Source organism: Halorubrum sp. ASP1, assembly GCF_005435135.1.
Lineage (GTDB): Archaea > Halobacteriota > Halobacteria > Halobacteriales > Haloferacaceae > Halorubrum > Halorubrum tropicale.
This window is the reverse complement of record NZ_SGUA01000008.1, coordinates 1-57,671: the sequence shown is the minus strand read 5'-3', so window position 1 is coordinate 57,671 and position 57,671 is coordinate 1. Positions and strand designations below refer to the sequence as shown.

Here is a 57,671-nt window from a genome sequence, read left to right as displayed (position 1 = left end):
CCTCGGCGTGAAGCTCCTACTCGCGCTAGGCGTGCCGCTGGGCCTGGTCAGCGTTGCGCTGGCAGTCGTTGTCGGAGATATGGGGATGAGCCTCGGCGTCACCGGGAACGCGATGCGGTTGTCCCGGATTGAGCCCGATCGAATCATCGACGCCTGATTCTGCGGCGGGAAGTGCGGGCAGGACGCTCTTTTTTCGGGACTTACCTCCGCTACATCGAGACAATTTGCAGTTTGTCTGGGGCAGTAGAGACTGAGCCCCACCGTAGGCTCGTGATTGGATGCCCGAAAAACCAGACAACGATCCATTCCACGATTGCGAGTTAGGTCCCGACGCAGTCCTCGGAACACACACCTTCGAAGACGTCCTGTTCACCGACGAGACGGAAAACCCGGTGAACGTGCTCACCGGCGAGACACCGGCACATTCGCAAGCAACCGTCGAGGAAGCGAAAGAGTTCGCTGCGAGTATCGACACGGAGACGCCCCAGATCGCGCTCCCCGCATCCGTCGAGTCGCAGGTCGAAACACAGAGCAAGCCCTACACGGCGGCCGCATTCTTCCACTTCAAGGCAACTGGCTCGCTCGAACGCCACCGCGCCTACCACGCCGCCTACGAGGCGGATGCGTTCGCGGTCGACTTCGAGGCAGACTACGAATCGGGCGACCTGACTATCACTGTCGAACGAGCGGACGAGGCCTGAGAATCCGCGGTCACGAGCAGGTTTTTCGAGCGCCGGCGATGGGTGCCGGCGCAGCTGGAGCGAGCAACGACTCCCGGTGCGTCGGCGTTTCGAGGTGTTCGAGATGCATATGGTGATATACGCACTCGTAGAGGCATCGACGCACGACGACGCGCTGGCCACCGGAAAGTCGGTGTTCGACCGACTGGTCGGCGCGGACCCACACGCCGGCGCCGTCTTCGATTACTATGTGACCTTCGACGAGGAGGACACGTCCGTTGCGGGGAAGGCACGATGGGGGGAGTTGCCGACGGCAGCCCCCGTCGACTCCGATGACGGCGAAGACCTGCTCGAGCGTGGCTGGGAGGCGACGAAGGAGGAATTCGAGCGTAATCTCGACCGGGTGAAAGAGGCCATCGAGGAGCTCTCCGACGAGGAGATCATGCGCGACGAGGACCTCGCCCGGCACGCCTTCCACCAGGTCGGTGCGTACGACGGCCCGACGATCTTCCTGTACACCGAACACGGAACCGGCATTCGTCACCGTGGACAGCTGGATCGACTCCTCGAGGAGAGTGAAGAGCTCTGGATCGTACCCGCTGACGTCCACTTCTGAATAATGCCTCGCATCACCAACTGGCGACGCGAGAGCCGCTCGCCGACGCTTGCGTATCGGAACACCGAGACCGGGGCGCGAGCCGTCCTGCATCGAGCCCCGGACTCCTACCGGTACAAGTGGCGCGGGGCAATCCTCGTGGACGGCTACCCGGTGTGGTCACGTGGGTACGAGACGAAGGACGCGACGTCGTTCCGTGACGAACTCCGGGAGCGGCCGGTCCCGGACCTCAGCTGCCCGGAGTGTCCGAACAACGACGTTCGCGTCGGCGAGAGGGCAGCAGACGGGGCGAAAATCCAGCGATGGTACGACTGCCCCGACTGTGGGTACGAAGCCCCCTCACGCATCGTCTATGGTGCCGAACGGTGAGTGAGTGAGCGGTGGGCGCTGTTTTTCGGCCGGGCACGAGGTGGTGGCCCGGTACGACCGGGTGAGTCAACCAATGAGTCTCGAAGTACTTGACCGACACAGCGAGGCACTGTTCGAGTTCCTCTGGTGCCCCGTCTGCGGGCAGGAAGTGTTCACCCACATCCCCTTCGAGGGGGTGTTCTACAAGAACTACAACACCCAGGTCGAACTCCAAGAATCCCGAGAAGACCGTGGCTACGAGGAGGCCGTGCTCGCCTGCTTTGATTCTACCACGACCTGGAACCTCCACGTCGACGAGAAACTGCGTCGCGACCTGCCTGACGGCTCGGCACGGGCAAAAATCCTCGGTGCACCGGGTGCCTATGAGATCGACTGGTGGAGTCCAGCACCTGGGGAGGATTGGGAGCCGGTCGAGCGTGGTGAATTCGACGACGTGGAGGAACCAGACGAGGTGTCACATCTCGCGTAGCGGATTGCAATCCCGCTACGACTGTGTGGTGTTGTTTCAGCGCCGGCGATAGGTGCCGGCGCACACACGCCGGCGAGTACCGATGTCGACACGGAGCCAACTCCGATTCATCCAACGAGTCGGACAGACCGATGAGACAGATGGCTGCGCCGACCGCGTCGCGCAGGTGTACCGGCATTCGGACGGTTACCCGGGGAGCGTCCTCCGGGATCTCACACAGCTGAAAGAGCTGCTCGATGCGACCCGCGCAGAGCGTGGCCCGGGCTACACGGCGGCGACATTCGTGTTCCTCGACAAGCTCTCGACGGTCGACCTCTATCTGGATGGCGACCCAGAGCGAACGATCGACGCGGCTCAGCCAGCGGATCTCCTCGAGCCGGCCAATATGGAGCATCTGGACCAGCCGTTGTTCCTGCTGGGTCACGGCGTCGAAAACCCGGATAACGGTATCCACGGCGACGAGGAGTACCTCTACGTCGTCGAACTCCCGACACGGAGCCCGTTCGACGAGCCGACAGAGTGGACGGTCAAAGTGAGCGGGCATTCCGCGTTCCCGCGCTGGGACGGCCCGACCGACGAGGCCTTCGAGCAGGCGAGCTGGCAGTTCCACGGGTCGCTCGAAGACGCGCTCGCAGAACTGGTCCGGGACGAAGCAGTCGTCAAGTAAAATCCCAAATCGTATTTATATAGTTAGGGTTTAGAAAGACCCAGATGATTTCGAAGGCCGGACTCGCCGTGCTTGACGCGCTGAGTACCGGCCGTGAAGCAACACCGGTGGAACTCGCGGCCGAAACCGGATATTCACGAGACCATCTGTACGACGTACTCGACGAATTGCTCGCAGCGGGATTGCTCACAGAAACCCGTGGGTCCAGCAATCAGCGTCGTGTCCGTATCGCGGAACATCCAGTTACCGAAGCGTATCGAACGCTGCAGTCGGAGTTCAGCCACGTGGACTGGACGGAACTGCTCTCCCCAGCCACACTCCGCGTGTGTTGGTATCTCGATAGACCACGACACATCGCTGATATCGCAGACCGACTCGGAATTACCCGACAAGGTGTCCATAGCGCGTTATCGCCGCTCAAGCACCGAGCACTACTCTCCAGAGCCGATTCGAAGTACGCCCTTCACAACGAAGTCTCGCCGCTGTTGGCGTTCGCCCGGGCTACTCTAGAGCACGAACATCGAGCACGAGTCCGGGAAATCGCCCCCAGCGCCACGATCGCGTGGTGCGATCCGAAGCGAGCACTCGTTCGCGTACAGACCGACTAGGATACGGACGCACTCCAAGCAGCTCCGGACTGGGAGATGACCGGACTGGGTCGTTTTGCAGCGTATGGTCTACAGTGCTCTGTTGAATCCGCAGAAGGCGGCGGGATAGCGTCGCTCTGAAGGTGGAAGCGAAGCGGAAGAGCCGAATGTGTCCAAACTACTCTTCCGCTTCGTTAAGCAAGCCGCGTCGCTGGCTCAAAAGCGCTGTGCCGCCAGTCCAACGGCAGTGAGTGATCCGACTGGCCACGGATTTCCCGGTTGGAAGCATGTCACGCTCCACTTTTTGCGGGTTCACATGGACGCGACGTACCGCGAGATCGTGGATTGGGCGAGTGAGATGGATCGCGTTCGTGGGCTGTTACAGCTCGCTCGGACGGCATTTCCCGCACCCTCAACGCTGTACCGGTCGTTTGAGAGGGTGCCCATGTCTGTGTGGCGCGGCTTCCTTCGTGAGTCAGCGACCATCTGCGATCCGGGCTCGCACGGAGCCATCGATGCCACATTTTTCGACCGCGAAACGGCATCGAGACACTACCAACACCGCTCGGATCGCCACATACGCACGCTCAAAACGACGGCACTCGTCGATACAGATTCGTGTGCCATCCTCGATCTCCACTGCTCGGCACACTGGCCCCACGACACCCAGACTGGCCGTCGAGTCGCCCTTCGTAACACCGAGAAAATCGAGAGTCTCGCCGGCGACAAAGGCTATGACGACCAATCTCTCCGGGACGCCCTCCGGTCAGAGGGCGTCCGGCCCTTGCTGCGCCACCGGCTGTTCGCTGCCTACGATCACGCACACAACGCACGGTTGGACAGCGAGTTATACGGCCAGCGCTGGATGGCCGAAACCGCCTTTTCGGCCATCAAGCGTCGGTTCGGCCCCGCTGTCCACCCTCGCGCGTGGTACCGCGAGTTCCGCGAACTCGTGGTGACCGCCGCAGTCTACAACCTCGAACAGGCTCTCAAACAGTGATCCCCACGCCGTCATCGGATTCAACAAAGCACACTCGTCAGGGACACGTCTCTCTTGGGCGGCAATCTGGTCTCACACTACGAAGTCGATGCTTCCAATCGTCATGGTCGGTAAGAAGAGTGCGGATCGTAGTGGGTATGCTGGGAGTGACCCGTACGCTACGGATCTTCCGACTGCTGAGACGTAGTTAATCGCCAACCTGTGCCGTGATAGAAGTGAGAGTAGATCAACGACTGGCAGGACAGGGGGTCGATCGTCTCCGCCCTCACACACTCCGGCGTTTCGAGTGTTTCAAGCTATACGCCGATATCGATCGACGCTGAGATCCAGCCGATCTCACACACCATCCGTTCAATAGAGTTAGTCGAGTTAGCGTTGAACCAGTCAAAAGAGATCTGTATCAAAACTTGTCGAGAGTCATGTCTCCATCAATCCCGTCAAACAACTCTTGTAGGCGACTATCTCCTTGGAGTACATCACGCACGATGTCTGCACGAATTGAGAACTCGTACTCATAGTAACTCCCACCTTTCGGGCCTTTGTTTTGCTCGCGAACGTCAAGAAATCCTTTCAGCGTCAACTGGGACAAGCGGTTATGAATAGTGCGGTCGGTACGGACATCCGCGTCGATACGCTTTGCAGCCAACACATACCGTTCGTAGATCCGATTTCGCTTAGCTGGGAGCGCACTCTCCTGCTCGAGCAACAATAGTCCGTACAGTGTTAATTTTGACTGTGTGGGGAGTCGTCCTAGTTCCTCTCTCACTTTATCCCGCTCAACTGCTTCATCCGCACGACGAACATGCTCTTCAGTGATACAGTCACTTTCCTCGTCACGCGCCATATCACCGGCCTTGTACAACAGCTTCAGCGCTTGCCGGGCGCTCCCAGAATCTTGCGCCGCGAACGCTGCACATAACGGGATCACATCATCTTCAAGAATATCTGATGATAACTCGAACGCTCCATTATCAAGTTGCGATGCAGTCGTATCGTGGAATGCTTCGGATGCTCGTTGCTTCAAGATGTTCCCGAGTTCATTCGCATCATACGGTGGGAAATGAATCTCCTCGTCGCACAGGGAGTCTTTCACCCGTGCAGAAAGGTTATCTCGGAAAGTGAAATCGTTCGAGATCCCGATAACCCCGACAGACGTATCTCTGACATTCCCATTATCGTTAGCGCGAGGAAGTTTGTATAGGATGTCGTCATCATTTCCGATAGCATCGATCTCGTCTAAAACTACTAGGCAATGCGTAGCGTCGAGTTTTTCGAGTTCCTCGAATAGCATCGTGTATATCATCCCAGATGGATATCCTGTCGGCTTGATCTGCTCCTCCGGCTCTCGAAACTCGTTTATCAGATTCGCAGCTACCTGGTAGCTCGAGTTCAGCGATTTACAATTCAATTCGGCAAAGTGTACATCAACGTCATCTAGATTCTGTTGATCCTCGTCTAGCCGCTCAATAATCATTCGAGATGAGAGCGTCTTTCCCACGCCTGTCTGCCCATATAGAAACAGGTTTTTCGGTGGTGCTCCGTTGATCACGGGTTTCAGAGCCGACTGGTACTGCTTGAGTTCGTTATCTCGCTCGATTAACTGATCAGGCCGATACCCGTCTCGAAGCACTGCTTCATCAGCAAAAATTGTAGAATCGGGTTTGAACCGTTCCAGCCCCATTATTACTCGACTTGTAACCACGGCGTTACTTAAAACCACACCTTCACGAGTCTCATCAGTTTCATCTGTGTACACCATGCTTTCATGAGACATAGATACACCAAACAGATACGGTAGTATTCGCGAACAAAACTAGACAGAGCTGACGAACCCCCTCCCCCCACTTTTCACGAGAGTTCCGCAGTAAAGACGGTGGGGGAGGGCCGAGATCACTTTACTAACACGCAAACCTTTATACCACATCGCTCGGAACCATACCCGCACGGCTATTGTAGCGGTTAATTGTGCTGTAGAAGAGTGCTAAGAGAGTTACAGACATCGTTTCACTACCTCGTCTCTAGCAGCAACTCTCGTGAAAAATGGGGGGAGGGGGATTGTAGACAGTACGACCACGTTGGTATGTTCATACAGAGCAACGAGAGCTGGAGCAACTCTCGTGAAAAGTGGGGTGGGTGGTAGCAGACAATCGTGTGCTTGGTGAACTGTAGGTCTCGATTTTAGTTGTGTGCTGGATATATTCGAGAACTCTCGTGAAAAGTGGGGGGTGGGGTAGTAATCAGGACAGACGGAACTCGCGAAACGACCTCTGTCACCCCACACCCAGACAATACTGGGGACCTTGGAAAGATTCTCTGAGGACAAGTTCGAGCCATTAACCAACAAACTGGCGCTTCTGCTGCTATCTGTTGGTTAATCACGGTGAGCTCAATCACGTACGCCCGTATGCTTTTGACTCGCAGTACTGAATCGCCCGTATGTCGTTTCGAGTGACGTGGGACGATCTCCTCGACAACGTGGGAGAACTTCCAGCAGACGCTACACTTCTCACCCCGCTCTCTCAGAAGCCCTTCCACATTACCGATGTTCAGCAACACCGAGTGCTGATCGAGTATCAGGCCAACAGTGAGACCGTCCCGCTCCAGCGAGAGCAGTTTGAGACGCTGTTTGAACGTGTCGGCGATGCGACTGGGTCGTTCGATCTCGATCGCCTCCCACCCGGAGCTGAACCGTATGCCACCGTGATGAGTCTCCATCCGCGATTCACAATCGACGATCGGGAGGGGACCCTCTCTGAAAGCGAGACGCCAACACCGTCGCCGCTTGTCGAGGCGCACACGGTTGAACACGACGATGGTCCACGAGAAGAGCCCGATATCCCGGTCTATGCAGATGCCCTCCTGTTGATCGACGCACTCGAGCAGCACGATGTGACGTCACTCACCGAACTAGACGTGCCGACGCTGGTGAACCTCTATACATTGCTGTCGGATGTCCAGCGCAATGCCAACGATCTTCGACAAGACGTCCGTGGCGTCTTGCTTGACCGTCTCCATCACGACCAGCCGGTCAGTGGGCAATACGGGTCCGTCCAACGAGCTGTCCGTCGGAATCGAACACTCAAAGATGACGAAGAAGTCCTTGAGCTACTGGAGGCGGAAGGGATCGACCCCAAACGCGTGCTGACCGTCGACACGAGCAAACTCGACGATGCACTGGAAGTGACGTCACTCTCTGAATCCGACGTATACGATCTCGAGGAGAGCGAGTATGTACGGAAGGCAGACGTCGACGAAGAGATGAAAGAAACCCGTCTCCAAGGGCTCAAAGACCAGTTGGCTGGAGCCGACGAAGACACAACCGAGCTCCAAGCTGAAATCGAAGAACTGGAAGAGCGTATTACCGAACTCACGAGCTTTGATTCCGGGACATCCTTCCATACCCGTTCAACTGGTGGGTAGCCGGTACCCACATCTGTACCCGTTGAGAGACGACAGACCGGCCACGGGAATTGACTTGATGCTGTGTCCGGACCTTCTTTGAGGCTGGTTTTATCGGTGTGATGGACGAAGCTATCGTATGAGCGACTCGGCGTCTCCAAGCATCTCGGTCTCGTTATCTGAGCCTACTAATGTTTCGACAGTCCTAGACCGGGCCGGAATCGATTACGTCACCGTTCATGAGCAGCGACTGCTGGCGATCTATCATACCGGGATTTTCAATGTGACAACCGAACCGGAGTCGGTGTCGAATGCCCGCACGCTCGAGATCGAATGCTGGGAAGCCCCACTCCCGTCTCGTAGTGATGAGCGATCGCCACAGGAGCTTCTCGAAGACTTTGCGGCCGTGTTTGATGCTGGCGATGAGTCCTGAAGTGGTCTCTCGGGTACTTTGGTCAGACCGGCGCTAATCAGTTGAAAACGCTAGAAACGCTAGAAACAAGTCCGCCGGCACGAGTCAACATAATACACGATTTATGAACATTTCTGAGACGCTCCAGACACTGTATACTGCGACTGTTGAGCAAGACGATGGCACCTATCAGATACCTGTGCCAGACCGTGAGATAGCCACCGGGACACTCTCTGAGGGTGAAACATACCGTGTTGCGCTCATATCGACATCGACGTCGGATACCGAAGCCACCGACACGACTGAGCTCACTCAGTCAGCTGACCACGCTGCTCAGCAACACGAATACGACGGCCCGCCTGTCGAGGAAGGTGAACAACGAGACGTTGAAATCGAGAACCTCGGTGACCAAGGTGACGGGATCGCGAAAGTTGAGCACGGTTACGTCGTGATCGTTCCCGAGACGAATATTGGAGACCGAATCACCGTTGAGATGCAACAGGTGCGTGAGAACGTTGCGTTCGCTGATGTTGTTGATGACACCCCTCGCGGGGAAGTCTAGGACCCGCAGGTTGGCACGAACGGGTGGTTATCGCAAACTTCTCACGCCACTACTCACTTTCTGGCTTACCGACGTACTCCGATTTCATCGTCCCGTTCTCACGATAGTAGCGATAGAGATACGGGCCGTACACATCCGAGGGACTCCCACTTGCGCATTTACAGCTGTCGTCGCCACAGGTGACTTTTTTTTGACGACGGTCCCGCTTCCTGCGCTCTCGGACTCGTTGACGGGCTCGGCAGCCTCGGGAAGCTCGTCGGTGTCGACCGACTGGTCGCGATACTCAATGAGCGCCTCAATATAGTTCTGTACCTCCTGAAGTGTCTCCGTATCCTGTTTGGGGAGCCCCTCCGCGAGATACTTCGGAAGCGAGGTAGGTGGTGACGGCTGCTCCATACCTTATGTAATAATTAGAGGGGTTTTAGTACTCAGATGTAACATAAGGTTTCGTACCCTCTTCGCCAACTGTGAGCTTCAGCAATTACTCAATATTGTAGGTCGCAATCTCGTGAGATCCACACTTTGGGCATTCATCAGTATCGACCGGGCCTGACGAGGAACCGGATACGCATGTCCCCCCCACAAGTAATGTAGATCGAATGACTTGGGGTTTGTAACGAATGTCAGACTCGACGGATCCAGCCTCTCGTATCACGGATCTTTCGTCGATCGAGCCGGAGAACTTCAAATTCCGAAATACGCAATTTCTGAGAGCAGATGGCCATCACTACGACAATCCACACGACGAGTCGTTCCTTGAACAGCGTAAGGAGATCTGGCGAGTGAGAAATGGCGATCTCGAACGGGTTCTCGAGGAGTTCCCAACTGATCGGCCGCTTCCCGAACAGTGCGCGCTCTGGATACACGCGCTCGTAGGGAAACACTTCTTCCCGGATGCGAACCACCGTACTGCGATCGTTACATTGCGAAAGCTGCTGCGTGACAACGGGTTCGAACCGGGAGAATGGTCGACGGAGCGGGTCAAACGGGTGCGAGCTGAGTCACACGACGTTCGAAGAGAGATACCTCCGATCCATCTCGACAGATTGTATGAAACGGACGAGCTGTATCGCGTCTGGCTTCAGTTCTTCGGCGAGGTCCTTCCTGAAGAGTATCTCTGATTACTCTTCGTCGTCGTCGGTGTCGTCGTCTGCGAGCGCCTCGTACAGTTCTTCGTTCTCCTCGACGTCCTTCGCCATCTCTCGCTCACTGTCCCAGTTCATTATATATCCTTATCTAGGTAGCCGTACAGTGAAAAGCGTACCTCTCCCCGGGATGCTCGTTAGTCGATGTCGACCGTGGCGTGTTCTCCTCGTTACGTCGGCCGACTCACCGCTACTCACTTCTTGGCTTCCCGATATACTCCGATTTCATCGTCCCGTTTTCACGATAGTAGCGATAGAGATACGGGCCGTGCATATCCGCGGGGTCTCCGCTGGCGCACTTACAGCCATCGTCGCCACAGGTGACTTTCTCTTTGACGACGGTCCCGCTTCCTGCGCTATCGGACTCGTCGACGGCCTCGGCAGCCTCGGGAAGGTCGTCGGTGTCAACCGACTGGTCGCGATACTCGATGAGCGCCTCGACGTAGTTCTGTACCTCCTGAAGTGTCTCCGTATCCTGTTTGGGGAGCCCCTCCGCGAGATACTTCGGGAGCGAAGTAGGTGGTGACGGCTGCTCCATACCTTATGTAACAACTGGAGCCACGTTAGCGTTTGGGTGATACATAAGGAATTGAACCTTCTCTTCCAACCGTGAGGACCTCAGCAATTACTCGAGATCGTAGGCCGCAATCTCGTGAGAGCCACACTGTGGAAATTCATCGACATCCTTCTCCACGCTGTACCCACAGTGACGGCACTCGTGGTGCGTTGTCGATGGCAGCTCGAGCCTGGCGATCTGCCGGATGAACTGTTTACCTAGCATCGGTGGGGTCAACGATCTCGCCACAGCTTGGACATTCGGCCCACACGCCAGGGTCACCGCCAGCGGTCTCATAGTGGATGATTGCGTGCCGACCCGTGACTGTCTCGCCGCAAAACGAGCAGTCGCCACGGACTGTCTCTGGGTCATCAGGAGTCATTCTCACGAGTTCACGGGCTACTTCGAGGGGGAGAGGGAGCGTGTGACACTGCTTTGGAGCTGCTCCGGTTGTTGAAACCGGGCCAGCGGTGCTCCCTCCCCTCAAGATTTGAGACTCTGTGATTTATACTTCGGGCGAGCGGGGCGAAGGTACTGTTCCGGGACAGCAACGTGACTGTAGGTCGTGAGTAGCCATCGCACGAGGACACTCCGAGAGAGATGCGTGGTGACTACGCGCTCGCGGGAGTCCCATCGGCGTCGCCGCTATCGATGAGCGGGTAGTCGATGTGGACCTCAATGCGGTCGAACGGAACAACGGGTTGAATCGCACCGCTGGGTCCGCCCGCTTCGAGCGTGAGGATGCCTAGTACTTCCAGCTGCTTCAGGTCCGAGTGGACGTCGGACACGTCACGCTCGACGAGACGCGCTGCCTCGCGCATGCTCTCGGGCGCCCCCTCTGCGATCGCCCGGATGAGCTCAAGCCGCAGCGGCGTGAGACTGTCGACGAAGTCGTCGTAGGTGCCGAACTGGAGCGTTGCCTTTCCCTCCTGTTCGTCGAGATCGTCGGCCTCGACGTCTTGGACAAACTGGAGCGCGTCCTCACGGAGCTGTTCTCGGTCGCCGACGGTGATGTGGAGTGTGGTCATGGTCGGGATGTTGTATGTCGGGTGTTGTTCGATCAGTGCGGCCGGGGCGGGTCGCCGCCGACAGCGTCTCAGTACTCGTCCGCACTCGCCCAGAACTCGACAAGCCGGTCCTCCATCCCGGGGAACTCGACGTCGCCGAGGTCGCCGGCATCGATTGCTTCGAGCCGCTCTTCGAGGCCGCTGCGATCCGCGGACTTGATCTGGACGTGGAGTGTTCGGGTCACGATTGTTGTAGTGTCTGGGGTTTCGATTATGCGTCGATCAGCGTGCTCGGGTTACCAGGCCGGCCGCCGTCGTGGTCAGATAGTGGTGAACCACCACCTCGGTTTAACCCTTCACAACGCGCAGAGTAAGACATGAGCCGCGAAGCTCCTGCCGACGCCGACATCATTTCGGACGAGGAACTCACCGCGCTGCTCGCCGAGGCCGAGGGGAGAACGCCCGAGGAGATTGAGCGCGGTGCCGCCGAGATCGAGATCGCTCCCCCCCGAGGAAGCGACTGTCGTCGACGTCGACGAGTAGTGCTACTGTTTTGACGCGGTTTCGGTCCACTGAGAAGCAGCTACAGGTGATCCACTGACTGACGGTCTTGTTCTCGAAAACAACTCAACTCGACTCCATGGCGGCCACTATCGATGGCCTGCGTTTTGGAGATTCAGCGGCCGAATGCTTATCACACTACTCAGGTAATACGCTGATAATGAGCACTGAAACGAGTACGAACGACGATCCTCAGGGTGGGCGAACCATCACGCTCACGCAGGCCGACGACGGCTGGTGGGTTGCCCGTGACGAGGAGACAGGTGTTGCGAGCCAAGGTGAGACGAGGCAGGACGCCCTCGACAACCTCGACGAGGCAGTCGCACTTCACAAGGGGGAGATCGGCGAGTCCATCGATACCCGCGAGGAGGAAGAGAAAGTACTCGAGGATCTCGGTATTGATCCGGATGAGGTAGCGCAGGCTCGTGATGAGCACGATGGCCTCCCCGATTTTATGAAGTAAATCGGATGGCGTCACGCGATTTCTCCGGGCGCGATGTCGTCAAAGCACTCACGAAAAACCACTTCGTCATTGTTGACCGAACTGGTAGCCACGTCAAGCTGCGGTACGAGCACCCGACAAACGACGATGATGTCCGCGTGGTCTCCGTACCGCAACACGACCGGATCCGAATTGGCACATTGCGCAACATCGCAGAGCAGTCCGGGGCAGAGGACTTCGAGAAGTGGTGTCAGTGGATCGAACAGCAGTGCTGATACGCTACTCAGCTAATCCCCCGAAGATATTGGACTGGACTCTCAGGCGGATCTACTGATTCAGACGTTACTATCGTATAGTAACATGAGAGTCGGGTCTTACCGCTCGTTCACGCGGTTGTCTGTCTGTGAGAACGCTTCGGTCGCCATGTCGGCGCGTTCGGCCGCCTCGATGTGCTGGTACGCCTCCCGAACCTGCTCCTCACTGTTGTCGAGGTACCGCGCCGCTGCGGCATAGCCGAACTGCCGGACGAGTACCTCCCCGACGCCCCGGCGTCCGCCGTGAAGTTCGAGATAGTCACCGTCGAGTGTGAGGTCCAGCTCGTCGCGACGTTCGGCAAGCGTATCGTGAGTCCAGAGCCGTTCCATGATCGACCGGGCGCCGTCGGTCGTGAGCGGCTTCGGCGCGTCAAGCTCGTTCTCGGCGGCGACGATCAGGTCAGGAACCCCGTCTCGAATGCGCTCGATTGCGTCATCGTCGAGACCGGCGTCATCCAGGCCCTTAGAGACATGTGAGGCAAGCGACGGCCGGTGGAGCGTCGTGAACACCGGCCACGACTCCGGGACATCAAGCACCTCGGCGTACCGCTTCAACGGCCCGATGACGGGCTCGGGAAGCGAGGCCTCCTTCCACTCGCGACTCTTCCGGAACACCGTCACGCTGCTGTCCGCGAACGACACGTCACGCCACCGGATCCCGTTGCGGCCCTCGCGGTCCTCCTTTGGCGCGGAGAGGAACTCTGATCCGCGCAGGCCGGTGTAGGCGACGACGTACACGAGCGACTGTTCGCGACACCGCTGGTACGCCTCGAACCGCGCTTTCTGTTTGGCCTGCCACGTCTCGCTCTCCGGGTCACCCCGGTCGGCGTGCGAGACCTCGATCGCGCCGAGCGCGTCGAACGCCTCGGAGACACGCTTGTCGACGAACTGCGTGATCAGGTCGCGGTGGAGCGGTTCCCACGCCTGTTGGTCGCCTGGACGTCGGCCATCGTTCTCGGGGAGCGGGTCTTCGGCGTCCGACTCTCGGGCGTAGTGCCGCGGGATGTACCCCTGCGCGTGCGCCCACCCACACCACGACGCGACGTGCGCGTAGTACGTGAGGACGGTTCCGGCGGCGTACCCAGCGGTCGAGAGGTACCGTGCGTAATCCGAGAACACCGTCGTGTCGAGGTCTTCGAACCGGACGGTGTCGCCGTCGACGATGCCTGCCCACGACTCCGGCGGCGATGCGTTCGCCGAGTCGGCGGTTTCGCCCAGACACCAGCTTCGGAATCGATGGAGCTCGCGTTCGGCGTCCGTCCGGTACGCGCCTTGCTCGCCGGCGTCGCCTTTGCCCTTGTCGGTGAGGTACTTCGTGAACGTGTCGTCGATCGCGGTCTCGACGGAGCGGCGGCCCGTCATTGCGCCTCCCAAGGGTGGGGGTTGTGCCGTCGGAACACCGCTGTGAACGCGGTGTTCCTGCTGGAGCGACTGTTTGGGGAAGCGTCGGGCATAGTTCTGGATCTGCCTCATTTGGGGCCACGGGTGGGGGTCACTAAGAGTTTACTCTGTCTTACTCAACTAAGACAAAGTAATTTATTCTGCCGGATATTCGTGGTCCTGTGAGATTATCGGCTGATTTCAGCCGTGAGAGCGGGTTTGCTCCGGTCGAGGCAGGTTTTAAATTGTATGCCGCTATATACAATTAGCTTCAGTGGAGTTCTACAGTTTCGGAGGATAGGCTAGTTTTGGATCGAATCGCCATCAAATCGTGGTGATTCTCAGCGATCGGAAATCGATTTTGAATCCTTATTGTCGAACTACCGGACGAGCGTACGAAATTGCGTGGATTTTGGCGCTGCTGAATACGGTTGTCACTCTTGAGCGGCGGACCCAGCGGGAGCTCAGCTGATTAGTCGTGCGGGATCAACGCCGAGGCAACGAGTTCAACACACTCACCCGCTGTCAACACGGGTGCGTAGTCCATCTCTCCGTCGACACCTGCTTTCAGCAGGAAATCGGTGAGCCGCCAGATATTGTACAAGAGGACCGCGAACACGAAGTAGAACAGACGAACACGGTAGTCTTTCGAGGAGGTCTTCGCGAGAAAGTCGCCCTTGATCGATTTGTACTCGCTCTCGATTTGCCACCGACGACTATACCGTCTACAGAACGCCTCGGCCTCGTCGGGTCCCACTCGGAGATTCGTCGCGAAGACGGCCGTTCCCTCTCCACTCGTCGACGGCACGTACAGGAGCCGCATTGGATGCGATCCAGATTCCACATGGATAGAAGCCGACTCAACGGCCACCTCTTGGTCGTCTTCCTCCATTTGTTCGAGTACATCCTGTTCGGAGCTGGAGACCCGCTTGGGTATGAGGTAGTTCACATCAAGGTTTGAGAGCGTCTGAAACACTTGTATCGAGTCAAACTCTCGATCACACAGCACCGTCTCGATTGGAACGTGTTCTTTCGCTCGTCGAACGAGCCGTCGCACAGTACGATGGATCTGATTCGACGGGTTCTCATCCCACTCAGAGCTCTCTCGGACCGGCTCGACAGCCAAGATCAGCGGAATGTTCTGTCCGATTATCGAAAGCGTCGCAAATTTGAACGCTCGACCGTCTCTGTCCTTCGTCCCGCTAACCATCGGCATCTCTTCGACATCCCCGTAATAGGGGATGGTCGTGATGTCGATCGCCGCAGTGACTGGACGGCGGAATGAGGATTCAGAAGCGATCACGGAAAGCAAGCGATCCGTTGTCTCATTGAAGCCGTTCACGAGCTCTTCAGGATCGAACTGCTTGATGGTGCGAAGGTGGGTGTCGCCATGTGGGCTGTACTCTTCACCGCGCCGGTACTAGAAGCGAGTCGCTCCCTGCGCGGTACCACAGCGGACCATCCCCATGAATGTCTGTAACTCGAAAAATTGCGTGTCCTCGTAGGAGGCATTCGACGCCCGACCAGAGTCGAAGTGTCCGTAGGCGTGATCACGCGCTAGGCGCGTCGTCTGGACAATCTCCTCCTGTGAGAAGGATTCGACTTCTACTGGGTCTGTATCTTCTTGCGTGTCGTCGACGATCTCTGCCTTTGGCCGCACCTCCGGCGCTGAGATGTCGCGATCGTGGACTTCTTTGACAACGAAGTGGGCGGCAACGCGGGCGTATTCGTGGGCTGCGTCGTCAAATCGGTTTCTCCACGCTCGCGAGAACGCTGATTCGTCGGGCACTCGACTGAAGCCGAGGATAGTCGCTACTTCCGGTTGTCGGGTGAGTCGTCGAGTGAAGTTAGCGTATGAGTCACCCGTTATCTCCATGAACACGAACGAGAGCACCATCGCGCGAAACGAGAGTGGCGCAGGATGCCACGCTGGATAACCGTCTTCGATCGCGTCTATCGTGTGATCGAAATCCTCGAACACGGTGACAAGATCGGTTTCTTTGAGATTGTCTCGGATGGTGATCCCGAGCTGGTACGCTTCACACAGAGACTGCATACGGGGTTCATCTTTGGAAGGAGGACTGCCGGAACCACTCATTTAGAAAATGGTGAGGTCGATAGCAAAGTTACCACACCGACATGACTATGAACATATCCTCTTCGTCGTCAAATAGGTTGTAAGCGTGTGGCGAATGGGTGGTTAAGTATCAATCATCAGCCGTGGAGCTTGAGGATCCATCTTCGGTCGTAGTCGTCTCGTCTAGCTGCCCGGTCGTGTATTCCCGCCAGTCGTACCGGTCTTGGAGATACAACGCGACCTTCACCAAGGCGAGCAGCACCGGTACCTCGATAAGCGGGCCGATAACGGTGGCAAACGCGACACCGGAGCCGACACCGAACACCGCGACGGCGACGGCGATCGCGAGCTCGAAGTTGTTTGAGGCGGCGGTGAAGCCGATAGCCGTCGTCGTTGAGTAGTCGGCACCGATTCCACGGCCCATGCCGAAGCTGACGAAGAACATCACAACGAAATAGATCGTCAGCGGCACCGCGATGAGTAGGACGTCACTTGGCTGCGCGACGATTCGCTCACCCTGCATCGCGAACATCACGATCACTGTAAAGAGCAGCGCGATCAGCGTGAGCGGACTGATCGTGGGTTCAAACGTCTCCTCGTACCATTCAACACCTTTCGCCCGCGTACCGACGAATCGGGAGAAGATGCCGGCCGCGAAGGGTATCCCGAGGAAGATCGCGATCGCCTCGAAAACCTGTATCGGTGTAATATTGAATGCGGAAATGCCGGCAACGAGCGATTCCATGCCCAGAATCGGGGGGAGAAATAGAGCGAAGAACCAGATGTACACGCCGTACGTAACGATCTGGAAAACGCTATTGAACGCGACGAGCCCCGCGGCGTACTCGTTCGAACCCTCGGCGAGCTCGTTCCAGACCAGCACCATCGCGATACAGCGGGCCATCCCAATGAACACCAGCCCGAGGAAGAACTCAGGTCGGGCAGGCAGTCCAGGAACGAGACCGCTGAAGAAGATGACCGCCAACCCGAACATTAGCGTGGGACCGATGAGCCAGTTCTGGACGAGGCTCAGCCCGAGTACCTTCACGTTCTTGAAGACAGCGGGGAGTTGCCCGTAGTTGACCTTCGCGAGTGGTGGGTACATCATTAACACGAGGCCGATCTCCACGAGGTGGAGGTCCTGAATCGGACCGGTCACCGACGGCGCAACGTAGCCGAGGCTGATCCCGATCCCCATCGCGCCGAAGATCCAGACGGTGAGGTACTTATCGAGGAAGTCCATCGACCGCGGATCCCCGCAGGCCTCACAGTCGCAGTTCGGGCCGTGCTCGTGAGCGGCGCCGCTCACGCCGGCATCACCCCCGTCGTGTTGGGTGAGTCGGCCGTAGAGCGATACCGGTGTGTGTTCAGGTGAGTGTTCATAATGGGTGTGTCGGCAGCGGTCGTTACTCTTCGGCCGCGATCACGTCGAGCTGGACGTCTGCGCCGCCCGGGAGCGAGCAGACGCCGACGACGGTCCGCGGGGGAAGTTCGACGTCGTCGAACCGGGACTCGTACACGTGGTCGATCGCCTCCGCGGCGCTCGGATCCGTGAGCTGAATTTCAAGCTTCATCACGTCGCCGAACGTCGCGTTTCGGTTGTCGGCGAGTGCGGCTTCGAGGTTGTCGAGCGCGGTCGAGAACTGCTCTTCGATTGAGTGCTCACTTAATATTTCTCCGTCGATCTCAGGGAGTATCCCCTCGAAAAAACGTAGGTCGGACGAGCCCGTTCGCTTTCCGAACGCACCGATGTTGTCCGTCCCTTCGCGCTGGCGCTTGCTCTCCTTACTTAGTGTGGGATCGATATCCATCTCGGTACGCTGCTCCGATTCCGGTTCGACCTCGGTTGTCTGCTGCCCCATAATAGATGAACAGTTGTTCATATATTAAAACTCTTTGGAGCAAGTCGGAAACTGTGATCGGAGTCCGGCTTCGGGGTGCGGAGCGGGGGGTCCAGACTCGTGGTGCCCCGACGACATCACAGCAGACGGTACAGTCCGGCCGCGAGAAGCGCCCCGAGGAGCGGTCCCACGATGGGCACCCAGGAGTATGCCCAGTCCGACGGTCCCTTGTGCGAAAACGGGAGAATTGCGTGGGCGATGCGCGGTCCGAGGTCGCGTGCGGGATTGATCGCGTATCCGGTGGGGCCACCTAACGAGAGTCCGATACCGAGCACGACAAGCGCGATCGGAAGCGCCGACAGTGCCCCTAGACCGAAGCCCACCGCTTGGCCGTCGATGGTAATCGACTGAAGCACCTCACCCGACTGAGCGTCGAAGAATCCGGCAGAATTCAGGTAGAGGACGCCGAATACCAAGACGAAGGTGCCGATGATTTCGGTCAGCAGATTAGCCGAATAGTTTCGGATCTCAGGGCTGGTCGAGAAGATCGCCAGCTTCACCTCCTCGTCTTCGGTCGCGGCGAAGTGGTCTTTATACGCCAGCCACACCACTACGCCGCCCAGGAATCCGCCGACCGTCTGTGCGGCGACGTACGCCGGAACCTGCGCCCAATCGAACAGCCCGGCGGCAGCGAGGCCGACCGTCACGGCGGGATTGATGTGACCGCCGCTGACCTGACTGACGGTGAACACGCCCATGAACACTCCGATGGCCCATCCCCACGTGATGACGATCCAGCCGCCGCCGTTCCCTTTCGTCTCGTTGAGCACGACGTTGGCGACGACGCCCCCGCCGAATATGATGAGGATCGCTGTTCCGATGACCTCGGCAATGTATGGATGCATTCTGCTACTCCAATAGGTTTATATCTATTCATCTATTAAAGTGAATTGGGTCCCTTACACCGAAGATTTTTATTTAATGTAGAATATACGGTCGATAGAGACCGATTAGACAAGTGTATTTTCCACAATATACAGTTTGGACACCAATACGTATGAATAATAACTAAATCAAATGTGCTACCGTAAAGGAGTTTGGTAGCATTTTCTGTGGCTCATTTCGAGATGGATAACGTCGAGAGAGGACTCACAGTAACTCAAACTTTCACGCAACCAGATTCATCCACCCCGTCTCGGTTCCGCTCAACGGTGATTCCATTGCTAGAGTTAACCTCTGTCTGACCCGCTAGAGAACGCACGATTACTGATTTATCGCGTCCGATCAAGTGCCTCCACGAGCGCCTCCGCCCGTTCCGTGGTCGAATAACTGCGCGAGCGTCCATCTTTTTGCTTTTTTACGAGTCCGGCATCACACAGAAGCGTCAACGCGTGACTGACGGCGCTGTCGCTTATGGACACGTAGGGCGTGATCTCGTCGAATCTGACCGCGCCATCCGCGTCGACCAACAGGCGGACGAGTCGATACCGCGTCTCATATCCGAACGCCGACAGCGCTTTGACGTCGACAGTCGTGGTCTCGTCGTCGATCAATTTGTCGAAATCTGTCCCGGCTATCGGATCTGAAGAGGAGTCGGGCATAACTGACGTATTCGCTGCGACCGGAATAATTGTTCTGTCGGGCTTCAAAACGGCAAATACGAGCGAAATGCTTCTATTATCGAACTACACGGACAGCTACAGTTACTCTTCGGCGGCAATCACGTCGAGCTGGACGTCCGCACCGCCAGGCAACGAGCAGACACCGACGACGCTGCGTGGTGGGAACGCCACGTCATCGAATCGCGACTCGTACGCGCTGTCCACGGCCGCCGCCGCACCTGCGTCTGCGAGCTGAATCTCGACCTTCATGATATCCGAGAGCGACGCGTTACGGTTTTCTAACATGAGTTCGAGCCGATCCAAGCACATCTCTATCTGCTTGTCGATCGGCTCCGATCCTCTTATCGTCCCGTTGATCTCCGGGAGAATACCTTGGAAGAAGATCAGATCCGACTCACCGGTTCGCATGCCGAATGCGCCGACGTTGTCGATACTGTCGCGCTGACGTTTGCTCTCCTCGCTCAGCGACTCGTTAATCAATATTTTGTTTTCACGGTCCGTCCGATCGTCTTGAGCCGCTATCTGCTGCGACATACAATTTAGTATTCCCTCATATGTTAAAGGTCCTTTCGGTTCTACTGTGTTGAGATCGAGGTAATCTACTCGGTATCAATACAATCTGTTATAGATTAATACTAGTCAAGCACGGTAGAACCCTTGAATAATCCGGTTTACCACACTATCTCGTATGTAGATAGTTCGGTGGAAGAACTGCGTCGAACAAACACATCTGAACATAGATCCGAGTCGAGTGCTCTCTCGAGTCAGCTGAACACCTGACCAAATGAGTTAAGTCAAATCGGATTATATCGATATGTATGTCGATACTCGACCGACTACTCGGTGGCGAGTCGAACGACGACGAGAGCTGCTGTGACATGCAAATCGAAGAGGTGGACTCGGACGAAAACGAGGCGGACGCGCCGGACGAGCGCGCCGACCGTACGGAGGACTGATCGATAATGTCGCAGGAACCGAACGCGGCGGCTCAAGCGGGCTCCGAATCCGCGAGCGGGACGCTCCGACGGATGGAGGAGGGCGTCTGCTGTGACGGGCCGTTCCCGGAGACTCGACGGGCGGACGACGCGGTCGTCGAGGCGGAGCTGTCGGCGTTCAAGGCGCTGGCCAACGAGAAGCGACTCGCGGTCGTTCACGCGCTCCGAGAGGGCGAGCTCTGCGCCTGCGAGTTGGAGACCGTACTCGACGCGCCCCAGTCGACGGTCGCGTCACACCTCAGGAAGCTCCGCGACGCCGGCATCGTCGCCACGCGCAAGGAGGGAAGGTGGACGTACTACCGGATTGCGGACACAGCGAGCCTCCAGCTGCTCGATCTGGCCGCGGCGTTAGGTGAGGACCGATGACCCCGCCGGGGACCGAAGCGGCGCTGCTCGACTCATGGGACTACTTCCTCCACCTCGCGATGGTCCTCACGCCGCTGTTCATCGGCGCGTCTTTCCTCGTCGGGCTCGCACAGGAGTACCTCCCACCCGAGCGCGTCGAAGAGATGCTTCGCGCACGCGACCACGGCAGCGGGAACGTCCTCGCGGCGGGACTTGGCGCGGTGACGCCGTTCTGCTCGTGTTCGACCGTCCCGGTCTTGGCGGGCCTGTTGGGGGCCGGCGCCCCCACGGGGATGGCGTTCTCGTTCCTGCTCGCCTCCCCGATCGTCAACTGGATTGCCGTGTTCCTACTGTTCGGGCTGTTCGGGACCGGCGTGACCGTCGCGTACGTGACGACGGCGCTGCTCGCGGCGATCGTCGCGGGACTCATCATCGGGACGTTCGAACTCGACGGGTACATCAAGGACGTCCGGATCACCGCGGGCGGTCGCGAGATCGCGACCGACGGCGGAGCGACTCCCTTGGACACCTCAAATGCGGCCGACGCCGGCGGGTGTAGCGAGTGCGGGACGACGGCGACGAACAGAACCCACAAGGAACGCGTGACCGCCGCGGGGGAGGGCGCGCTCTCCTTCTTCCGCGACACACTCCCGTACATCGCGGTCGGGATCGCGATCGGCGCGCTGATCCACGGCGCCGTACCGGCAGAGTTTCTCCAACAGATCGCCGGGCCGGGGAACCCGCTCGCGACCCCGATCGCCGCACTCGCCGGTGCGCCGATCTACGTGAGCATCAGCGGAATGCTGCCGATCGCGCACTCGCTCACTGAGGCGGGGATCCCGATCGGAACGGTGATTGCGTTCGTCATCGGCGGGGCGGGGATCAGCATCCCAAACCTGATCCTCCTGAATAAGCTGTTCGAACGCCGGCTGCTCGCGATCTACGCGACGACGGTCGTGACGATCGGCATTACAGTGGGTGTGCTGTTCAACACCGTCTTCGCCGGCCTCCTCTGAGCCGGGATCTTTCTTACAACGACCGCGACCCGTCGAGCGCAACGAGGACCGCGTTTGCGCGCGGCGTGGCGCGATACATCCGCCACTTGCCTTCCTTTCGGCGCGTGACGAGGCCAGCATCAGTGAGCTGCGAGAGGGCGTGGCTGATTGCGCTGTCGCTCACGTCCAAGAGCGGCGAGAGCTCACACACGCATAGCTCCTCGTCATCAGCCGCGTGAAGCATCCGAACGATCTTGTATCGGGTCTCGTTGCCGAGCGCCGACAGTAGCTCGATATCGGTCTCCAGGTCCGACCCGCCGACGCTCTCGTTCAGTTCTTCTAGCTCCGCTAACCGGTCGGCGAGGTCTTCATCCGTACAGGAGCCACATTCGTCGGCGACGTACCGCTGTAAACGCTCGGTAGATGACATACAGACAATTGAACCAAGCCGGGATTAAACGTTGCGGAGCGCCGTCTCAACTGATAGCTGGACAGCGAAAACAATATAGTAATCTCTCAAACATTGTCTCGTGTGAAAGAGACGAGACTTGTGGCGGGTGTCTGGCGGTCGACAACGACTATCTCGGCAGGCCCGAGCAACGATACGACCGAATGCGCCGCTACAGGGTGTTCGCCGTGACCGGTTCCTACAAACGGGTCAATTATACCGACATCGAGACCACCTCGGGCGCGATGCGGCCGCTTACCGACTCGCTCGATAGCGAGCAGGTCGGCGTGTCAATCGCGCGCTGTGAACCCGGATGGCGGAATAAGTCGCATGACCACGCCGCGGAGGATCACGAGGAGATATACGTCCTCTTAGAGGGTGAAGCTACTGTCGTTATCGACGACGAATCCGTCGAACTCGAAGCCGGCGACGCGGTTTGGATTCCGCCGACTGCGACGCGGCAGATCCAGAACGGTGATGTCGAAAGTGCGCTCGTCCTCGTGAGTGCCCCGGCGTCGAAGTGTCGAACCACGACGTGTGTCGACGACCCAGGATCGTGGGCCACCAACGGATTTATCGGGTGATCGGGGGGTCTCGGCCGTTTAAGATGGAATGACTGTGCGACCGATGTGGAGATATCCGACCGAAGAGCTTATAATTGTATGAGAGTTTGTTCAAATGAATTGGCCACAGAGAGGACAAACAAACGTGTCCTGCTGTGAACGATACATCAGACGTACGACCGCGATCCGACTCAATCATGACCGAACTCACCCTGTACGAAGAAGCGATGTGTTGCTCCACCGGCGTCTGCGGTCCCGACCCCGACGACGAACTCGTCGAGGTCAGCGCGGCGCTTGACCAGCTCGAAGACGCGTTCGACGAGCTCGAAGTCAACCGGGCGAACATGCAGCACAACATCGATCAGTTCCTCGAAACGCAGCGGATCTACGACCGCGTTCAGGAGGACGGACCGTCGATCCTCCCGATCACGGTCGTCGACGACGAGATCGTCGCCGAGGGCGAGTACCTCTCGTACGACGAACTGACCGCGGCCATCGACGGCAACGCCGCACCACAGGAGGCCTAATAAATGGCACAATCACAGTCGACAGCGACGAGCGCGCGTGAGGTCGTCGAACCAAGTAGCGACGACACCGAGTTCGTTTTCTTCAGCGGGAAGGGCGGCGTCGGCAAGAGCACGGTGAGCTGTGCGACCGCGACGTGGCTCGCCGACAACGACTACGAGACGCTCTTGGTGACCACCGACCCTGCCCCGAACCTCTCGGACATCTTCGGGCAGTCGATCGGCCACCAGGTCACCGCGATCGACGGGATCGAGAACCTCTCGGCGATCGAGATCGACCCGGACACCGCCGCCGAGGAGTACCGCCAGGAGACGATCGAGCCGATGCGCGAACTGCTCGGTGAAGAGGAGATCCAGACGGTCGAAGAGCAGCTCAACAGCCCCTGCGTCGAGGAGATCGCCGCCTTCGACAACTTCGTCGACTTCATGGACAGCCCGGAGTACGACGTCGTCGTCTTCGACACTGCACCGACGGGCCACACCATCCGGCTGATGGAGCTCCCCTCTGACTGGAACGCCGAACTCGAGAAGGGCGGCTCGACCTGTATCGGACCGGCGGCCTCGATGGAGGACAAAAAACAGGATTACGAGCGCGCGATCGACACGCTCCAGGACGACGAGCGCACTTCCTTTGCCTTCGTCGGCAAGCCGGAGGACTCCTCGATCGACGAGATCGAACGCAGCGCGAGCGATCTCGGCGACCTCGGGATCGAGTCGCAGCTGTTGATCCTCAACGGCTACCTCCCAGAGTCGGTGTGCGAGGACCCCTTCTTCGAGGGGAAACGCGCGGACGAGCAGGCCGTCATCGAGCGCGCCCGAGAGGAGTTCGACGCGGACGCGACGGCGACGTACCCGCTCCAGCCCGGCGAGATAGCCGGGCTCGACCTGCTCGCTGACGTGGGCGGTGTCCTCTACGACGGCACGGAGGCGACCGTCGACGTCGGGACCGCGACCGACGTGGACGCTGACGGTGCGGTCGAGTTCGATTCGATGGCGGACGCCGACGCGGTTGTCGACCAGCTCACGCCGGGCGAGGAGACGCAGTACCTCTTTTTCACCGGGAAGGGCGGCGTCGGCAAGAGCACGGTCGCCTCGACGGCAGCGACGAAACTCGCTGAGGCGGGCCACGAGACGCTTGTCGTCACGACCGATCCGGCCGCGCACTTAGAGGACATCTTCGGTGAGCCCGTGGGCCACGAACCCACCTCGGTCGGCCAGGAGAACCTCGACGCGGCGCGAATCGACCAAGAAAAAGCGCTTGCGGAGTACCGCGAGCAAGTCCTCGACCACGTCACCGAGATGTACGAGGACAAAGAGGACACGCAGATCGACGTCGACGCCGCGATCGCGAACGTCGAAGAGGAACTGGAATCGCCCTGTGCCGAGGAGATGGCCGCGCTCGAAAAGTTCGTGAGCTACTTCGACGAGGACGGCTACGACGTGGTCGTCTTCGACACCGCCCCCACGGGACACACGCTTCGACTGCTCGAACTCCCCTCCGACTGGAAGGGGTTCATGGACCTCGGCTCGCTGACGAAGGGGGCTGCCCCCGCCAAAGGCGACCAGTACGACGAGGTCATAGAGACGATGAAAGACCCCGAACGGAGCACGTTCGCGTTCGTGATGTACCCCGAGTACACACCTATGATGGAAGCCTACCGGGCCGCCGCCGACCTCAAAGATCAGGTCGGCATCGAGACCTCGCTAGTCGTCGCCAACTACCTCCTCCCTGAGGAGTACGGCGACAACGCCTTCTTCGCGAATCGGCGCGCTCAGCAGGCGCAGTATCTCGACGAGATCCGTGACCGGTTCGACGCGCCGTTGATGTTGGCGCCGCTCCGGCAGGACGAACCGATCGGGCTCGACGAACTCAGCGCCTTCGGTGAGGAGATTACCGGACTCGCAGACGTTGTCGAAGCGGACGCACCGGAGGTGACGCCCTCGTGAGCGACGCACAGGACGTGGAAGGTGCGGCCGAGGACAGCGTGGGCATGTCTACTGAGGAAGACGTAGAAGCCAACATTGAGGCGGCGCTCCACGAGTTCCTCGACACGCTCGACGAGTCTGAGACATATCAGCGGTTCGTCGCGGCCGACGAGGCGTTACAGGACGATGACGACGCGATGGCGCTGCTCCGCGAGTACCAGCGAAAGCAACAGCAGATGCAACGCGGCGGTTTCGACGAGTCGGTGATGGCCGAGCTGAAGCAGCTCCAGACCGAAATGTCGAACAACGAGACGATCCAGCGTCAGCAGGCCGCACAGGCCGATCTGATAGAACTGCTCAAGCGAACGAACGACGCCATCAGCGACGAGATCGGCGAGGAGTTCGCGCGGTCCACCGGAGGTGGGTGCTGTTGAGCGCTTCCGGTCAGGACGCTAGCGAGTCCGAAGTGACGGACGAAGAGGTCGTCGCGGCCGCCGAGGCGCTCGGCGAAGAGCTCGCGACGGCGAAAGAGTCCTCCTCGGAGTTCGCGTTCACCACGATGGTGATGCAGTGTAACGAGGCGATCGGCGACGAGACCGGTGTCGACTACGGGAGCGTCTGCGGCGCCGACGACGACGGCTGCTGTTAGCGGAGGTCGACAGGGGTCATTCCGGCTGACGACCCTGCCAATTGTCACTCCGCGGACGGAGTTTGCGACAGGAGTTCGTCGAACAGCGAGACGACACGTTCTTCGATCTCGTCACGAATGTCGCGGACCTGCTCGATCGGACGCTCGTGGGGGTCGTCGAGCCCCCAATCGCGATTCTCGCCGTTCCACGTCGCCGGGCACACGTCCGACGCCGAACACCCCATCGTGACGACGATATCGACCGCCTGTAGCTCGTCTGGCGTCACCTCTCGCGGCGTTCGGTCGCTGAGATCGATGTCTCGCTCTCTCATTGCTTCGACAACGATCTCGTGGACGCTATCGGCGGGGTGAGTGCCACCGGTAACGATCGTAATCTGATCGCCCACATCGCGACGGTCGCGCTCGCGCTCGGCGAACGCTGCCGCCATTTGGCTCCGTCCTGCGTTTTGGACGCACACGAACGCGATCTGGTGGCCCGTCCGCTCATCGGATTCAGTCACACCTCCACAAGCGAGTGGGATCGGTATAGCTGTTACTTCAGGCACAGCGGCTCTTGATAGGCTATCTGAGAAGTACTCTCAGACCCGTTTTGAGCTATTGAGACGTATATACATCACATATAAGTGCTCAAGTCGACGGCATCGATTCTGCTGTTTGTGAGTGATGAGTTGCCGGTTACTCTAGGATTCGTTTGTGTACAAAATGCTGGTCGCAGTCAGATGGCAACAGCGTTCGCCGAACGCGAGCGTGACCGTCGTGGACTCGAAGACAGTGTTGAGATCATTACTGGTGGGACTCACCCCGCCGATAGCGTCCACGACGAGGTCGTGGCGGTCATGCAAGACCACGAGATCGATCTCTCGGATCGAGTCCCTCGAGAAGTCTCAACGACTGAGCTCGAATCATGTGACGTCGTCGCCACAATGGGCTGTTCGACACTCGAACTCGATGCTGAAGAGATAGATGTTCGCGACTGGGCGCTAACAGATCCTGACGGCCAAGATCTCGATCATGTCCGTGAGATCCGAAACGATATCGAACAGCGGGTTACAGACTTGTTCGACGAAGTTCACGCGAACGGTTCGCAGTGAAACAAGCGCCTGCTGGAGCGGTACTCGAATGACGGACTGTTATTGATTTAGCGAGGTTTTAATCAAGATTTTTGTGAGAAAACAAAGGCACGCATGAGATCTATCCTCCGAAGTTATGGGAGTTCCAGCGCATCGCAATTTGGATTTCTACAAATCAGACGCTGAGTGATAGGTTGGCCAGAGTGCCGGTTAGTCAACACCGGCAATGTAAAAAGTCATACCAAGCGAGCCAACACAGTAGGTAACGATAGATCTCAGTTCAAAACTTTTCTTTAGAGTTGTACCCCGGACTGGAGTAGTGTGAGTTATCTCCGGAGGTGGTGGAAGCGGTCATCGGACGCCTGTTCGCGGATGAGGGCTTTCCAGCTACAACTGCCCTCATTCACCGACGGGCCACGAAGGATCGGCGAACTCGTCTTTAATGTAGATGACTTGAATTCCCAACTCGGCACTAATCCGTTCGTGGTGCCCGTACATATCTGATTTGTCTGCGGTAACCACGGTACTGACAAGATCTCGGTCGTTCTGATGTGCAGCGTCGGATAGGATTACTTTGTCCATATACCCGTTCACGAATCCAAGACGCTGCCTACGCTCTGACTTACTAAGGGATCCGGACGGCCCCTGTGTAACCCGGTTTTGAAGCTCTTGCCTCGTCTCGTGAGCTTCGTCAATCACCGTGTCGCACAGAGTGTCCAAGGCACGTCTGCCCGACGCAGGAGTGACCTCTTCGTCAACGAGTGTATCCTCCAATTCGTTTCGGATATTGGGTTCGATGTGTTCTTCGATCAGCCTTTGCTCGATGCTACCCTTCACGTCCGTCTCTTCGATAAAGGCCTCAACGAGCGTCTCAATGTCCAGCTCGTCGTCATCATAGCCATCCATTCGGAAGTTGAGATTCATTTGGGCGGCGCGAACCTTCGCTAGGATTGCCCCGAAGAGGCCAGCATCCGTGTCCCAGTCCACGACCGTGTCCTCAAGTCTGTTTGAGTTGCTGTTATTACAGTACTCGTAAATGACCGCTCGGCTCGTATAGAGGCCGTTATCGGTATCATATAGTCGTTCGGCGTCATCGTGCCACAGGTCGTGTAGGAACGTTAGGCCAACGAGAACGCCGGTGTCAAGAAAGTAGCGAGCCATTAGTGCTGGAGTAGGTCGTTGTCGACGAATGGCGTGACGAAAGCGTCGGCTGCCTCTTTGGCGACTCGAGTATCCTTCGAATTCCGCCTCGCCTTCTCACGCTCCTTCCGGCGGAGTCGCTCACGAATCTCTTCTTTCGCACTCTCGACGCTGTCGACACCTCTTTCTTCGGCGATTTCCGACCGGGAGAGGTTGTCCTCTCTACACGCGAGTTCGAGACAGTACAGTCGCCAGAATGACTTCGCAAGCGTCTCCGCGACCTGAGGATCGTAGTCTTCTGAGTCCAACTCAGCACTCATCAACCGGTACCAGATGTGGAGATCGTCCTCGTACTGGGAGAAGTCGTCAATCGGGAAGCTCTGGACGAACCTATGGAGCGTTTCCCGGGTACGCTTTTCGTTCCGGTCGAGGGTAAGGGTCATCTGTTTGGAATCGCCAGCTGCGTCAAGTTGCTTGTCCAATTCCCGAAAGTTTCGTTGAACATCGTACGGGGCCTCGTCGTACATTTCGTCGGTTAACCCCTCGATGCCGCGGTCATAGTAGCGATCTAGTGTGCGGGAGACCGCTCGTCGGCCGCGCTGAATGGTGGTACGAGAGGCATCAATGTCGGAAACCTCCATCTCACAGACCACCCGCTGCCCCTCAGTCCCCTCTCTGATTTCGAGAGACGAATCAGACGTCGCAACCACCGCACCCCACATATACCAGTACGTGTCGATGGTTTCATCGACACGTTCTCTCTCTAACTCCTGCTTTGCGAAGTATAGGATCTTGTGGAACGCCTTAGGCCGGATGTCGCTGTTGTAACGCCGCTCGTCGAACAATAGTGCTGCCACGTCGTCCAGATTGAGAGAGTCGGGCATCGCCAAATTTCTGATTGATCGTTAACACGCCTCCGTCTTATCCGCTACGGGAGCGGTTGTTCGCTGCCACCCGACATTTTTTCCTCTGGGCCGCGATATGTAGCGTTAGTGACGTTCGAGAACCTCGATGGGGAACAGGAGTCCAGTCACCACAAAGCGGAGATGTATCGACGCCGGGTTCGGGACTACCTCGAAGCCGGCGAATATTTGGAGGTTGGTGACGGCTATGCGGGCACATCTGATATTGTCTTGTCCCGACCAGCTCACGCAGAGGACAAGAAGTTCCGCGTTGAGACCAAGAACACTAAACTCTCTCTGTTCGACGACGGTTTTATCGACGAGCTAGCACGTCAGTTTATTGACTTTGCGCGCTCTGAGAGTCCAGATTTCGAATTTATGGTGTTCGCTGACGACTACGCCAGTCAGTCGCGGTGGAAGGACATCTTCCATGACCGGATCAGGAAGGAAGACGAGGTGCGGGCATACTATGAGGAACTGGATGAGAGACACAATCTAAACGAAGCGGAAACAGACCAATTCGAGTCACTCGATTTTCGTGACTTCTGGCGGTTTCTGGAGCGGGTCAGTATCAAAAAAGTGGGGTACGGGCGACTCGGCGAACTCATCGAAGATCGCGAGTCACAGAATCGTGGAGACAAGAAGTGGGACTTCTACACTCGTGAGAACGAACCTGTAAAAGAGCGCGGAAATCCCACACCGAACTTCGTCCGAATCGTCGACCTCCCCGACGAGATCTGGACACTGCAGAGTCTGGCCCCCGAGTACCATGATGTATATGATCAAAATCCGCGTTATCTTCCAATCTGGTTCCAGAGTGGCCAGATGTACAGCCTGATACCACCCGGGGAAATGCCCGATTCACTCGTACAGTTCGTGAACACGGACACGTCGGAGTGCCACGACTTTATGGAGTGGATGAGTCAGACCGGCGACCAGCACAACCGCCGAGTTATCGCCCTGTTGAATCGGCAAGTGCTGTGGCGCGGTGTTCGCCGCCACGATCGCTGCGTCAGCATCCGCCACCGTGGTCAACACAAACTCATCATTCAGAGAGACATAGGAGTCAGTCAAGATACCGATGAGACCAGACAACAGGAGTTGTCAGGCACTCTAAGGCCCTCAGAGGAGAACGATTCGGAGGCCAATCAGGAGTTCAAAGGATACGTCGCTCTGAAGGACTGGGGTACTGCCTACGCACACCGGTACGGGATGCCCGTGGTAAAGCAGTACGGCGACCAATACTATGTTTTCGTTGAGACAGGGTGGTTGTTCACCGGGCGCGGTCGTGGCGACTCGTTCATCAGTGGCGACCGTGCCGACGAGCTTCACCACCAACTGGACAAGAACTCACTATCCCGGAACCCCAATCAGAAAAGCCAGTTCAGACAGTGGCGAGCTTACCTCGGTCTGGACGAAGGACGGGGTGGTCACGCGAGCATCCCGGGAACGGGCGGGCAGCGGATGACTTTTGAGGACGCAATCGACGTTCACCCCCGGGAGCGGCCGCCGAAGAACACCGAGGAACGAGACGCACTGATGGCTGGAGAAGCCGTGGTGAAGCGATGAGCGACTTCGACCTCCGCCGGATAAGAGAACCCGGATTGCTATTCGCCGACGGTGAAACGGCCAAGGATCCTCGCGGAGGGCTGCTGAAGTACGGCCCCCGCCCTCGGGCAAATACAGAAGAGGAGGTTGTGAACGTCGGGATCGTCGGAGACAGTCGGTCGATCTCGATGATGGAAGAACTCCTCCGGAAAATGCGAACCGGCATTCCGAGCAACTCGAACCGGAAGCGATGGCGACAACCATTCCCGGGGCTCGGAGTCGAGTCACGCCTCCAGTTCGACTACCAGACGCACGAAAAGTGGAAGGGGCGCATCCGTCAGAAGGATATGGACAAGATTGCCGAGATCCCCGACCGCGAAGAACGCGTCCAACCCTCCATCAGACACCTGAAACACCAAATCGCCGGTCTCGGATCGCAGACACCACCTCCCGACATCACGTTCGTTGCTATCCCCGAGCGTTTCGTGGAACTTTGTGCCGACCCGAATACGGACACTGACCGGATTCAAACAAAGAACAGCGATTTCCGGAGTCAGGTCAAGCTCGCGGGCATGGAAGCTAGCACCCCCACGCAGCTGATGTCACCGAAGGCGCTGCGCGGGGGTTCTGATGTACAGCACCGTTCTGAGTTTGCGTGGAACATCGCTGTCGGGATGCTCTACAAAGCCCGTGAAGGCAGACCTTGGAAGACGGCGAGTTTCGACAGTCAGCAGTGTTACGCGGGCATCTCGTTCTACAGAGAGCGGGGCGCCGACCCAGACGTCAGGGCATCGATCGCACAGGTCTTCATAGAGGGCGGTGAGAACTTCGTCATTCGCGGCGACCCCGTACAAGACATCGCTAGCGACGAAGCGCAGACTCACCTCTCGTACGCAGACGCCAAGCGGTTGGTTGAAAGCATCCTTGAGAAGTACGGCGACTATCGCGACTCGCAACCGAATCGACTCGTCCTTCACAAGTCGTCCAACTTCTGGCCGGAGGAGAGTGAGGGGTTCAGTGACGGTGCCGGCGATGTGAACACGAAGGAATTCGTCACCATCAGGAACCACCACCCACTCCGTCTCTTTCCAGAAGGCGACAATCCGCCGTTGCGGGGGACACTTGCCCTTCCCCCTGACCGGAGTGAGGGGTACCTCTACACAACCGGATACGTACCAGAGCAGTCCGTGTACAATGGGCCGGGCGTACCTACCCCAATCGTTGTCAGACCTCACAAGGAGTATTTTAGCGGCGATTACCGACGCATCTGCCGTGAAATACTCACGTTCACCAAACTGGACTGGAACAGTTCTGATTTCTGTAAGCGACTCCCAGTCACCATCGGCATTGCGAATGCCGTCAGTGAGATTCTTGCCGAACCAAACGCGGACGACATCAACCTACAGACCCACTATTACTATTATATGTGACCTGAGCACCGGCTTCGATTTTTACGCACTATTTCGATTAATATGTGGAGTTAGAGCTTCTTCTCGGTGACGTCCTTTGAGGAAACGAATTGTCGGATGAGTTCGCCGAGTTCCCACGTGCGGTGGATGTCGGCGAGGTTGTGTAGGCAGACAGGAAGCAGGTCACCCTCCCTGTAGTTGGCGGCGGTACTCCCCGAGTCCTCGAAGGGGTCGTACGGCTCCTCGTGATACCACGCGTGTCCGTCCAGTTCGTCCAGTAGCACCGGCAGGCGGTCGTTCTGGTCGAACAAGAGGCTATAAGAGCCGGTGAGCGAGTTGACATCGGTCGACGCACCGTAGGCGGTGTGGGTCGTGTTCAGCCGCTTCTTCAGCGGTTCCCACAGATCGGCGAACAGAATCCCGTCGAACATCCAGTCCACACCCTGCCGGATACACCGTGTGCGGACGAACGGCAGGTCGAGCCCACCCTTCCACGACTCCGCGTTGAACGCGACAAGACGATTGTAGTCGCGGTCGAAGCGGTCGAAAACGACCCGTTGCATCGCTTCGAGAAGGGCCACCTCGTCGTCGGCCACCAGTCCGGTGTATTCGGCGGTTATATCGGCCGCGGGGTGAAGCATCGCTGTTAAGATATTGTGGAATAGTATCCTATTTCAGAATAGTACGCTATTCAGTCGATTCTGAAGAAGCAGATTCGCGGGCTTGTTCGAACCGTTCAGACACTTCGTCCACGAGGTCTTCCTCCACAACGGTTCGGAGAAGAGCATCAGTCATCTCCCGAACGACGATGTTCTGGTAGCCCTGCTGGTTGAGCTCGCGCTCTAATTCGTACTTCAGCCAGGAATCGAAGTCCTCAATCGTAGCCTCACGGGCGTAGAAAGGGCGCTGTTTGGCTGCCTCGTAGCTGAACGCGGCATCGGTCATCGGGTCCTGCGGCTCGACTGAGTCCGGAGCAGAGGTCTCCTCGGTCGTCTCCGATTCAGACGCGTCATCCGTATCCTGGGGTTCGTCATCCGGTTCATCCTCGAGCGTCTCCCCGAGGTCGGCAAACGGATCGTCCTCAGCCATGGCGGACCACCTCCCCGGCCTCGACGATGTGCGCCAGCTCGTCGAAACACTGTAACTGGTCACAGTCAGGGTCGTAGTCTAGCAGGGGTTTGCGCTCGCCGTAGGCCTTCGTGATGCTGGTACGGTCACGGATGCCAGGTGATGGTTTGAGATCGCCGGCGTCGACAGCCTCCCAGTCCGTGATCCGCGCGAAATTCGGGATGCGATCCTGAAGGTTATCGTGCGAGTTGAGACGTTCGAGGAGCTGTCGATCTTGAGTCTGCTGGTCGATACGGCCACTCAACATGTTCGGAACCAGCGACAGGACGTCGACGTCCATATGCTGCCGAAGCGGGGAGATCTGTCGCTCGATGGTTCGCTCCAAGCCGGCCATCGCCTCGTTTCCCGGGGCGAGCGGAAGTACCAAGTTTGCCGTCGCGACCAGCGCGTTGTCCGTGAGTCGGGATCGGTACGCCGGCGAATCCGTGACGATGTAATCGTACGTTCCCCCGAGGAGTGGGTCTACCACTTCCCGTTTGAGCAGCGCAGAGGGTTGAAACACGTCGCCCACGACGATCTCCCGCTCGACCTGTTCTAAGTCCTCGCTGGACGGGAGAATATCGAACTCGTAGCTTGTATCGTAGACAACGGAAGTCGGGTCAGCATCGTCGAAGAAGACATCGCCGATGGTTTCCTCGGTGTTGTGATACTGGTCGTCAAAGCCTAAACCGACGGATGCGTGGCCGTTCGGATCAAGATCAATGAGGAGCACATCGTGGTTCTGCGCGGCCAGCTGTCGAGCGAGGTTGACAGCGATCGTCGATTTGCCGACACCCCCCTTCAGCATACAAACCGACACAGCCCGAGAGTTCCCATCGGTCTGTACCGAACCATACGGGCTATTCGGGATATTCGTTCTATCTATGCTATTCGTGCTGTCTGAGCCACTCATACTATTCAGCAGTATCAACCCCTCTCGACTTAACTCTGTGGTGAATAGTACAAATAGCATTCTATTCGAGAATTTTGAACTATTTCAAGATAGCATACTACTCTGGAATATCCACAATAGAGTTAGCGGCTCAGGCGACGAGCTCCAACATAGAGCGAAGTTCGGATTCGATATCAGTCAGTTCACTCCGTTGCCACTCAAACTGTTCTTCGACGCCGACATCAGTAAACCGGAGTGAAGCACGAACCTGTCGTGCGGGATCGTGCTGGAAGAGCGCGAGAGCGTAGGCAAGCATCTGCGGCCGATAGTGGTCAGCGAGGGCACCAGTCGTCGTCGACGAAAGATCGTTCGTCTTATAGTCGATGATATGATACGCATCAGGAGTGACCAGAAGACGATCAATACCACCCACTATGTGGGAGTCATCAAGACGGGCGACAACTGAGCACTCGTCATAAGTCGCTTCGAGTGGGAGATCCGCGTCAGCTTCATCGACGAACCAGATGGCATCTTGGGCATGACTCCTGCTTGAAGATCGCCATCCGCCGGTTCCTCGCTTTCCCTTACATTTTTAATATAACGACTCAACAGTATTGATGTGAAAGTATCTCCTATCCAAACGCCTTCTGTCGAATCGAAGCTTAGTATTGAGTCGGATTTTCCCAGCACGTGGACGGTATCTAGTCACCCAAGATACGGTCAACTCTTGCGTGAGTTGGCCGTAGCTGGCCATGAAAGGAAGACCTGACATCCAGAGGAATTGGTATAGAAACAACACTGAGCGTCGGTTGACGCTGCGAATTGCCCAACGCAAATATCCAACTAGCCCTCCCGAATCAACTGGATTCGGTTATATACAGAGTTACAACTGTAGCTCACCAAGCCGTAGTGGACTGGTTTGGATTCTGTGGCCAATCCTTGACAAACGAGTCAAAAATAGTGATAACTGTACAAGTAAGGCTGCTGCTCAAAACACGGCAGCAATCTCGACTGGTGGAGCAATATGAAGAATCCGCTCCACTATACCCTCAATATACTCTCAAACCGGCTGGAAATCCCCGGTCTGAAATCATCAAACACCTCGTCTCCCGGAGAAACTCCAGATAGGACAGAAGAGGACTCCAATGACGGTGACACTGTCACCGACAACTTAACCACGCCCGATGGTGAACCACCGGAGACGACTGGCATTCTGGGTTCTGACAGTCCATACAAACGTGGGCTAAAGAACCCCGCCCACTACTCAAGTTACACCTACGACCAGCTTGATACTGACGTGCAACTCCGTTGGGAACCGGGCCTCCAGCGCTACTTCCCGTTCGAGCTCACAGCCACCGCTAGTGGGAACGGACGCGCCCAACCAGGCGATGTCTTCGCCGGGTTCGACGTGCGCGATCGGCTCATTCACTCGCACACCCACCATCCAGACGAACCGATTTGGCTGGGGTATGACACCAACCCGATAGACGGGATTCGGGAAATCGGGCTTGAGCCGTTCTCGTGGTTCCGCCACATGACGATCTTCGGGTCGACGGGGAAAGGCAAATCCACCACCCTGAACATGATGATGAACCAGATTGCCCGGAAGGGCCACGGGTTCGTCTTCATCGACCCGAAGGGCGACACTGTCGACGACCTGATCACGCAGCTGCCCGACGAGCGGATGGACGACATCATCTGGGTTGAGCCGGGCAGCGAGACCTTCGAGAAAGTCGCGGGGATCAACTTCCTCGAGCCCGGCGACTGTGAGACGGAGATCGAATTCGACCGCGAGGTTGAGTCCATCATCAACGACCTCCGGGCGGTCCTGCGTGGCGGTGAATACTGGGGCCCGAAGATGGAGGGGATCACGTCCAACATCGCCCGGGCGATGATTCGGTCGCGACGGAAGTTCACCCTCGTCGATATGTATTATGTGCTGGCCGACAACGAGAGCCGCGCGAAGTTCTCGAACGTCGTCAGCCAAGAGGGGATGAGCTTCATCCACGAGTACACCACGAAAATCGCGGAGATGGACACCGAGGAAATCGACCCGGTTCTCCGCCGGATTCAAGACTGGGTCGAAGACCCCATCAGCCGGGGGATTGTGGCCCACCGGGATGGGACGATCAACCTCTCGCACGCCGTCGAAGAGGGGAAAATCATTCTCGTCCGGAACACGGTGCGGTCTGACGAGATCCGGAAGGTCGTCTCGACGGGGATTATGCGCCGCGTGTGGTCGACCATCCGGAAACGCGAGAAGATTGAGGAGGCCGACCGGGAGCCCTTCTTCGCGTTCATGGACGAGTTTGACGACATCGCCTCGGAGAACATGGCGCTTGACAAGATGCTCTCGAAGGCCCGGTCTGGGAAGATGGGCGTTGTGACGTGTCTCCAGAACCCCTCGCAGGTGCGGGAGATTGCGCCCCAGACGCTCAAGCAGATGTTCGGGAACACGGACACGCTGTTGAGCTTCGGTGTGACAGAAGTTGATGACGCCCGGATCATCGCCGAGCGGTTCGACGACGACGACATCGACTCGGGGACGATTCAGTCGCTGCCTGCCTACACCGCGTTGACGACGATTTCCACGATGGACGAGGATGGGCCGATGCGGTCGGACCCGCTTGCGCCCGACACCTTCGCCCCGTATCCCGCACGGCGGACGCCGGCAGAAGCCGAAGCGATCATCGGGGAGAACCTCAAGGAGTACGGCGTCGACGCGCTCGAGCAGAACCTCGATGAGTCGGAACACGCCTTGATGCACCTTGGGGGCGAACACGACTTGACGAAGTGCTTCCTTGAGGCAGTGTGGGCTGAACAGATCCGGCAGAACGCACTCGATACGTTGCCCGGCGCATACGAGACGCTTGAGCCCGCCCCGGCGTTGAATATCGACCCGCCGGAGATGGACGGCGACGACACACTCTCGGTGAGTGTCGAGGCCGCAAACGAGGGGTTCCACCGCCGGACGTCGACGGACTTCGAGGAGTTGCCTGACGGCATCCTCGTCGATGAGGAGTATGTTGAGCTGGCCGACCCCGAGGATGAAAAAGAGGAAACCAGCGTCCGGGGGACGGGCGGGACGCCGACAGGACAGGTTCGGATCACCGACCCGGAGACAGAGTTGTCGATCACGGACAAAGGGATCCGGTCGGTTCTTGAGCAGGCTGATGAGGATTGGCGGCCTGAGACAGAGAAGCACAACGAAGTGATTCGGCGGTCGTTCGTGATGCTGTCGGCTATCGGGATGGAAGTCACCGTCGTCCGGCAGGACCACGAAGTGAGCTTACCGGACGCGGTTGCCTATCCGCCGATTGAGGGGACTGTGGATACAAAGCGGGCCTCGCGTTTGCTTGAGCAGTTCAAGAAGGATTACCCAATTGCCGCAGACCTCTCTGGGGGCGGTGCGATCACTATCGAAGCAGAGACCTCAACCTACAAGAAGCCAGCCCGGACGCTCCAGAACCTCGCCCGGTCGGTTCGTAGTGACCGGCGGGTTATGTTCGTCACTCCGGAGGAGGGTGGTGAGAAAAGTGCTGAGCTTGCTGCTCGCGTCAACCACATTCTCACAGACCCGAAGCTCATCCGTGGGCACCTTCGGATGCGCCCCAACGAGGACGCAGAAGACGCAGGTGATCTCACAGAGCGCGACCCAATGCCGCTGTACTACAACAAGACCGACTTCCTTGAGTTGGGGACACCCACAGACGGTGAGCGGAAGCACGCGCTCATCAAGAAGGGCAAGCAAGCGGTGTGGGTCAATACCCACGACGACGAGATTCAGCTGTACGACGGCATGGCTGATGGCGCGAAGAAGGGGTCGCTCCGGATGGACGAGGGCTTCGGATCAACAAACGCCTTCGACGTGTGGTGCCGCTATGACACCCACAACAACGAGTGGGTGGTCTACCCCGGCGGCGAGGTCCAACGCTACCCGACACTCGGCGACCTTCGCGAGGACTGGCAACTCGTCTACGAGCCGTTCGTCCCCGAGCGGGAGTTCGAGGAGATACCGACGGAGGAGGACTGGGACATTATCCAAACGGCCCTCCCCGAATTCCTTTCGCCCGCTGAACAACCCACGAGCGAATCGGATACTCAAGCACCTGTTGAGGCCGATTCTCCTGACACCGAGGGGGACTCACCCACCGAGACGTACACGAGTATTGAGCAGGTTCCCGAAGAAGCAAGGGTTGAGCAGGACACGGAAGACGAACCAGACACGAGCGATACCGAGGACGAAGAGATACACATAGAGCGTGCCGGGTTCTCACGCGAAGCCGTCCCTATTCCGGAACGGCTCATCCCGAGCAAAATGCCGAGTCGGGATAGCGACGTGAGTGGAGTCGGCTCCAAACCCGGAGCGAATGTAACCCACGAGGCCCCACCGGATGCGTTTGAGCCGATCGTCCCCGATGAGCAGTTGCCGATATACCGCGAGATGACCGCCCTTGATATTGAGGGCAATAATCGCGACCCGGTCGGGATCCACGATGACGCAGCCTCGGGTGAGGGCGACACACCGGCTACGGACAACGCCGACACGCCTGACGAGGAGCCGTCTCCCAGTGTCGAAACGACCGTGGATGAAGACGACCCGTTCGGTGCCGACAGCGACACGGACGGACCGGTCGGTATCCTTGACGATGACGCGGGCGCCGACGAGACGAGCCCGATCGACGCCGTGACGTTCAGTTACGCAGCCGCCATGACAAACTTGAGTACCTACTACATCGCGAATAGCGACACCGTTGACGAGAATAGTTCGCCGAGTGATATCGACATCGACTACGATGCGGTCACCGACAAATTCGGCGCGAAAGACCCCACAGACGCCGCCTTCTGGCAGGACGTGTGGGACTCTGCGAACGTGAACCAGACCGAGGCCATCTTCCGGGACAATCTCCCCGGTGCGCTTCGGTACGGCCCCGGCATCCGTGGCACGCAAGCCGCTGACGCGATCCGGATCGGGCTCGCAGAAGAAGAGCTCGTGCCTGCCGGTGAGAACGCCGTCCGGCTACCCGGCCCGCGTGACGCTTACGAGGACTACCTCACCGAAGAAGAGGTTGCGAAGATACAGCGCCGGGACAGTTGGGTGCCCGTGTGGGACGCACTCGGTCGCGACCACGACGAGGGGCTGACCGTTCCGCGGACGATGATGGGCCTTCGTGTTGAGTTCGACTTCAAGAAACCGATGGCGCAGGCCGCTATCGGCGCTGGTGTAGAAGCTGGCGTCATCAAAGAATCCGGAAAGAAACTCATCCTCGGCGATCGAACTGTCCCAGCGTTCTGGGCCACTGTTCTTGATGAAGTCGACGCCGACCCGCATGAGCCACTCACGGAGAGCGAGGTAACCATCGGGCTCGAGATGTTCCACGGGCTTGACGGTGAGGAAGTAACCGAGACCATCGAGGCAGCATACAACCACGGGGCCGTGTATCAAGACGCGGACTCTGACCATCTCAAGATCAACACCCCACGCGACGAGAAGGGCCCGGAAATCGACGCCGCAGCGTTCGACCGGGATGCGTACCCCGTAGGTGGAGACGACTCGGACTCCGACGACAGTTCTGGCGACGACGACTCCGGCGACGGCGGGTCCGATGATACCGACGACGGCCCGGACGGTGGGGGAGAGACACCCGCCACGGACGACGGTGAAGATGCGTCCCCCACGCCTGCGGACGCGAACGGTGAGAGCGCCGAGCCAGACACGGCCAGCACACACGAGGAAGCCGCAACCGACACCGAGACGACCGACGCCCCGTCCGAGAGTCGGAATGGCTCAGAGGGGCGCACAGGCACGCACAGCGAGGCCGGAGATCAGGACGACGCAGACACCACGTCCGACGCCGAGACGGAGACACCGAACGTCGACGGCGCCGAGACTGACGCTGGGAGCGAGGACGGCGCCGAGACGGACGCCGGAAGCGACACCGACCCGGACGACCGCGAGACAGAGCCGCCCGGAGACGACGCAGCCGACGCAGAGAGCGACGCCGCCGATACACGCCCGGCAGGACAAACCGCACCCGGCGAACCGCGTGCCGAGCCCAACAGCACGCTCGTCGACGCCGACCCCACCGACCTCCGCTTGAGCCCCACACCGGACCTCGGTGCAGTCCAAGCGTGTCTCGAGGAAGCCGCTCGCTTCTTCCACAGTCAGCTGGATACGACGATCGACAACAACGTTACGTGGAACGACGAGCAGGCGTTCGAAGCGGGCTACCGGAAACCCGAGACACCACGCGAGTACTTCACCGCGCTTGACGAGCCCGACCCGGCGTACCCTGTTGAGCAAGACCCGGATGCGGCTGACGCGATGCCGCCAAGCGAAGACGAACAGACCGCCGGCATCCAGTCCACGGAAGACGCCGCCGAGCGCATTGCTGAGCCCGAGGACTTCGCCGCCGACGAACAGCCGTATCAGTATCTCGGCGCTGACCACCGGGGCTGGAACGACGACCTCGTCGATGACAAGCAGCTCGGGTGGGCACCCGCCTTCGGCAAGAAGTTGTTCTCCCACCTCGAAAGCAAGGGCTTCAGCCACCACACGATGGTCGCGACTGGGCTGTTCACGAAGCCGAACGACGCCTACGGCGAGAACGAGGACGGCGAGGAGTACGTTGATTACACCACAATAGACGATCCTGACGACCCCGACGACCTCTCGTGTCTCTTCCGGGCCCGGTACATCTTCCCGTACTACGACGAGGACGGCAAGGTCGCCTTCTTCATCGGGCGCCAGCCCGACTTCGACACCGAACACGGCACGCACCCTGACGACTTCACGAAGGGGAAGTACGCCAAGCTCGCGACGACGAAGAACTACACTATTGCCGACGAGCCGATCTACGGCCGGGAGACCATCGTCGAGGGCGAACCGCTCGCAATCACGGAAGGGATGGCCGACGCGATTACCGCTCACGCCCACGGCATCCCGTGCATCTCCCCGGTCACGAAGTCGTTCAAAATGAAGCACCGCGACGTACTCGCGGAGATCATCAAGCGCCGGGAGATCCCCGACGTGTACTTCCTCCAAGATTCGGACCCGCCAAAACGGGTGGTACTGGCCGAAGAAGATCGCGACCACGACGAGCGCCAGTGTGAACGGGACATGGCCATTCGGGAGTTGTTCTGTACGGGTTCGTTCCCCGGCGACGAGATGTTCACCCGGAAGCTGGTTCTCGAAGCCGCCCGCGACGGGACGCTTCAAGAGAAGCTCGACGATCAGGACATTCGCGTCGCGCCGCCGGCTGACGCCGACGTCGACGCAGACGAAAAAACGCCGGTCGCTGCGGAGGAAGTCCCGGTTCACCTGTTGGAGTCGGAAGGCGAATTCCACGGGAAGGGCCCGATCAGCGAGGTCATCGAGATTCACCAGTACGGGCCCGGCGTGGATAGCGCCGTCAACATGGGTCGGGTACTGGACACCCACACGCCGTCGCCGGACGATACGTTCACGGGGACGGTCCAAGCCGCCGCCGAGGTGTATCGCGAGGAAGTCCTCGAGGGCGACGCCGACCCCAACGAGGATGATCACGAGCTCTGGGAGGAAGTCGCGACGCGGCTTGGCGTCATTGACGTCGACACCGAGACTGACGAGACCGCTGAGAGCGCTGACGCGGACGGACAGACGGCGCTGACGCCCGATGAGGAGCCGACCCACACTGACTACGGTGGAACCAACGTGTGGCTCTTAGAGCTGCCGCAGTTTGGCGATGAGAAGCGTGACCTTGACGACTTCCTCCAAGAGGGCTGGCTCGCGCTCACGCCGCCGGCTGAGTGGGCACTTCGACTGACGATGGGGAACACTCCAACGCCCGCCGACGACGGGAGTGATGGACCGGCCACGGCCCCTGCGTGGATGCGGGCGCTCGCCGACCGGTCGGACCCGGTTGGTGAGTACCCAACCGGGATGGATCCGGCGTCGCTTGGCTACCCCACAGCCCACGACCTCCCCCAGACTGTCGGGGCGATCGACCGGACAGAAACAGGTGTGGATCTGCCCGTTCGTGACCCCCACATCATCCCGGCTGATCCCGACGCTGACACGGGGGTGCTGACGGCCGCTCACAGGTGGCCTGTTGGCGACGCGAGCACGCTTCGCGGCGAGGGTAATGTTCTCGATCCTGTGCCTGAACAAAACGCGGTGTATCCACCCCTCTCGCTGTTCGGTTTCATCCCCACAATCCACCCGTCACAACACCCCGCCGCGACGGGCAACATTGGGGGGCTGGTGAACGACGCCAGCACCGCGATGGACATCGACCCACAGGAGATCGAAGACCGGATCGAAGAAGGGGATTATCGCGAGCTCACTGGGAGCCACAACCCCCTCTGGAGTCTCGACTTGCGCGACCTTGGACTCACGCCCGGCTCTCGCGGAACAAACCCCTTCGGTCACTTCGGTGAATCGGAGAACTACTTCGTCGTAATCGACGACGAAACTGCCTACTGCCACAAGCGGGAGGCACTCTATAACTTCCAACACTTTGCCCTCTGTGACATGGGCAAGCGCGACCCGAAGGATTCCGCGAGTGGTCAGAATCTCGATGATTTAGAGTACCTCCATCTGTGGACCTACGCGCGGCAGAACAACCTCGTTCCAGAGCACACACCCATCCCCCTGAAGGGGCTTGTGGGATACGCGATCGAGAACGATTATTGCGAGCCTGAGGACCTCGAACAATTCGGCGGGGGTAGCGATGATTCCGACAGTGATTCGGACGAACAGAATGCCGACTCGCCGGGCAGGAACAAAGCCGGGAAGCGCAACCTCAAGCTCCCGGATGATGTGTACTTCCCAGTTCTCAAAGATATCGAGGATACGACAGGATACACGCCCGCACGCCTCGCGGACAGTAGCGGATCTGGTGGTGACTCGGGCGAAGATACGAGTGGCTCGACGACGCCCTCGGTCGACACAGAAGACGTTGCGTTCGACAGCATCCACCGCAAGTATGGCCAGCCGCTCATCGGGGACGACATGCCCGACCCACTGAAGCAGTTCCTCCGTCGTTACACCAACACGGAAGACGAGACGATCACGACCGACACCGACGAGACGGTGTTCGTTCCGAAGGCCGAACTCCGCGATGCGTTCAATTCGTGGGCGCAAATCTGCCTCCGGCACATCCGTAACAGTACTGATATGTCGGTTGATGATGTGGCGATCCAAGAGTACGCGCCGGGTGCGTTCACCGGGCCGCTGAAAGCGCAAGTCGACGTCGAACTGAAGGAAGGTCGGCCCAGTGTCGATGGTGGAAAACAGGTTCGGACGTGGTTCGGTATTGAACTCACAGACGAGGGCGAAACCCTCGCTGAACTCGAAGGGAAGTTCTCGATGGACGGCTAGGAACTTCCTCCGGGCTCCGTTCTCACTACACGATTCGGTTGCTCCGACGGGGCCTACTTGACAGGTTCCTGATTATAAATTAGGTGTACGCTAGTGTGTTTCTCATCAGAGTCAACTACGCCTTCTCGCTGGACCTTTCGATACCGATCGTCGGGCAAAGGCCGAGCTGGGTAGGTGACTGGTTCACTATCTTTGCGCCATATTCCACACTAAACTATTCAACCCGCTGGCGAGGTCACTGACATTGACTTAGCTGGTGTCCAACTCAGGTCCGACCACCGAATATCACCCCCCGGATATGGAATCAAAACCGCAAGACGTGACCGGGTATCCGGGGGGTGCCACAGAAGCAGAACTCAAGCCTGTTTTGTCTCAAAAAGGCCCTGTATTCTCTAATTCACAGCAGATCCCCGATCACCTGTTATTTTCTCTTTTATTCCTCGGAATTTAGCCAAATGCGATTTTTTGAAAATAACCATACGTAGCGGAGTATCCGGGGGGTAGCAAGGTCACTCAAACACCCCCCGGATATGGGATCAAAACCGCATGACGTAGTGGGGTATCCGGGGGGTCAACCGAGAACCTACCAGAGTTTATTTCGCATACAAGTACCACATTTTCGACACACCCGGCGATTTTTGTGAAAATAATCATACGGGGGGTGAATCTGCCCGTTTTCAGTCCACTCTCAGCACCCCCCTCGGATATCAAATCAAAACCGCATGACGGCAAGGCGTATCCGGGGGTCACTACACCAAAATCACTGCTCAATCAAATATGACTCGCTCGCATACCTGAGCGTGTTCTAGAAAGCCGTTTCAGCCGGTTTCCGAGACCGACTTATTTTCACCCTCTCAGAACACCCCCAATTTGACCCGGTACGTCTGTGATATACCGGGTAATACCCCCTCTGGGTGGGGGTGTTCAGGCCCAAGGGCCAAGAGTAAGATGCCTGATACAGCAGGCAACCGGGATCACCCCAGCAGTCCCCTGAAGGGGACATGAAGAGACAGGACCTCAGACAGAAGCATCACCAGCTGGTCGACCACCAAGATCGAGACTAACCTCAGAAGGCAGTCGGCCAGCAAGACGGGGACACCACTACACGGCGGTCGACACTGCCACCGCCTCATCGACACTGTGTGACTCACGAATCCTCTCAGAATCTCGAAATAGCCTCAGCACACTTCCCCACGGGTCAGGTGGACCCCCAGACGCAACACGACTCGTCGTCTCGACGACCACGATCGTCTCGGTAGACTTCCCATCTCCTGACGGTCGATGACCGCCACCGGGACAGTCCCCTTGAGGACCAGTCGACTGCCGTCGACACACTCCTTGATCCACAGACGAGAGACTCCCTCAACACACCGGCTGTCGACCAGTCTCTCACCGCCGAGTCGCGGCTGTGGTGACTGTTTCAGGAACCTGATGCGTCAGCCGACAGTCGGCCCTACCGCAGACGCCGACCGGCTGTCACCATCGCCACGATCACACGCCGTGTGGAACGGCTTCGACCCCGGCGAGATTCTCACCTCCGACGTCGGTGACCGACTTCGCTGATCCCCTCGTCCCGGTGGGCTTGTCGATGCGACTCGACTCGTCGATCTCGACTCGCGGCGTCTCCCAACCGAGGTCACGACGTGGTCACCAATCGGCATCGACACCGGCTCTCCTCGAGGCCACAGACGCGGCGACCAGTCGCCGCTTCACCATCGGTGGCCACCGGCTCGGATCCGACGATCAGGATCCACAGCGAGGTAGACCTCTCAGTATTCTGACTACGACGCTGTCGGCCGTCACCAGCGACGGATCGCCACCACCACAGACACGGCAGGTGACCGCTTCGAGCTTGACAGCCGACGGGGACCGAACGGTGTCGGGTCCACCCCAACAACAGTGGTCGCGACCGACACGCTTCAGGGACAGCTGGTCACTGTTCTGCTGGGTGGGTTGCCCCCACCTCGACGACTCCCTCTTGGCGGGAGTCCTCGCCAGTATCCCCACCGAAAATCTCTCAGCGATCTGGTATACAGAATGGCGTCCACGAGCCACCCACCTCCGGTGGGGCCTCGTTCTGTCTCAACACGGTGAGACGACACCGTCTCAATCCGGACGGAGTGTCGGTAGGCCCCAACCCAGTGATAGCATTATTTCGGTCGAGCCAGCGGTGAGGTTTCCCAAGATGAACACGCTTCTCGCACTCGTCGTTTTCACCGCGTCGTTCGGCACCGCAATCGCCCTGCTCGTCGGCATCGTCTTCGCTGCTCTGTTGTCGATGAATGCCCGAAGTGGATCGGAGGGTTGCGACTTCTGTTCGAGTGAGTCGGCCGCCCGTCTTGGTGGTGGTGATGTGGCGTGTAGTGACTGCAAACGCCGGGTCCTCTGACCGGCTTCTCAGCGGAGGTCGAGACCCCCTTGCTACAGCCCGGTGACTGGTGGGTTCGTTGCGGCGGTTGACGGAACCGCAACCAGCCGGTAGTGGAGACGGGAAACGATCCGGGTTTCTTCGGGGTCGATATCGGGGTCGATCTCGAGGGGTTACCAGTGGGGGAAACTCTCTGTGACTCCCCACTCGTAACGGCCCCAATGGGACGGGTGGTTGTGACGTTAGCAGCACCTACTAACACACCGTTCAGCACGGTGGCGAAGACACCGGCTACGGCCGAGTCTTGACCTCGCTTCAGCTGGCAACATTATTGCCCTCATCCGGAGACGAGGGTTTCCCCCGAGGGGGTGACCCGACCAACCGACTATGAGTGAAACACTTCGCGGTTCGACGCCTCAGTCCGAGTTCACCCTGACGACTACCTCCGACGACGAGACCGAGTGTGCCTGTGAGGGCTGTCACGACGATGTCGACGACCAGCTGAAACTCCTCCTCGGGTGTGACGCCCGTGGGATGGTCGCTGACTACGGGACGGTCGGCTTCTGTTCGCTTGAGTGTGCCCGCCAGTTCGTCTCGGCGGGCCCGTACCAGTCGCTCGAGGAAGACCTGATCGTCTACACCCAGCAGCCGGTCGTCGCGACCGTCGTCCACAACGGCGAGGTCATCGAGGCCACGCTCGGGTTCGACGTCAAGGAGGCGATCGAGGCGGCTGCCGAGATCGTGGCCGACCTCGTCGACGACGTGGAGCTCTCGCCTGACGACCTCTCGATCGACACCGAAGAACTATAGCCAGCCGGTCTCCATTTTTTTCTGCGCTATCGGACCGACGCGACGCTCCAGCCAGCTCGGTGGGTTCGACCACGCGGACAGCGACTCCGTGGTGTTCCGCTTGCGACCTCGCTCGGTCGACGCGGACGCATCACGCGAGTCGCTTCGCTCCACACGCGTTGCGCCCACGGACCAGTCGACAGCGGCGAGGTCGCTTCCGCCCCCCACTGACGGGCTGACAGTCGCGGGGCAACAGGCTTTGTTGAAATCCTATTCCTCAGACAGGTTCTTGTTTGAAACAGCTGGTCGCTGAACGTACCTGTTGGCCATAAAATATTTTTGAACTCGTCGGGTTTGGATCAACTATGGGCCTCTCTCTGTCAGCAACTATCGCCTACAGCTTTGTCGCGTCTGCTATCGTCGGCCTCTCCTTTAGTTTTCTCACCGATCGTGTCTCCGTGAAAATGGGGCTTCTTTTAGCGGTTTCTACTACAGCTGGTCAAGTAGTCGTGCGAATGCTGTGATCAGTATATCGGGCGCAACCTGGGCAGAATATATTACTTCTAGAGAATTTCAACAGAGCAGGGCAACATTATTAACTCCGATCGGGAACACAACGCAGTTCTAATCTTGTGTCCCACCGTTGCGTCGTCTATTCAGCGATTTGCGCCACCAGCGCACACCTGCTCAGAAGCGTCTCACTCAATAAACTCCAGAGGCAACGCAGTACAGTCCTGGTTGGCTGGCCCGCAGCGACCGCATTTATATCTCGTAATGAGTGCGGTCATTCTATGGCCGTGTCTTATGACCAGGAATTCTCGACCAGATGGAACAGATGAATCGGAATTTGATGCGCCAGACTCACGCCAGACGCCGGCGGACGGCCTAGCGATCGCGTACCGCCCGGCACGCCAGCCGTGGCGGCAGATACGGTTCGAAGAACGGCCAGACGCTGACGGCTGGTGGCTGATAAACGAAGAGTGGACAGGCTGCTCATGGCGCACTGTCGGACGGGAACCCGTCGATGAAATCTTCGTCAACGCGGAGTGAGTGCTGCGATTAGTCTTCTACCGTAACAACTCACGGAGTCCCATTTCCGGTGACTGAGCCGTGTACGTCTCAGCGACCGCACCAACAGTCGTCACCTGAGCCTCAACGCTGACAGCAGACTCAACCTGCTGTTCTAGCACCCACTGATACACCTTCGTCTGATGTCTATACCGCCGGCGCAGCATGTCCGTCGCTGGTGCGAGTTGTACTTTGAGCTCCTCAACGTGGTAGTCTCCGTCAGGCATCACGACGACAAGGTCAGCCACTCCCTGAACCTCAACGTCCGCACCGTCAATACGGATAACCGCGTGGAGCGGCTCCTCGGTATAGACGGTTGTTGCCCGCTCGACACGCTCCCACAGCTCACTGGCCGCCAGATCGGAGAGAACGTACTCCGTGAGGAAGGTGTAGAGCTCGTCCCACTCGGGATCACTAACTGCGACGTCGACCTCGTCTTCGAGGACGGCGGCAGCGTGCTCGCGAGCTGCTGGCCCACACAACTCTTCCGCGGAAACCCCCGCATGGACGAGCCGCCCAACAAGTGTGTGGACGAGTTCACCAACCGTCTCGGTCTCAACGGTGTCGAACGACAGCGGGAGATCAGGATCAATGGCGTCAGTCTCCGTGTGGACCGTTTGTTCTCGAAGGGTCGGCACGAGTGTACTACCCGGATCGTCTACGAGTGGCGCTAGCAAACTTGGTCGGAGAAATCGTGGGCACCACGCTTCACCGGCGATGTCGGTCGCCGGCGTCAGACGACGCGGACGCTGTGCGGGGACAGCCGCCGCTGACTCTTCAGTCGTGACTCTTGGTTCGAATTCGCCTCCATCGACAGCAACCCTTGTCGGCTGTGTGGCACCGTCACCATCCGGCAGCGCTACCGTGTGTGTCCCCGTTTCTGTGATCACCTCCTCTCCGAACACGTCACAACACACCTGCGCCCAGTGATCACGCTCTGAGAGGAAGGACTGTGTGCGAGGCAGTGGGATAACGAGGTGCTGTTGTGCCCGAGTCAGCGCAACGTGTAGCGTCCGCCACCACTCAGCTCGGTTTGCGGCGGACGCCGCCCGCCGAACTGGCGGCCCGCGTAGGTCTGCTTGTTCACTTCCTTCTGTGCCCCAATATTCTGAGTCCCAGCGCAGGCCGTGCTTGCCCTGTGTGCCGTCTCTGGACTTAGCGGGGTCAAGCTCGTAAAGGCCACCGTCAACACCCGGAAGCGGTGGCGTATCCGCATCAACAGCGTTCGCCGGCGGTGCCAGGGCAATGCCGTCACCGCTTGCGACGAGCGTCTCCGGTCCTGCTTTCGAGGTCCTAGGCGAGCCCGAACTGGAAGTATCAGCCAGCACGACGATGTCGTCCTGATCGCCTTTCATATCGTGGATAGTGCGAAACACGATGTCGACGGCGTCCGCGTCCACGACCGGTTGGGTGGGGCCGCGCCCGGGCGTCTCGACAAAGGGGCTGAGTAACTCGTGGAGTCGTTTCGGGCTATATCGATCGTCATCTTCCCATTCTTCGACTAACTCGACGAGCGCATCGAGCGTCGCGACACGCTGTGGGCCGTCGGTTGCCGGATCAATGCCAAGCGGGTCGACTTCCAAGCCAAGCCGGTCGATGATCTCACGGACCAGCACTGATGCCGGCTCAACGTGACGTATCGGTCTGTCTTCGCGCAGACTTACCAGTCCCGACACGACACGATCGTGTGGCTCACCAATCTCACCGACCACATCTTCCTGTAGTACTCTAGTTGTGTCCCTCACGGTCTCGGTGACAGCACTCAGTCCGGACCCTGCCTTGGTGTGATCTTCAGTGGACGCAGCGAGCGCAGATTCCTCGAGTAGTCGGCGGGTTCGGGTCTTGTCGGTCGGGTCGATGAGCCATTCGACCACGTCGATAACTGACTTGACGATAGGTGACTCAAACAGGTAGGCGCTGGCGTCAGCGACAGTTAGGCCATAAGACTCGAAGGCCTCAGCATACGCGTCCATGTGGCGTCGACGGGGAAACAGGGCCGTGATGCCTGTATCATCATCGGCTACTGGGAAGCGGCCAGTATTGATCCCGCTGGCAACATATCTCGCAACAGTGTCTGCTTCTCCAGTCCCCTGCTTCGGAGCGACCCAGTCGTCCATGCCAGGCGCTCCCTTCGCATCGAAACTCGCGATGTGAATCGACGATTCATCAGCCGCGTCGCGGGTCGCCGACATCGCCGGCGGCTCTGTCGTAACCGTTCCAAGACCACCCCGTTCGTTATGACCCAGTCCACGCTTGGCGACCGCGTTTACAAACCGGACGATATCCGGGCGCGAACGATAGTTCTTTTTAGCCCGTTCAGTCTTGTGAGGATGCCAGTCACGGTTGAAGTACTCTCCATCTTCGAGTGCTCCCGCAAACAGGTCCGGGGTAGCATCCCGCCACTGGTAGAGACACTGATCGAGGTCGCCCGCTAGTAGGATGCGTGTATCATCGGCAACCAGATGCGATAACGCATCGTGTTGGATCTGACTCACATCCTGTGCTTCATCGATAATTACGCTATCGATCCCCTCATGATAGCGCCGCGTGAGCCGCTCTCGACGGGCAGATTCAAACCGGTCATCACTGAAATACGTCTCAACGAGATACACACAGTCGGTGTGAGTGATGACACCGCGTTCCCTTGTGAGATTGTCATATACACCAGCGTACTGCTCAAACAACTTGGCGAACGTCTCGATGAGCGTACTCCACTCTTCGTGGAGTTCTTGATCTGCCTTGAGAAGTGTGCGTTTTTCCTCGCTTGTGAGCCCGTTCTTGACGTTGGCCGCCGTCGTTTCGTCACGGTAGGCTACAACCGCATCGATGATACTCTCGAAGGAGGTTGTGGACCCGCCACGGTAGTTGGCCGTCACTGCTGCTCGGAGGCGGTCCGCAAGTTCGGCCGATGTCAGTTGTCGCCGGCGAGCGATCTTAAGCGCCTTACGCAGGAGTTTCCGGACTGACGCCGTGTCGCTGCTGGTGTCATACGCCTCACGCACACGGTCAGCGAGACGGGCGCCGGCGTCATTTCCAATGACCCTCTCGTATACATCTTGGTGGAGCTGCTCGATGAGCGCATCGTTGCCAACAGTCGGCATCGAGTCAAACCCCATCTCGGTCACGATTTCTCCACAGACCGTCCTGAGGACGCTATCCAAAGTGCCAATTCGGGGTGCCTCCCGCACCTGCCTACACAGCCGGTCGATGTCAGACCGATCCAGTGCCGCCGGCGTGTCGCCGCGCTCGTATAGCGCCTCGACCCATGCGACAATATCTGGGACGAGATCGGCAGCGTCCCGTTTAGAAAAGGACGCAATTAGCACCCGTTCATGTGGACGAGGGTCGCCGGCTGCCGCCCGCGCAAGCAGGTCTTTCGCTGCGGCCTTCCCGATAACCGAAGATTTCCCTGCTCCTGGGACACTCCCAAGTACTGCGAGCCCCTGGTCCATGCCGAGGTACGCCTTGACCATCCGCTGTTGATCGCGGTCGAGCCGTGGGACGTCGTCACTCATCGTCCATCTCCATAGGAAAATAGTCACTGAGCGGCTCAGGTATGACCGACGGCTCTGTCATGAGTCTTTGCTGTGCCGCTTTGGGTACCCGCGTCGTCTCCACGCACTCAAGAAATGGAGAGGGGCGTTTCTCGACACCGTTGGCACCTGTCGTGTGGCGGGTCGCGACAAACACTTTGGTCGCCGTGTTGGAGGCAACCTCGAACTGGTCACGGTCGCGGGCGGTCGTCCACGCTGAGTGCGGACGGACCCCGTCGATGTCTGTAGTCTCCATCACCGTTCGGGCGGCAGACGGAACCGGTGACGCCGGCGTGGTTGGCCACTCCTCAGCAACCAGCCCGATCGCGATGACGTATGGCACAGAGAGTGCCCACAAGTCGTTTGCCTCTTTGACATCGATAGCGGCCGCTGTCGGTAGCTCACGTTTGCCCGGGACTGTCGTCGCAAACGACTCAAGGAGGTTTCTAACGACGCCCCACTGCTTGTCCGTGCGGCTTGTAGCAAGCCAGCGCGTATACCGCCGGCGGGTCATCCTCAGCAACTCCGTTGTCCGCTCAAATCCCCTAAGAGTAGCTGCGAGCTCGCTTACAGCCCTCTGACCCGGCTTGTCTGGGAGACAGGCATCATCGTACCGTTCAAGTACGGGATTGAGCGTTTCGGCGATGTCTTTGGAGGTGGGCGCGTCGGGCTGTGCGGCGATCCAGTTCAGGTACGCCATCCAGTCTTGTTTCGTCCCGTGCTCGATGTCTCCGGCTGCGATAGTGGCTTGCCACTCGTCGATCGGCTGGTCCGTCCCGGCGTGGCCGCGACCAATCTCGTTGATGGCCGCCGACGCAAGTGGCTCCGACCGGCCAGTTACCGGCACCCATCCAAGGAAGAGTGGTTCTGTAAGCGTCTGGATATTGACGGCACCCTGAGCGCGCTCAACGAGCAGTCTAAGCGTTGCGTCGATGAGTTCGTATGGGACAGTTCGCTTGACTTTTAGAGGCGTCCAGACCGCTAGTGTGTGTCCATAGCGTGCGGTTGCCCGCGTGAGTGCGTCCTCATACCGGTCAACGTCCGCAGTCGCGATCACGATGTCGCTTGGCGAGACGCCCTGTTCGACAAGGCTTGCGGCCGTTGCGACGGCGAGCCTGGCCTCTTCCTGTCGCGTGCGCCCAACGAGTTCGACCGTTGGCGTTGGGGTCGTGTCCGAGGCCACCGCTGATTCGCCGCTGGCGACGTCTTCCGTGTCGCCGTGGGTATCGTTCCGAGCGTTCATCGCCAGCTAAACACCCCCTGTGTGCCGGGCGCGTCGACAGCGGTCGTCTGAGTGAGATGATCGGCGATTGCCGGCCCGCTCGCCGTCCGAAGGTAAAGCTGGACATCGGTGTCTGTTCGTGTGGCGACGACCCGAAGCAAGTCTTCCAACGGAGCCGTGAGCATGCTCGCGCCGGCGACCACGAGTTGCTCAATCGTGGGGTATGCTGCCGCCCAGATGTCCGGGTTGGCCGTGAGTTCGCGGATAGCGCGGGTCAGAACTGCTGTCTCCGAGGCGAGATGTAAAGTCGTCTGCTCAGCCGTAGAGTCCGTAGTGAGGTTGTCAGTAAGGTCATGATGGAGCTGTGACACGCCGGCTAGCAGGTCCAGCGTATCGATCATCGCCGGCTCACTTACCTGCTGGGCATCCGACCGCACGGCGTCTGCGACTTGTTCCATCCGTTGGGGGTGAAACCCAGTAACCAACTCAAGTTCGCCTCGTGCCCGCTCGACGGTTTCGACGTGCTGTGAGAGTGGCTGGCCGATGACGGCAGCAAGGCGATCATAGACGGGCCGTTGCGACTCGACCAAGATGTCGGGGAGGTAGGCAAGCCGGTCAACCCGGTCAGCGGCGATGGCCGGCTCGTCAGTTTCTTTGAGCAACTCCTCAGCAACTCCGCGTAATCGCCGAGATATTAGACTGCTCATTGGCCGTGCCCGCTCGCGGAGTCCCGTCTCAATATTGCGTTGATGTAGCTGGACCGGTGTGACGATGAGCGTCGTCGGCTGGGCTGTCCGTGACGCGTCGGTCCAGAGACTGTCCGGCTCGCCCACAGAGACACGAAACGGCAGCGATGAGGTGGTGAGTTCGTGTTGCATCAGGAGAGAAGCGAGTTACTGCTTCGATGGGTGCCCAAACCGTACGTACCCGTACTACAGGTGTTCCTCACCACGCTAGATACACCTTGGACACTGCCGTAACTGGAGGTAATCGACAATGCTGACACTTTCATCGCAGTTAGGACAGACAACGTTCATTCTGACATCTACTTCGGGCTCGGTGGGTATTTGATCTCGTTCGCTGTGAGATGTGACTACATCTTTCAGCACCGTCTCAACCCTGTTTTGGATCGCGATCATTGATGTAGCAGATTCCTCGCAAGTGTTCCGCCGACGGCCTTGCTTTTTTACATCTCGATAGGTTCGCAGGTAATTCTGGACCGTTCCGTGAGATATCATATCATTGAGTACCGCTTCGCCGTCTATTCCGAGTCTGTTCAGTCGGTCTTTAGTCAGTTCCCGGTCATCTGCTGTAAGCCGATGGCAACAGTCTTCATACTCTGCTTCTGTTGTCAACGCTCCACGCATATTTTGATCTAGAATCTTTATATTGACTTTCTGCTGTAGTTCACGGAGTGTCGCTGGTTTTGGAGGTGTGTACTCTCGTTCAAGTCGATCACCAAGTTCGGTAAATCCGTACTTGTCGATAATCCGCTTGAGCTTTTCCCCAGCTGACGAGGTTTTCTCCGCACAATCCGTCTCTACTACCTCTCCCTCAAGATTCAGCTGTCTAACCTCTTCAGGGTCGGTAGTCTCTTGATATTGGCTCGGATCCGTTGACATGGGGTGTGGTGCCCCGAAGGTCGGTGTTCCAAGCACCGGCCTGTTTCTTCGCTTCAGGCGTCACCTTCGGACATCCACTTATTGATCAATAAGTGGCTTAAATGTTTGCGTCTGAACTCACTTTGAGTTCGGGCTCTATCCGGTGGAGTCATCTATGAAGCCCATGTACGTTCTGCCGTGGACGAGGACCGTCGCGACCCAGAGACGGGACAATACACGCCAGATTTCACTGATGATGAGCTCATACAGGCGCTCGAAGAACGCGAACCAGCTGGGACCGTCGAACTCGCAGATGTATTCAATTGTTCGCAGCCTGGCGCCTATCAACGTCTCACTCAGCTTGAGGAGAAGGGGCTAATTGAAAGTAAGCTAGTTGGCGGAACGAAAGTATGGATGCTGAAGTAAACGGAGAACTACCAGCTGTGAACTGCCCTTAGTTATTATAGTTCAGTCACCTGTCGTGGTCAATATACCCGGCTTCCCATTCAGTCCGGGCTTCAATCTCTCTCGTGCCACGGCGAGTAGTGCTGTACTCGTTGGTCCGTCGGTCGCGCTGACCTTTTTCTATGAGTCCCTTCTCAACGAGCGTGTCGAGGTTGGGATAGAGCCGCCCATGATGGATTTCCTTTTCGTAGTAGTCCTCGAGCTCGTCTTTGATCGCAAGTCCGTGGGGATCATCAAGTCCGGCAACGACGTACAGCAGATCGCGCTGAAAGCCAGTGAGATCGTACATGTCGCAATTTTCGTATTCGAGTTTTGAAATACTACTGATCTGGTGACTGTGTGTTATAGAATGCGTTTTACACCCTCTACGCAGTGATTTTGACTGCTTCATCTCACGCTTGAGCTGGAGAAGTACCGTATACCCGCCCCCATAGTCGGGCTATCGTAGGGGAGATGCTACAGCGAAGACTGGATCTCGGTGGAGAGTGTCTTCAGGTCTGCTGTCGCGAGCTCGTCAGTTGCGATAAGCCGAAGTCGGGGGCGACCGACATCTATTGGGACCTTTTCAGTCTCGATGAGGCCAGCATCTTCGAGTGATGATTTGGCCCGTGAGAAGGTTGCTTTCGAAGCGATATCCGCATCCTCTCCCCATTTCGAGATGTCGTAGAGAAGGATCTCGTTGCGGGCTGCGAGGATGAGCATGACCTCGACGATACTGAGGTATTCGTTGCTGTTGGAAATCTCTTCAGCGTGTGCGAGGACTTCGTCGAGGTCGGCTGCGATATCGTCGCCGATCTCTTCTCGGAGCGTCTGTTTCACTACTGAGAGGGCAGGTGTCCGGAGGTGATACTGCTCGGCAGCCTCGAATCTGGAGTCGAACTCACCGTAGACTGATGAGACCAACTCGGGATCTGAACTCGAGATACTGTGGTTGTCCATCACAGGAACTACAGCCTCAGACTCGGTTGTGAAGATGGTATTCTGGACTGGCTCCGTGAGTGTTCGGAGGCTGAGTTGCTCCCGGTGGATGAGTTCGGCGATCTTTGAGGCCGTGAGGAAGTTGTAGAGGGCGTATTTGATTTCATCTGAGTCTGCGAGCAGCCGGACCCTAGGCTGGTCCTCAACCGTTACTGCTTCCTCTGCGAAGGCTGCGATTTGTTCAGAGCGAGGATTGATATACACTGCTGGCTCGTCTCGTTCGGGGATCATCTGAGTGAAAATATGTTGTTTGGCCATATTTTATAATTTTTCGGACATATACTTAATAGACATGGTATCTGAGAGGTGTTGAGAAAAGATTGGGTTTCTCAGACAACGGTCACAAGGAGGACATCCTAGTCCCGTCTCACACCGCCTACGCAGGATAGTTCCGTGGTAGTGCCGTAGATGCTAGTTTCGAAATACTACTGACTGGCCCTGTCGGGGTTCTCAATATCTGACTAATTCTTACGTAGATTCATCGGGATTCCGACACTCTAGTCTTGTATAGAGCTAAGGGATTCATCACTCTCCCCGTGGATCACCGACTGGTATTTCACCATATTCTGGACATGAGACCCATCCCTGTCCGAATGCCCCACCCATTCCTTGGTCCGGGCTCCATTCGTGTTCATCCCCACAATGTGGACAGTCTACTAGTGGTGGGTCAATCTCCAGTGCCTCTTGCTGGATGAAATGATTTCCTTGGTAAGAATCACAGTGCTGACAGACGTTTCCCCAGACTTTCTTGCCGAGAGTATTGCTGTAGACCCGTTCAACAGGGGTTTGGTAATTCGCTAATATATCTCCGAGGGGCGTATCAAGATGGTCTCCTCGTGGCCAGACCACAGGCGTTTGCTCGCCACACTGCCAGCATTCTGTTTCCCACGTCAGCAATTTCTGGCGATCAACTGGGAGATCGTCTGGGAGCATGATAGCAAATCCTACTCTGATTGACTATTTGATTCTTTGTCTCTAGTTCCCTGTTGAAATCTTTAACAGTCGATAGGATTTGTGTGCGAGGTATAGGAGTATACTCAGCAAGATCTTGGCCACCACCCCCATATATACAACAAGGAGTAGTGCTTCCGCCGGAGGTTGCGCACGATTTTAATATGCTTACACGTGTACTGGACCCATTATAATCGATGGATGACGATACAACCCACCACGAGAGTAATAACCACAAGCCTGAGTGGTATCGGACGCTCGTTGAGGAGGTAAATGATCTCGCGACAGTCGTCGATACTGACGGGACGATAACCTACGTTAGTCCGGCCATCACACGGATTCTCGGCTACGACCCCGGCGAATTGGTTGGCCACGAGGGATTCGAGTTCGTCCATCCCGAGGACCGGGAGCGAAACGCCGACGCGCTGGAAAGCGTTCTCTCAAACCCTTCCGGATCCGAGACTGTTGAAGTCCGATTCCGCCACGCCAACGGCTCGTGGCGCTGGATTGAGGCCACAATGCGGAATCGAGTTGACGACGACATCATCGATGGGATTCTGCTTAGCAGTCGAGACATTACTGAGCGAAAAGAGTACGAACGCGAAGCGCGAGAGCTTGCCGAAGAGTACGAAGCCGTTTTGAACAGCGTGGAGGACGCCATCTTTCTGATGAATGTTGAGGAAGATGGGGATGATGTCCGATTCAAGTTTGAGCGCCTCAGTCCCTCCTATGAGCGCCAGACTGGGATTACTACCGAGGAAGTACAGGGCCAGACACCACAAGCCGTGTTCGGTGAAGAACAGGGCGCTGAGTTAGCGGCGAACTATCACCGCTGTGTCAAGGCTGGCGAACCAATCTCGTATCAGGAGGAACTCCTGGTCAGCGAAGGAGCACGCTTCTGGCAGACAAAACTTGCGCCGGTAGTCTCCGAGGGTGAGATAACTCGTCTCGTTGGGGTCACTCGGAACGTGACTGAACGCGTCGAACGAGAGCGACAACTACGTCAGCAGAACGAGCGGCTTGGAGAGTTTGCGAGTGTTATCTCCCACGATTTGCGCAGTCCGCTCAACGTCGCACAGGGTCGCGCTGCACTCCTTGCTGAGCAGGGAGAAAGCG

Annotated in this window: 54 protein-coding genes and 5 pseudogenes (1 of these 59 running past the window's edge); 32 read left to right on the top strand and 27 right to left on the bottom strand. The window is 58.1% G+C overall.

The annotated features are described in order from the left end of the window. The 8 genes and pseudogenes from EXE48_RS12670 to EXE48_RS12635 all read left to right on the top strand — a co-directional run. Positions 1-157, top strand: the 3' portion of a protein-coding gene (locus EXE48_RS12670; protein ID WP_199236385.1) for a heavy metal translocating P-type ATPase. The gene continues 2,216 nt to the left of window position 1, outside the view; the window shows 157 of its 2,373 coding nt (coding positions 2,217-2,373); its start codon lies off the left edge, out of view; it ends in the stop codon at positions 155-157. A gap of 121 nt (positions 158-278) precedes the next feature. Further along, complete coding sequence (locus EXE48_RS12665) at positions 279-701, top strand: DUF8025 family protein (protein ID WP_137711688.1); 423 nt, start codon at positions 279-281, stop codon at positions 699-701. A 103-nt stretch (positions 702-804) separates the two neighbouring features. Continuing rightward, complete coding sequence (locus EXE48_RS12660; RefSeq protein ID WP_137711769.1) at positions 805-1,296, top strand: DUF7995 family protein; 492 nt, start codon at positions 805-807, stop codon at positions 1,294-1,296. A 3-nt stretch (positions 1,297-1,299) separates the two neighbouring features. Then, positions 1,300-1,665 (top strand): DUF7568 family protein, encoded by a 366-nt coding sequence (locus tag EXE48_RS12655; RefSeq protein ID WP_137711687.1) that lies wholly within the window; start codon positions 1,300-1,302, stop codon positions 1,663-1,665. Positions 1,666-1,738: 73 nt separating this feature from the next. Beyond that, on the top strand, positions 1,739-2,134 hold the full coding sequence (locus EXE48_RS12650) for a DUF7567 family protein (protein WP_137711686.1): 396 nt from the start codon (positions 1,739-1,741) through the stop codon (positions 2,132-2,134). 82 nt (positions 2,135-2,216) lie between these two features. Then, complete coding sequence (locus EXE48_RS12645; protein ID WP_137711685.1) at positions 2,217-2,801, top strand: hypothetical protein; 585 nt, start codon at positions 2,217-2,219, stop codon at positions 2,799-2,801. A gap of 44 nt (positions 2,802-2,845) precedes the next feature. Continuing rightward, positions 2,846-3,484: pseudogene (locus EXE48_RS19320) on the top strand (winged helix DNA-binding protein); the annotation flags it as partial. Between the two features lie 73 nt (positions 3,485-3,557). Beyond that, on the top strand, positions 3,558-4,388 hold the full coding sequence (locus tag EXE48_RS12635; protein WP_121598533.1) for an IS5 family transposase: 831 nt from the start codon (positions 3,558-3,560) through the stop codon (positions 4,386-4,388). A 400-nt stretch (positions 4,389-4,788) separates the two neighbouring features. Here the strand turns inward: EXE48_RS12635 and EXE48_RS12630 are convergent, their stop codons facing one another. Continuing rightward, complete coding sequence (locus tag EXE48_RS12630) at positions 4,789-6,069, bottom strand: Cdc6/Cdc18 family protein (RefSeq protein ID WP_007344140.1); 1,281 nt, start codon at positions 6,067-6,069, stop codon at positions 4,789-4,791. A gap of 755 nt (positions 6,070-6,824) precedes the next feature. Between EXE48_RS12630 and EXE48_RS12625 the strand changes: the two genes are divergently transcribed. From EXE48_RS12625 to EXE48_RS12615, 3 genes are all read left to right on the top strand, one after another. After that, entirely contained in the window at positions 6,825-7,808 is a 984-nt protein-coding gene (locus EXE48_RS12625; protein ID WP_137711684.1) for a DUF7983 family protein, read from the top strand. A gap of 118 nt (positions 7,809-7,926) precedes the next feature. Next, positions 7,927-8,220, top strand: coding sequence for a hypothetical protein (locus tag EXE48_RS12620; protein WP_137711683.1), 294 nt, complete (start codon positions 7,927-7,929; stop codon positions 8,218-8,220). A 103-nt stretch (positions 8,221-8,323) separates the two neighbouring features. Further along, on the top strand, positions 8,324-8,761 hold the full coding sequence (locus EXE48_RS12615; protein ID WP_137711682.1) for a TRAM domain-containing protein: 438 nt from the start codon (positions 8,324-8,326) through the stop codon (positions 8,759-8,761). 49 nt (positions 8,762-8,810) lie between these two features. Here EXE48_RS12615 and EXE48_RS12610 read toward each other — a convergent pair. Further along, a pseudogene (locus EXE48_RS12610) lies at positions 8,811-9,157 on the bottom strand (DUF6788 family protein). 224 nt (positions 9,158-9,381) lie between these two features. On the opposite strand from EXE48_RS12610, the gene EXE48_RS12605 reads away from it, so the two are divergent. Further along, a complete protein-coding gene (locus EXE48_RS12605; RefSeq protein WP_137711681.1) occupies positions 9,382-9,882 on the top strand; it encodes a hypothetical protein in 501 nt (166 codons plus the stop codon). Positions 9,883-10,096: 214 nt separating this feature from the next. Here the strand turns inward: EXE48_RS12605 and EXE48_RS12600 are convergent, their stop codons facing one another. The 4 genes and pseudogenes from EXE48_RS12600 to EXE48_RS19420 all read right to left on the bottom strand — a co-directional run. After that, positions 10,097-10,444, bottom strand: coding sequence for a DUF6788 family protein (locus tag EXE48_RS12600; protein WP_137711680.1), 348 nt, complete (start codon positions 10,442-10,444; stop codon positions 10,097-10,099). A 232-nt stretch (positions 10,445-10,676) separates the two neighbouring features. Then, positions 10,677-10,844 (bottom strand): DUF7837 family putative zinc-binding protein, encoded by a 168-nt coding sequence (locus tag EXE48_RS19425; RefSeq protein WP_443984491.1) that lies wholly within the window; start codon positions 10,842-10,844, stop codon positions 10,677-10,679. Between the two features lie 229 nt (positions 10,845-11,073). Continuing rightward, positions 11,074-11,490: an HVO_A0114 family putative DNA-binding protein gene (locus tag EXE48_RS12595; RefSeq protein ID WP_137711679.1), complete on the bottom strand. Its 417-nt coding sequence runs from the start codon at positions 11,488-11,490 to the stop codon at positions 11,074-11,076. 68 nt (positions 11,491-11,558) lie between these two features. Then, positions 11,559-11,639 (bottom strand): annotated as a pseudogene (locus EXE48_RS19420) (toxin-antitoxin system TumE family protein); the annotation flags it as partial. A gap of 207 nt (positions 11,640-11,846) precedes the next feature. On the opposite strand from EXE48_RS19420, the gene EXE48_RS12590 reads away from it, so the two are divergent. From EXE48_RS12590 to EXE48_RS12580, 3 genes are all read left to right on the top strand, one after another. Then, complete coding sequence (locus tag EXE48_RS12590) at positions 11,847-12,026, top strand: hypothetical protein (RefSeq protein WP_241991992.1); 180 nt, start codon at positions 11,847-11,849, stop codon at positions 12,024-12,026. A 164-nt stretch (positions 12,027-12,190) separates the two neighbouring features. Then, on the top strand, positions 12,191-12,493 hold the full coding sequence (locus EXE48_RS12585) for a type II toxin-antitoxin system HicB family antitoxin (protein ID WP_137711678.1): 303 nt from the start codon (positions 12,191-12,193) through the stop codon (positions 12,491-12,493). Positions 12,494-12,498: 5 nt separating this feature from the next. After that, a complete protein-coding gene (locus EXE48_RS12580; protein ID WP_137711677.1) occupies positions 12,499-12,747 on the top strand; it encodes a type II toxin-antitoxin system HicA family toxin in 249 nt (82 codons plus the stop codon). A gap of 99 nt (positions 12,748-12,846) precedes the next feature. Here EXE48_RS12580 and EXE48_RS12575 read toward each other — a convergent pair whose 3' ends face one another. The 7 genes and pseudogenes from EXE48_RS12575 to EXE48_RS12545 form a co-directional block, all read right to left on the bottom strand. Then, complete coding sequence (locus EXE48_RS12575) at positions 12,847-14,148, bottom strand: site-specific integrase (protein ID WP_137711676.1); 1,302 nt, start codon at positions 14,146-14,148, stop codon at positions 12,847-12,849. Positions 14,149-14,638: 490 nt separating this feature from the next. Next, positions 14,639-16,222, bottom strand: a pseudogene (locus EXE48_RS12570) (transposase). Positions 16,223-16,373: 151 nt separating this feature from the next. Continuing rightward, entirely contained in the window at positions 16,374-17,552 is a 1,179-nt protein-coding gene (arsB, locus tag EXE48_RS12565; protein ID WP_137711675.1) for an ACR3 family arsenite efflux transporter, read from the bottom strand. Positions 17,553-17,649: 97 nt separating this feature from the next. Continuing rightward, the gene (locus EXE48_RS12560; protein WP_128906803.1) at positions 17,650-18,105 is read right to left on the bottom strand and encodes a RidA family protein; all 456 of its coding nucleotides are present in this window, start codon (positions 18,103-18,105) and stop codon (positions 17,650-17,652) included. A gap of 116 nt (positions 18,106-18,221) precedes the next feature. Next, positions 18,222-18,989: an MIP/aquaporin family protein gene (locus EXE48_RS12555; protein ID WP_137711674.1), complete on the bottom strand. Its 768-nt coding sequence runs from the start codon at positions 18,987-18,989 to the stop codon at positions 18,222-18,224. Positions 18,990-19,355: 366 nt separating this feature from the next. After that, positions 19,356-19,685 carry an ArsR/SmtB family transcription factor gene (locus tag EXE48_RS12550; protein WP_137711673.1) on the bottom strand — a complete coding sequence of 110 codons (330 nt, stop codon included), beginning with the start codon at positions 19,683-19,685 and terminating at the stop codon, positions 19,356-19,358. A gap of 102 nt (positions 19,686-19,787) precedes the next feature. Continuing rightward, entirely contained in the window at positions 19,788-20,240 is a 453-nt protein-coding gene (locus EXE48_RS12545) for a RidA family protein (RefSeq protein WP_137711672.1), read from the bottom strand. Between the two features lie 284 nt (positions 20,241-20,524). Between EXE48_RS12545 and EXE48_RS18460 the strand changes: the two genes are divergently transcribed. The 3 genes from EXE48_RS18460 to EXE48_RS12535 are packed head-to-tail and all read left to right on the top strand — an operon-like array spanning position 20,525 to position 22,062. Then, entirely contained in the window at positions 20,525-20,662 is a 138-nt protein-coding gene (locus EXE48_RS18460; RefSeq protein WP_158295129.1) for a hypothetical protein, read from the top strand. A gap of 6 nt (positions 20,663-20,668) precedes the next feature. Continuing rightward, positions 20,669-21,067 carry an ArsR/SmtB family transcription factor gene (locus tag EXE48_RS12540; RefSeq protein ID WP_137711671.1) on the top strand — a complete coding sequence of 133 codons (399 nt, stop codon included), beginning with the start codon at positions 20,669-20,671 and terminating at the stop codon, positions 21,065-21,067. Further along, positions 21,064-22,062: a permease gene (locus EXE48_RS12535; RefSeq protein ID WP_137711670.1), complete on the top strand. Its 999-nt coding sequence runs from the start codon at positions 21,064-21,066 to the stop codon at positions 22,060-22,062. The genes EXE48_RS12540 and EXE48_RS12535 overlap by 4 nt, the downstream gene beginning before the upstream one ends. A 13-nt stretch (positions 22,063-22,075) precedes the next feature. Here EXE48_RS12535 and EXE48_RS12530 read toward each other — a convergent pair whose 3' ends face one another. Beyond that, on the bottom strand, positions 22,076-22,471 hold the full coding sequence (locus EXE48_RS12530) for an ArsR/SmtB family transcription factor (RefSeq protein WP_004595752.1): 396 nt from the start codon (positions 22,469-22,471) through the stop codon (positions 22,076-22,078). A gap of 182 nt (positions 22,472-22,653) precedes the next feature. On the opposite strand from EXE48_RS12530, the gene EXE48_RS12525 reads away from it, so the two are divergent. From EXE48_RS12525 to hcsS, 5 genes are all read left to right on the top strand, one after another. Next, positions 22,654-23,073 carry a cupin domain-containing protein gene (locus EXE48_RS12525; RefSeq protein ID WP_112077631.1) on the top strand — a complete coding sequence of 140 codons (420 nt, stop codon included), beginning with the start codon at positions 22,654-22,656 and terminating at the stop codon, positions 23,071-23,073. Between the two features lie 176 nt (positions 23,074-23,249). Next, complete coding sequence (gene arsD / locus EXE48_RS12520; protein ID WP_094519407.1) at positions 23,250-23,579, top strand: arsenite efflux transporter metallochaperone ArsD; 330 nt, start codon at positions 23,250-23,252, stop codon at positions 23,577-23,579. A gap of 3 nt (positions 23,580-23,582) precedes the next feature. Continuing rightward, complete coding sequence (gene arsA, locus EXE48_RS12515; RefSeq protein WP_137711669.1) at positions 23,583-25,523, top strand: arsenical pump-driving ATPase; 1,941 nt, start codon at positions 23,583-23,585, stop codon at positions 25,521-25,523. Further along, on the top strand, positions 25,520-25,936 hold the full coding sequence (gene hcsL, locus EXE48_RS12510) for a halo-CC-star protein HcsL (protein ID WP_137711668.1): 417 nt from the start codon (positions 25,520-25,522) through the stop codon (positions 25,934-25,936). The genes arsA and hcsL overlap by 4 nt, the downstream gene beginning before the upstream one ends. Then, the gene (gene hcsS / locus EXE48_RS12505) at positions 25,927-26,151 is read left to right on the top strand and encodes a halo-CC-star protein HcsS (RefSeq protein ID WP_137711667.1); all 225 of its coding nucleotides are present in this window, start codon (positions 25,927-25,929) and stop codon (positions 26,149-26,151) included. Before hcsL ends, hcsS begins: the two co-directional genes overlap by 10 nt. Positions 26,152-26,195: 44 nt before the next feature. Here the strand turns inward: hcsS and EXE48_RS12500 are convergent, their stop codons facing one another. Beyond that, on the bottom strand, positions 26,196-26,618 hold the full coding sequence (locus tag EXE48_RS12500) for an arsenate-mycothiol transferase ArsC (protein WP_394348056.1): 423 nt from the start codon (positions 26,616-26,618) through the stop codon (positions 26,196-26,198). Positions 26,619-26,807: 189 nt separating this feature from the next. Between EXE48_RS12500 and EXE48_RS12495 the strand changes: the two genes are divergently transcribed. Continuing rightward, a complete protein-coding gene (locus tag EXE48_RS12495) occupies positions 26,808-27,242 on the top strand; it encodes a low molecular weight phosphatase family protein (RefSeq protein ID WP_137711666.1) in 435 nt (144 codons plus the stop codon). A gap of 378 nt (positions 27,243-27,620) precedes the next feature. Here EXE48_RS12495 and EXE48_RS12490 read toward each other — a convergent pair whose 3' ends face one another. Together EXE48_RS12490 and EXE48_RS12485 are read right to left on the bottom strand one after the other, a co-directional pair. Next, positions 27,621-28,382 (bottom strand): hypothetical protein, encoded by a 762-nt coding sequence (locus EXE48_RS12490; protein WP_137711665.1) that lies wholly within the window; start codon positions 28,380-28,382, stop codon positions 27,621-27,623. Beyond that, positions 28,382-29,245 (bottom strand): hypothetical protein, encoded by an 864-nt coding sequence (locus EXE48_RS12485; RefSeq protein WP_137711664.1) that lies wholly within the window; start codon positions 29,243-29,245, stop codon positions 28,382-28,384. Before EXE48_RS12485 ends, EXE48_RS12490 begins: the two co-directional genes overlap by 1 nt. A gap of 108 nt (positions 29,246-29,353) precedes the next feature. On the opposite strand from EXE48_RS12485, the gene EXE48_RS12480 reads away from it, so the two are divergent. Next, the gene (locus EXE48_RS12480) at positions 29,354-30,832 is read left to right on the top strand and encodes a hypothetical protein (protein WP_137711663.1); all 1,479 of its coding nucleotides are present in this window, start codon (positions 29,354-29,356) and stop codon (positions 30,830-30,832) included. Continuing rightward, positions 30,829-32,241, top strand: coding sequence for an argonaute/piwi family protein (locus EXE48_RS12475; protein WP_137711662.1), 1,413 nt, complete (start codon positions 30,829-30,831; stop codon positions 32,239-32,241). The genes EXE48_RS12480 and EXE48_RS12475 overlap by 4 nt, the downstream gene beginning before the upstream one ends. A gap of 50 nt (positions 32,242-32,291) precedes the next feature. On the opposite strand, the gene EXE48_RS12470 is transcribed toward EXE48_RS12475, so the two are convergent. The 4 genes and pseudogenes from EXE48_RS12470 to EXE48_RS12455 all read right to left on the bottom strand — a co-directional run. Beyond that, positions 32,292-32,816: a hypothetical protein gene (locus tag EXE48_RS12470; protein WP_137711661.1), complete on the bottom strand. Its 525-nt coding sequence runs from the start codon at positions 32,814-32,816 to the stop codon at positions 32,292-32,294. A gap of 91 nt (positions 32,817-32,907) precedes the next feature. Continuing rightward, the gene (locus EXE48_RS12465; RefSeq protein ID WP_137711660.1) at positions 32,908-33,309 is read right to left on the bottom strand and encodes a DUF7970 domain-containing protein; all 402 of its coding nucleotides are present in this window, start codon (positions 33,307-33,309) and stop codon (positions 32,908-32,910) included. Continuing rightward, entirely contained in the window at positions 33,302-34,240 is a 939-nt protein-coding gene (locus EXE48_RS12460; protein WP_137711659.1) for a ParA family protein, read from the bottom strand. Before EXE48_RS12460 ends, EXE48_RS12465 begins: the two co-directional genes overlap by 8 nt. 130 nt (positions 34,241-34,370) lie before the next feature. Continuing rightward, positions 34,371-34,763, bottom strand: a pseudogene (locus tag EXE48_RS12455) (PD-(D/E)XK nuclease family protein); the annotation flags it as partial. A gap of 480 nt (positions 34,764-35,243) precedes the next feature. On the opposite strand from EXE48_RS12455, the gene EXE48_RS12450 reads away from it, so the two are divergent. The 4 genes from EXE48_RS12450 (at position 35,244) to EXE48_RS18455 (ending at position 47,261) form a co-directional block, all read left to right on the top strand. Next, entirely contained in the window at positions 35,244-43,580 is an 8,337-nt protein-coding gene (locus EXE48_RS12450) for a type IV secretion system DNA-binding domain-containing protein (protein WP_241991989.1), read from the top strand. A 2,185-nt stretch (positions 43,581-45,765) separates the two neighbouring features. Beyond that, the gene (locus tag EXE48_RS12445; protein ID WP_137711601.1) at positions 45,766-45,969 is read left to right on the top strand and encodes a hypothetical protein; all 204 of its coding nucleotides are present in this window, start codon (positions 45,766-45,768) and stop codon (positions 45,967-45,969) included. Between the two features lie 366 nt (positions 45,970-46,335). Beyond that, positions 46,336-46,758 (top strand): hypothetical protein, encoded by a 423-nt coding sequence (locus tag EXE48_RS12440; protein ID WP_137711658.1) that lies wholly within the window; start codon positions 46,336-46,338, stop codon positions 46,756-46,758. A gap of 344 nt (positions 46,759-47,102) precedes the next feature. Further along, a complete protein-coding gene (locus EXE48_RS18455; RefSeq protein ID WP_158295128.1) occupies positions 47,103-47,261 on the top strand; it encodes a hypothetical protein in 159 nt (52 codons plus the stop codon). Positions 47,262-47,804: 543 nt separating this feature from the next. Here EXE48_RS18455 and EXE48_RS12430 read toward each other — a convergent pair. The 4 genes from EXE48_RS12430 to rdfA all read right to left on the bottom strand — a co-directional run bounded on the left by EXE48_RS12430 (position 47,805) and on the right by rdfA (position 54,182). After that, positions 47,805-51,320: a UvrD-helicase domain-containing protein gene (locus EXE48_RS12430; RefSeq protein ID WP_137711656.1), complete on the bottom strand. Its 3,516-nt coding sequence runs from the start codon at positions 51,318-51,320 to the stop codon at positions 47,805-47,807. After that, positions 51,313-52,581: a PD-(D/E)XK nuclease family protein gene (locus EXE48_RS12425; protein ID WP_137711655.1), complete on the bottom strand. Its 1,269-nt coding sequence runs from the start codon at positions 52,579-52,581 to the stop codon at positions 51,313-51,315. The genes EXE48_RS12430 and EXE48_RS12425 overlap by 8 nt, the downstream gene beginning before the upstream one ends. After that, positions 52,578-53,438 (bottom strand): hypothetical protein, encoded by an 861-nt coding sequence (locus EXE48_RS12420; protein ID WP_137711654.1) that lies wholly within the window; start codon positions 53,436-53,438, stop codon positions 52,578-52,580. Before EXE48_RS12420 ends, EXE48_RS12425 begins: the two co-directional genes overlap by 4 nt. 75 nt (positions 53,439-53,513) lie before the next feature. After that, a complete protein-coding gene (gene rdfA, locus EXE48_RS12415) occupies positions 53,514-54,182 on the bottom strand; it encodes a rod-determining factor RdfA (protein ID WP_137711653.1) in 669 nt (222 codons plus the stop codon). 177 nt (positions 54,183-54,359) lie between these two features. Here rdfA and EXE48_RS12410 point away from each other — a divergent pair, with 177 nt between their 5' ends. After that, positions 54,360-54,587: a winged helix-turn-helix domain-containing protein gene (locus EXE48_RS12410; protein WP_137711652.1), complete on the top strand. Its 228-nt coding sequence runs from the start codon at positions 54,360-54,362 to the stop codon at positions 54,585-54,587. Between the two features lie 46 nt (positions 54,588-54,633). Here EXE48_RS12410 and EXE48_RS12405 read toward each other — a convergent pair whose 3' ends face one another. Both EXE48_RS12405 and EXE48_RS12400 read right to left on the bottom strand, forming a co-directional pair. Beyond that, positions 54,634-54,915 (bottom strand): helix-turn-helix transcriptional regulator, encoded by a 282-nt coding sequence (locus EXE48_RS12405; RefSeq protein WP_137711651.1) that lies wholly within the window; start codon positions 54,913-54,915, stop codon positions 54,634-54,636. Positions 54,916-55,082: 167 nt separating this feature from the next. Next, positions 55,083-55,835 (bottom strand): transcriptional regulator TbsP domain-containing protein, encoded by a 753-nt coding sequence (locus tag EXE48_RS12400; protein WP_241991988.1) that lies wholly within the window; start codon positions 55,833-55,835, stop codon positions 55,083-55,085. A 917-nt stretch (positions 55,836-56,752) separates the two neighbouring features. Between EXE48_RS12400 and EXE48_RS12390 the strand changes: the two genes are divergently transcribed. Further along, a partial coding sequence (locus tag EXE48_RS12390) for a PAS domain S-box protein (RefSeq protein WP_137711648.1) occupies positions 56,753-57,671 on the top strand: 919 nt, incomplete at its 3' end.

Bases quoted from the DNA above. Each gene is read 5' to 3' on its own strand.
- EXE48_RS12555 (WP_137711674.1), bottom strand. From the start codon at position 18,989: ATGCATCCATACATTGCCGAGGTCATCGGAACAGCGATCCTCATCATA.
- EXE48_RS12585 (WP_137711678.1), top strand. From the start codon at position 12,191: ATGAGCACTGAAACGAGTACGAACGACGATCCTCAGGGTGGGCGAACC.
- EXE48_RS12660 (WP_137711769.1), top strand. From the start codon at position 805: ATGCATATGGTGATATACGCACTCGTAGAGGCATCGACGCACGACGAC.
- EXE48_RS12575 (WP_137711676.1), bottom strand. From the start codon at position 14,148: ATGACGGGCCGCCGCTCCGTCGAGACCGCGATCGACGACACGTTCACG.
- EXE48_RS12625 (WP_137711684.1), top strand. From the start codon at position 6,825: ATGTCGTTTCGAGTGACGTGGGACGATCTCCTCGACAACGTGGGAGAA.
- EXE48_RS12620 (WP_137711683.1), top strand. From the start codon at position 7,927: ATGAGCGACTCGGCGTCTCCAAGCATCTCGGTCTCGTTATCTGAGCCT.
- EXE48_RS19425 (WP_443984491.1), bottom strand. From the start codon at position 10,844: ATGACTCCTGATGACCCAGAGACAGTCCGTGGCGACTGCTCGTTTTGC.
- EXE48_RS12645 (WP_137711685.1), top strand. From the start codon at position 2,217: ATGTCGACACGGAGCCAACTCCGATTCATCCAACGAGTCGGACAGACC.
- EXE48_RS12450 (WP_241991989.1), top strand. From the start codon at position 35,244: ATGAAGAATCCGCTCCACTATACCCTCAATATACTCTCAAACCGGCTG.
- EXE48_RS12580 (WP_137711677.1), top strand. From the start codon at position 12,499: ATGGCGTCACGCGATTTCTCCGGGCGCGATGTCGTCAAAGCACTCACG.
- EXE48_RS12590 (WP_241991992.1), top strand. From the start codon at position 11,847: ATGAGCCGCGAAGCTCCTGCCGACGCCGACATCATTTCGGACGAGGAA.
- EXE48_RS12600 (WP_137711680.1), bottom strand. From the start codon at position 10,444: ATGGAGCAGCCGTCACCACCTACTTCGCTCCCGAAGTATCTCGCGGAG.
- rdfA (WP_137711653.1), bottom strand. From the start codon at position 54,182: ATGTCAACGGATCCGAGCCAATATCAAGAGACTACCGACCCTGAAGAG.
- EXE48_RS12650 (WP_137711686.1), top strand. From the start codon at position 1,739: ATGAGTCTCGAAGTACTTGACCGACACAGCGAGGCACTGTTCGAGTTC.
- EXE48_RS12560 (WP_128906803.1), bottom strand. From the start codon at position 18,105: ATGGGGCAGCAGACAACCGAGGTCGAACCGGAATCGGAGCAGCGTACC.
- EXE48_RS12530 (WP_004595752.1), bottom strand. From the start codon at position 22,471: ATGTCATCTACCGAGCGTTTACAGCGGTACGTCGCCGACGAATGTGGC.
- EXE48_RS12405 (WP_137711651.1), bottom strand. From the start codon at position 54,915: ATGTACGATCTCACTGGCTTTCAGCGCGATCTGCTGTACGTCGTTGCC.
- EXE48_RS18460 (WP_158295129.1), top strand. From the start codon at position 20,525: ATGTCGATACTCGACCGACTACTCGGTGGCGAGTCGAACGACGACGAG.
- arsD (WP_094519407.1), top strand. From the start codon at position 23,250: ATGACCGAACTCACCCTGTACGAAGAAGCGATGTGTTGCTCCACCGGC.
- EXE48_RS12535 (WP_137711670.1), top strand. From the start codon at position 21,064: ATGACCCCGCCGGGGACCGAAGCGGCGCTGCTCGACTCATGGGACTAC.
- arsA (WP_137711669.1), top strand. From the start codon at position 23,583: ATGGCACAATCACAGTCGACAGCGACGAGCGCGCGTGAGGTCGTCGAA.
- EXE48_RS12425 (WP_137711655.1), bottom strand. From the start codon at position 52,581: ATGAACGCTCGGAACGATACCCACGGCGACACGGAAGACGTCGCCAGC.
- EXE48_RS12440 (WP_137711658.1), top strand. From the start codon at position 46,336: ATGAGTGAAACACTTCGCGGTTCGACGCCTCAGTCCGAGTTCACCCTG.
- EXE48_RS12665 (WP_137711688.1), top strand. From the start codon at position 279: ATGCCCGAAAAACCAGACAACGATCCATTCCACGATTGCGAGTTAGGT.
- EXE48_RS12545 (WP_137711672.1), bottom strand. From the start codon at position 20,240: ATGTCGCAGCAGATAGCGGCTCAAGACGATCGGACGGACCGTGAAAAC.
- EXE48_RS12490 (WP_137711665.1), bottom strand. From the start codon at position 28,382: ATGGCTCGCTACTTTCTTGACACCGGCGTTCTCGTTGGCCTAACGTTC.
- EXE48_RS12485 (WP_137711664.1), bottom strand. From the start codon at position 29,245: ATGCCCGACTCTCTCAATCTGGACGACGTGGCAGCACTATTGTTCGAC.
- EXE48_RS12630 (WP_007344140.1), bottom strand. From the start codon at position 6,069: ATGGGGCTGGAACGGTTCAAACCCGATTCTACAATTTTTGCTGATGAA.
- EXE48_RS12595 (WP_137711679.1), bottom strand. From the start codon at position 11,490: ATGACCACACTCCACATCACCGTCGGCGACCGAGAACAGCTCCGTGAG.
- EXE48_RS12445 (WP_137711601.1), top strand. From the start codon at position 45,766: ATGAACACGCTTCTCGCACTCGTCGTTTTCACCGCGTCGTTCGGCACC.
- EXE48_RS18455 (WP_158295128.1), top strand. From the start codon at position 47,103: ATGGGCCTCTCTCTGTCAGCAACTATCGCCTACAGCTTTGTCGCGTCT.
- EXE48_RS12605 (WP_137711681.1), top strand. From the start codon at position 9,382: ATGTCAGACTCGACGGATCCAGCCTCTCGTATCACGGATCTTTCGTCG.
- EXE48_RS12465 (WP_137711660.1), bottom strand. From the start codon at position 33,309: ATGGCTGAGGACGATCCGTTTGCCGACCTCGGGGAGACGCTCGAGGAT.
- EXE48_RS12400 (WP_241991988.1), bottom strand. From the start codon at position 55,835: ATGATCCCCGAACGAGACGAGCCAGCAGTGTATATCAATCCTCGCTCT.
- EXE48_RS12525 (WP_112077631.1), top strand. From the start codon at position 22,654: ATGCGCCGCTACAGGGTGTTCGCCGTGACCGGTTCCTACAAACGGGTC.
- EXE48_RS12550 (WP_137711673.1), bottom strand. From the start codon at position 19,685: ATGCCCGACTCCTCTTCAGATCCGATAGCCGGGACAGATTTCGACAAA.
- EXE48_RS12475 (WP_137711662.1), top strand. From the start codon at position 30,829: ATGAGCGACTTCGACCTCCGCCGGATAAGAGAACCCGGATTGCTATTC.
- EXE48_RS12655 (WP_137711687.1), top strand. From the start codon at position 1,300: ATGCCTCGCATCACCAACTGGCGACGCGAGAGCCGCTCGCCGACGCTT.
- EXE48_RS12460 (WP_137711659.1), bottom strand. From the start codon at position 34,240: ATGAGTGGCTCAGACAGCACGAATAGCATAGATAGAACGAATATCCCG.
- EXE48_RS12430 (WP_137711656.1), bottom strand. From the start codon at position 51,320: ATGAGTGACGACGTCCCACGGCTCGACCGCGATCAACAGCGGATGGTC.
- EXE48_RS12615 (WP_137711682.1), top strand. From the start codon at position 8,324: ATGAACATTTCTGAGACGCTCCAGACACTGTATACTGCGACTGTTGAG.
- EXE48_RS12420 (WP_137711654.1), bottom strand. From the start codon at position 53,438: ATGCAACACGAACTCACCACCTCATCGCTGCCGTTTCGTGTCTCTGTG.
- EXE48_RS12540 (WP_137711671.1), top strand. From the start codon at position 20,669: ATGTCGCAGGAACCGAACGCGGCGGCTCAAGCGGGCTCCGAATCCGCG.